Below are 57515 nucleotides of genomic sequence, written 5' to 3' on the forward strand. Positions count from 1 at the left end.
GCCGCGCGCCGTGTCGATGACGCGCTGATAGAGCACGTCGTCGCTCGCCGCGAGGCCGATCTGGTTGACGAGCGTCGAGCGCATCTGTGTGACTAGCGGTTGAGACGGATTGATCCGCCAGTCGGGACGCGCCGTCAGATGATCGGACCAGAAGCCCGCGAGTTGCTGCGAAACGTCGAGCCATTCGCCCGCACGCATGCCGGTGGGTGCAGGCCAGACGTCGAGCAGTTGTTGCCTGAGAAAGGTTGCGTCAGTGCGCGCCGGGGTAGCGAGCATCAGGTACGCCTTCAGGCGATTGTAGGCCTGCTGCTGCGCATCGTGACTCTGCTGTTCATCCGCGCGAACCTGCGAGAACCGGGCGAGTTGCCCTTCGAGCGCCCGCGCGACTGGCTGGCGCAGGTTGCGCATAGCCACGGCCTGATAGGGCCGCCAGAGCGCGTCGAGCAGTTCATCGTTGTGCGAGAGACCTGCGCGCAGATACCACGGTGCGCCATGGTCCCGGCGGTATTCGAGCGTCTTGATCTGCTGCTGCAGGGCGAGTTGCGCGCGCATCGCCTGCGGTGAACCTGGCGTGGCCTCCAGGGCAACCGTAGCGGTCGTTTCGGCCTCCTTGACAAGGGCGTGGTTACCGAGGCCCGAGACGACCAGCGCGACCGTCCACATGACGACCCCAATGAGGAAAACCAGCGCGAGGGCGTCGGGCCAGTAAAAGCCGGCGCGCCTGCCCCGATAACGGGGCGACCCACCAGCGATCTCTTTCCAGACCGGGAGCAGCGCGGCGGGCTGCTCGCGCGTAACCGCTACCGTCTGCGACACATCGGCAGGCTGACCCGGCGTAGCGTTTGCGTTTCCGTCCGCGACGGGCACCGGGACGACGGTCGGCCCCGGAAAGACCGGCGCGAACATGACACCCGCGAGCGGCGCGCGCAGCCAGTTCGAGGCGGCGAGCGCGCCCAGGCTCGCAGCAATCCGCGCGGCATGGTCGCCGACATATTTCGAGACTTCCATCAGCCATACCGCGTTCTCGCGCGTATACAAGCGCACGCCCGCGTCTGCCGACCAATGCTCGACCTGGTTGAGCAACTCCGGCAGTCTGGCGGCGGCGTCCTGCGCCTGCCTGCGCGACTCGTTCGGCATGAAGGCGCCGACCGCTTCGAACCGTTGGGATGGACGACCCTCAGTCTCTACCGGGTGAAGGAACGTAACGGGTGCGGCCCAGCGAAGCGCAGTCGCGGTCATCGAGAGCGCTCGGGGCAGCTCCGTACCGGTCTCGTCGGCGCGCGCGACGTGAACCAGACCATCGACCGGACGACGGCTACGCAACTTGCGGATCTGGCCGAGCCACTTTTCTTTCTCGATACCGTCCGGCGCGGCGTGAACGAGGACGGTTTCGCCGACGTGCATGACGCCCGCCTGCTTGAGCCCGGGCGCAACCTGATCGACCCGCTCGTCGCTGCCGTCGAGCATCAGCCAGCGCAGACGGCTACGCCAGAACCAGCCATGCGCGACGCGCAGTTCCTCGGCCATGCGTTGCAGCCGCGCGTCGCACTTGAGCGGCTTCGCCGCCTTCGTACGGTCTCCGGTCTCACAGCGAAGGAGTCGCGCCGCGAAGCCGTAAGCGCCGGTCGCAAACAGGACGAGGTGAACGACGACAACGACCGCGAAGGTTGAGAGGATGACGATGATCGCCTTCAGGTGAGACTCACCCGGCGAGACGCCGACCATGTCGCCACGTAGCGATACGATGCCGATTGCGAGCAGGGCGACGACCAGCGCCGCGACGGGTATTCCCCAGATCGCCAGACGGCTTGACGGCGCAGATTCCTCCTTCGCGGTGGCGAGCTCAAGCGAGCGCAGGGAAAGCCTGGGGTCATTCATCGGTATTCCGGTTGTTATCGTTTGTTGCGGGCGTTACGCGCAGGACTGCGGACTGTAAGCCGTCAATGATGAGCTGCGGGCCGTCTGCCGCGCCTGATTCGATCGCCGCTATGATGGACAGCCAGCCGTTAGCGTCGCCGAGGTCGCCAGCGATGCGGTCGGGGCGTCGTTGCGCCTCGTCTTTTGAAATGGAATCCATATTGGCTGCGCGTAACGCCTTGTCGCTTCCGTCGACAGGACGCGTTATCCACGCTCGAACGATCGAGGCGAAGTCAGCCTTGCCCCATACCGCAGCGTTGGCGAAGCCGTATTCGACCTCGCCAGCGAGCCCGGTGACGGGCCTGTGCAGTAGCGCGGCGACCTTGACCGTATCCGGCAGCCGGAAGTATCCCGCCGTCATGAGTACAGCGACGCACCCCTCGGTGCTGCCTTCGGGCGGTCCCGCCTCGTGCCATGCGGTCGCGACGACGAGCAGAGGACGCGCATCCTTTGCGTCGAGCCACGCATCGGCGACCATCAGGCCGTCCTTAGCCGCTACTGCCTGTACCGCAAGCGGCGGGAGGCCCCCGATACGAAGTGCGTCAACGACCCTCGCGACGTCCTGCTGCTCGCTCCCCGGGGCGCTATGTACGCGAACCTGCGGCCACCATTGCCGCTCGTAGCACGTCAGGGCGCGCAGGGTCGCCGCCAACGGCTCAAGTGCCTGTGCGATCTTGAGCGTCATTAGGGAAATCTGCTTCGTCGCGGTCTCCTCCACGCTGCGTGCTTCACCAACCTCAAGACTAACCGTAGGAAGTTCGTCGACCATCCAGTCCGCCTCCTTGAAGCGGCAGTGCAACACGAGTTCCAGGCCGGTTCGGGACAACTGTGAAACGACGAGGCGCGTCCCGGCGGCAATCGCTCCGGCAAGCGTCTGGCCGCCAAGCGGCAGGCAGTAGCCGACGCCGAGCACCTGGAGGGGTTTCTGCGCGGTGCGGAGCCGCTCCGCGAGCCACCGGCCCCGATGATGGTTGCGCCAGTACGCCCGGTACCAGAGGCCCTCGTATCCAGCGCGCTCGATAGCAAAAAGGATCACGAACCCACCGTTAGGAGCGCAAAGGAAGCAAAACCAGAACCATCCCCCGCTTGCGGGCTGTCCCTTCGGCCAGAGCAGCATTGCAATGGCGACGCCGCACACGTTGCAGGCAAGCCAGATGCAGAACCACCACGGCCAGAACCGGGGGCGGCGAGGATAGGTACTAGGGCGTCCGGCCAAAGACAGATCGACCGGCATTACTCGATATTGACGTTCTGGAGCGACGAAATCAGGCGGCAGCCGCACGCGCAATGGTAATGATGAAAGGCGACCCACTTGCCGTCGCGGTCGGGGAACTTCGAGTAGCCCTCATCGATAACGGTCGGGCCGTGCTCATCGCAGATGGCCTCGTCGCCCTTGCGGGCAAGCGGGCGGCCCATGAAGTTGAACCACTCGGAGCCGCCGGTCACTTCGCCGCCGTGTTCGAGCTTGTCGCCTTTGCGGATTGGGGACTTTGCATTCACTTTTTACCCCCTTATGGCTTGCATGATTGCTGTATCAATTTGAGACTCTCTAAGCGTTGCCTCGCGAGAGCAAGCGACAAATCACTACCAATCCAACCTGTTAAATTATTCGCTTTTTGAACAACGTCATCCGCTACGCGCGATGCCTGAGACAGATAGCCTTCCGCAAGACTCGCGCAAGCCGCTCCATTTTTAGATTTTATTACCGAATCCACCTCATTAATTCTTTTATTTACATCTGCAACACCCTCGTCATAGCACTGCTGAAGAATCATTCCACAACCAGATTGACAGTTCAACCGGTCGTGCTGAGTGCGATCCATGCACGCCTGGAAAGCATCAACGTTGATTACCCTACAAAACGCACTATCAGACACCATCATTAATAAAAACGCAAAAAAGCAATAAATCTTCATGGCATCAACCCCTTTAGCTCGGTCTCGATAAATCAATAACAACTGTAGTATGCTTCGGCGTCGCAACATTAACCCGAGCACTCGGAGGTATCCAATCGGTAAAAATATCTCTCGTATACCATGTAAAGGCGAACCTCTCGAAATAACCAAATCCTCCACCATTCACGAGGACGTTGACCCGATGAATCGTTTCTGGTGAAATTCCGAGATCAGCGGTCCTACTGATGCTTCTTACCCCATCGTGATGTTTCCATATCCAAAAGAAACCTCCGCTATCGCACGCCGCCAATGAATCGGACGCAAGAACGTCGGGGTCGTAACGCGGCGCCCAGCGTTTTGGGACCCCTACTATAGTGATGTGCCCGTGAGAATCCTTTCTCGTCGGATCATCCCAGTAATGAAGCGATGCCTGCGTAATCCGAGACTCGCTGTATGAGCCACCATTGCTTGCTCTCGCAGAAAAATCTCCATACGCCTCGTATTCGCCCGCCCAAGTCAATTGCAAGATGCCTCGTCCATAGAACGCTGCGTAATACTGCGTCATCGGAATACCCGGATTTGGAGCCCCACGCCCGTATTCCCTAAAAGTCTTCCAATGATCCGTCTCAATATATGTTTGAGCCAGAAATATCGCGAGCCTCTCCGAAGACGAATCAAGCGAATATTTTCTAATCGTCGCATTCAAATTAGAAAGATGCGGAGAAATGCGCTGAATCACTTGGGACGCCGTTAATACATCTGACGTTGGCGTACGAAGAGATCCAGTTTGGGTCAACCATCCATGGGCAGGCATAATCTGGCTTAGTTCGCTCGTCCCGATCCACTTACATTTCCTGAAATGCCGGATAAACGCGAGCGGATGGAAGAACCAGAGCTTCTGTCCGGCTGGCAGACCGGTCACGTCCCAGAACTGGATATCCTTGAGGTATTTCAAAAAGTCGTCGTAACCGTTCTGGTTACCGTGATAGAAGCCGCCCTCTTCGAGCAGTTTGGCGTAGCGCGTCCTGTTGTTCGTGCTATCCCATTCGCTCGGTGTATTGCAGATGAATCCGCGCAATACTTGGCGCACCGGGTCGCTGCTCTTCAGGTAGGTCGAGAGCGCGACCTCATGCTGAGGCTCCGTAATGTCCTCAATCACCGGAAGCTGCCCACTTTCCCCCGCATCCTTGACAAATTTCCTGAGCACAGCGAGGTCACACCTGCCGTTGCTATCGAACGGAGTATTGCCGTCGGTAATCTTCTGCCAGCCCATGAACGACGAGAAATCCGCATCGGACAGCTTCTTGATCGCCGCCTTGCTGATATCGATATACCCTTGCTTCCCTGCGTCGAAGGCTATTTGAGCCCACGTCACAGATTGGCTGGGTATATTCACTGGATGTGGGTTTCCCGGCAACGCTCCATCGACCGGAGGTGGTGAGTTGGCAGGTTGATCCGTTAGCGTGGCCGGTGTAGAAAGAATTCGTCCGAAGCGCAACATCTCGTACCCGCCGCTCGGACAGGCGCCGTAGAGCGCTGTCGCGCGCTTGTAAAGATCGTATTCGTAGTCGGCCTCGCATACTGGCTGCTCCGTTAGGAGCGTGCGCGAGCCGTCCGTCGCAACGCTCCAGACGTTGGTGTATTTCGCCCCCTTGCTAAAGTACGTCTCGACGATCAGCGGCAATGCGTTCGTACCCGTCTGGCCGGTCTCGAACTTGATACCGTGCAGCTTGCTGTACTCATCCGTTTGGGGCGGTAACGCAAAGAACTGCTGCCCGGCGGGAATCGAGTACCAGGTGTGGCCCCAGCAGTCCGACGTCGTCGGCGTCGTCGGCGCGGCAACGCCGAGTTGCGTATGGCCGAAATACACATCGAAATCGTGCGGTAGCATGAATATCTCAAAGTGCAACTGCGTCACACCCTGGTAACGCCCGAGATAGCCAATTACGTCCTTGCGCCGGACTGTCTGGCCGCTCCCCTTCGCTGCTGGCGTCACCTTCCCCTGCGTGTCCGGACCGGAGGGCTTGCGCAGGAATTCGGGCAGCAGTTTCCCGTCATGCCCGAATGACTGATACTCCGCGAGCGGCAGCAAATGCATATAGAGCGAATAGAACGTCAGCGTGCGACCATCGCCCGTTTCGGTTGAATGCTTGAGCAGCACAAAGCCAGCATTGCCGTTGTCAGAGTCCATCGCGTGCTGGCAGACCCGGTACGCGACGACCTCGCCGTCGGCGATGGCATGCACCGCGCCGTGCGTGTCGGGCGCGAGATGGATACCGCAATGCCAACTCCGGTCGGATGCAATTGGATAAATGCCGTGCCCGAGTTCAAACTCGTCGACAACGTCCATCATGGGGTCCGCCTTCGAAGCGTCGGTGGACGTAAGGCCCGATTCGGGTAGAAAGGGAGGGCTGATGATCATGGCGTGTCAGTTCGTATGGGGAGGACGGTCATTGAGCTTCAGGTTGCTGCCAAGCAGGGATGGCAACTTGGCAGGCACGTTGTCGGGTCCGACGAACGTGAACGAGCCTGCCTTGATGGTGAACGCGCCGGGACAATGGAAGGTCATGTTGCCGTTCTCGATGACGAGCGAGGCTCCGCCGCTGTTGAGCGTGATTTTCGACTTCGCCGCAACCTGGACGTCCGCGCTCTCGCTCGCGATGCGGAACTGCTTCTGCGCGAACAGGTCCATGCCGTCGGTTAGCGCCGAGGCCGTCAATTTGCCCTTTGCCGCGACCAGGTTGATACCGAGCTTGTGCGCGCAGAACGAGATCAGATCGCCCGCCGCCATGCGCAGACGTTTCGCAATGCTGACGTCCATGTCCCGGGCTGTCGCGATCAGGTTCTCGCCCGCCGAGTGCTGTACCGACTTTGGTGTCACGAACGCCATGCCGCCGGGGGCGCTTGCGAGCAGGCCCGCATCGCGAAGCTGGTTCAGCCCGTCCTGGAGCGCCGCCTGCGTCGCCCGGTCGGCAGGGTCGGCCCCGGCCTGCGTCGTCGCCGCCGCGAGGTCCGTTACGCGCTGTAGCGCTGCCTTGAGCTGCGCGACGGCGGCAGGCATCTCCAGATGCGGCGTATCAGGTCCTGCCGCCGCGTCTGCCGAGAAGAACAGCCCCTTCACCGCGCGCATCGTGCCCCACGACTTCGAGGTAATTTCGAACCCCTCGCCGCGAGGGAGCTTTTTACTGTTGAGCAGGTAGCCCTGATTGATCGCAGTCTGGCTGTAGACCGTCGCGATACGCGCGCTTTCCTTGCCCTTAAGGTCGTTGAAAACGATCTCGGCCCCGAGGAGCGGCGAGCGCCAGATTGCATAGCTAAAGAGCGCATCGGTGCTTCGGACCACGTCAGGGTGCGAAAAATCGTGAAGGGCTCCGGTTAAATGCAAACGATCTACATCGCCATGCGCCCCGTCGATCAAAACCTCGGTGTCCGGTAGCAGAGGCGAGTGGAAACCGCCCTGGTAGGACGACGAAGGACGCACCAGACGCAGGTTCAGCAGCTTGTTGTTGGCATTGGCCGAACCTTGCAGGAACTTCGGCAAAACCGGATAACGCCCGTACTCGTCAACGTACGCGTATGGCGCAGAGTCGAGGGTTCCGACAACGCCAACTACAGGACCGGACAAAAATCTCCAGTCCCGCTCGTAAACGAAGAGAGGGCGATAGGTCAGGTGCGCCGGCATTGCCTTGAACCGTGTATAGGCCGGTTTCGTGCGACTACCCTTCATCTTGAACGAAGTCACCACGAAGCCGTATTCGGCGCTCGGCATCTTCGCGTTGGTCAGCTTGATCACTACGCCCGGTGCAATGCCCTTCGCGTCGCTAGCGCCAGCGAGCGTCACCTGACGCGCGACTTGCTCGTCGCGTCGCGCCTGAGCGAGCGTCTCGCCCTGCTGCTGCGTCAGATGGAACTCGGCGCTGCGGCTGATCTGCCCGAATACCGAGCGGTCGTCCGCGTCGTCGGAAACGTTCGCCGTCGCCCGTAGCGGGTCCTCCGGCGTCCTGTAATTGCGTTCCCATAGCTCAATCGTCGCGGGCACCAGGGCACGCTGCTCATGAACCTCCTGCGCCGCTTCGTGCCAATTGCTGTGCAGGCCCGAACTGGCCAGCAGCGGCAGGTTGACCGAGCGGATATAGGCGCGCGGATTGTTGGCGAACACGAGGATATCGAGCAGGCCGCTCTCGCCGCGCTCCTGCCGGTAGAACCAGAAAATCCCCTTACGCTTCGCGTGACGTGCGATGAAATCCCAGACGGACTCCTCGTACATGACGATCTGCTGCATCTTTTCCTGCGGCCCTTCGAGCTGGAACTCGACGTCGAAAGCGTCGAAGTTTTTCCCGTCGACCAGCTTCTTTCGCACCATCTCCTCGAACGTGACATCGTCGAGCACATCCGAGTGGATCATGCGCTTGCCGAGCGCGGCTCGATGCGTACCTTGTACGCTGCCTCGTCGCGACTCGTACGGACGCGCTTCCAGCGCGTCGCTATCCCGTTGAAGGTGGCCGCTGCACGGTCGACGGGCGTCGTCCAGCTCGCCGAGGGCACAGTGGCGCGTTCGTCGACGTGCAGGCCCGCGCGCCGCCCGACGTAGTCCTTGCCGTCGATATCGAGACGGGGCGACGTGACCGTAACGTCGACGACGTAGTCCTTGCAGAATCCGCCGCACACCTTGAAGTCGAGCACATCGAGGTCGAGTGCCTCCTTGCCGATCCACAGCCTGAGATGCTGACCCAGACGTACGCTCGGATGACTAAGCGCATCGGTAAAGTTCTTGGCCACAGCAGTCATTCGCACATCCCATTCCGGTTGAAAGGCACGAGGTGAGATCGTTGCTTTCGCAGCCAACGGCTCCGGCATTTAGGGGTTGCGGCAAAAAAACGTCAATCGAATCGAACTGAAGTGTCTGGATTTATCAAGGTACTTTGTCGACAAATGACAAGTCAGATTTATACGATTTTTCGAGATGGAATGATGTGGTATTTGGGGTCACGCTTTGCGGCACCGGGCGAGTAACTCGGCGGCGGCGGTGATAACATGCGCTGCAAAAGGCTCGTCGTCCGGTGACACACTCAAGTCTTCAACAGATCTCGGTGAACGACTTCACGACGCGGCCTTATGTGCGGCTCAGGTAGTCAGCCGTCGATACGCGCTCAAATGACGAACCAAACCCTGCGGATCGCCCCGTCTTTCGAGCAGCATTGCCAGATTGTGGTGCGCATCCGCGTACGTCGGATCGAGTTCGAGGCAGCGCATATAGCTTCGCTCGGCATCTTCGAAGCGGCCCAGCTCCTCGAATGCAATCGCGCGATTGAAGTGCAACACGGCGTCGTCGGGGAAGTGAGCCAACGCCTCATCGAATACACGCAGCGCATCCTCGCACCGGGATTCGAGTTCACACAGCAGCGCACCCAAATCAACGTAGGCAGGATAAAAAGGTTGCGGCGATAGCGCTATGGCCTTCCTGTACGCCCGCTCGGCACCGTTCACATCCGACGCTCTCAATTGCTCGCCGAGGTCGTACCACTCGTGCGCCTGATGCGCGAGATTCTTCTGCGCCGGCGCGGAGTCGAGAAACACGACGTCGCCCTTGATTTCCGCCACTTCGAAATCCAGCAGGAACTGACCGGTGGCGGCATCCCATTGCGAAGGACCGGTTCGCACGGCCACGTCGTTGCCGACTGCCGATACGCGTATCCCCGTAAGCGGCAATTCATCGGGCAACTCGTCTCTGAGCCGTGTGAGCGCCATGATGATCTTGCGCGGCGCAATGCGCGCATCGCGCAACTGCAATGCCGTACGCAGCAGCACGACGTCCTGGAACGTGAAGCGGTAGGCGTTTCGCGGTCCCCGTGACGGCTTCACGAATCCTGCGGCAACGAGGCCCGACACCACCCTCCGGGAAACGCCCAGCATGGCCTGCAATTCGCGCATCGATATCTCGCGCGCGGCGACTTGTGGCGTCACTTGCGTGCCCGGACCTTGGCAGGCGCTTCAGCGGGTGCCTTGGCGGCACGCGCCGGCGGCTTGCGCGTTTTGGGCGCGACAGGCAGTTCGCTAACGGGCTCCGCGCTCTTGCTGCGCTTCGGCGCCGGAGCGGCTTTCGCTTTCGCGCCACCCTTCAAACTCGCGCGCAAGGCGTCCATCAGGTCGATAACCTGTCCGCCGCCAGCCAGCTCTTCGCGAGCCTCGTGAACGACGACCTGCTTGCCTGCGATCTTTTCGTCGATGGCCGCGAGGATGCGCTTCTTCTCTTCGTCTTCGTACGCAGTCGGGTCGTAATTGTCTTCGGCGCCCTGCTCGATAATCTGCAGCGCGAGTTTCATCTCGGTATCAGATACGTCGACACGTTCGACATGCAGGTCGGCCAGCGAGCGCACCTCGTCCGCATACAGCAATTGCTGAAAGACGAGTCCGTCTTCTTCGGGGCGCACCTGCACGATCCGCGTCCGGCCTTTTGACGCCCATTTCGCCAACGCGCAGCGGCCGCTCTGCACGAGTGCCTGCTGCAACAGGCTGTAAGGCTTGCCGCCTCGCTTGTCGGGCGCAATGTAGTAGGCCTTGTCGTAGAAGACCGGGTTGATCGCCTCTTCCGGGATGAAAGCCATGATTTCGACGACATGGCTCGCCGCATCTTCCAGCGCCTTTAGCTCGTCGGTGGTGAAGACCACGAAGCGGTCCTTTTCGAATTCGTAGCCCTTGTTCATGCTCGAACGCTCGACCACGTCGCCCGTTTTCTCGGAAACGTATTGCTGCTTCACGCGCGAACCGTCGGGCGCCAGCATGTGAAACCGGACGTCGGACGAACTCTCGGTGGCGGTATAGAGCTTCACCGGAATCGAAACGAGCCCGAAGGACAGCGTCAGGGAAGCGATTGAGCGGGCGGGCATGGACTTCTCCTCGCGGATTTGCAGGTTCGGCTCGTCGCTTACGCAAAGCGCGTGCCGCCGCCGACTGGCGGTCGTTTCATTTTAGGAGCTTTATCGCCGATGCCAACGATTGCGCCCCCGACCAGTAATCTGCCCACGGGTCCTGCTGCTGGAAGCTGAGATACTCGCGGGCCGTTTGAACGGTCCACTGCGCCCCGCTCTTGAGGTCGTTCAACTGCGCCCAGGCGACCGGCATCGAGACGCCCATTCCGGGTCGCGCACGCGCGGAAAATGCCGCAGCGGTGGTCTGCGCCTTGCCGTTGCGCAGGTAGTCGACATAGACCTTTCCGACCCGGTTCGAAGCCCCGGCGGTCGCCGAAAAGCGCTCGGGAATCGTCTTCGCCAGATGCCGCACGAATGCCTGCGAGAACGACTTGACCGCATCGTAGTCCAGCCGCGGCGCGAGCGGCACGACGACGTGCAAGCCCTTCCCGCCGCTCGTCTTCAGCCAGGCTTGCAGCCCTAGTTCCGACAACAACGTTTGAACCAGCAGCGCCGCTTCCTGAACGCGTCCCCATTTCACGCCCTCGCCTGGGTCCAGGTCGAAGATGACCCTGTCGGGCTTGTCGAGTCGTCGAACGGTCGAATTCCAGGTGTGAAACTCGACGGCGTTCATCTGTGCCGTCGACAGCAGCGCGTCGACCGTGTCGACGGTCAAGAGGGGCGGATGATTCGGCCAGAGACTGCGGTCGTGAGCCGTCAATCCGGGCATGCCTGTTCTCTCGGCATGCTTCTGAAAGAACAGGTCTTCGGCGATGCCTGCGGGCGCACGGACCATCGCAATGGGCCGGGCCTTCAGGTGAGGCAGGATCCGCTCGGCGATACTCGCGTAGTAGCGCACGAGGTCCGCCTTCGTGACACCCGTCGATGGGTCGACGACACGCTCCGGATGCGTGATTTTCAGCTTCAGTTGCGGCTCCGGCGCCTGCGTCTTTCCACCCTCCCGGACGACGCCGCTCGGCGGCTTGTCGATACGCAGACCTCTGAAGGAAGCCTGGCGGATGACGCCATCGGCGGTCCAGTCCGCGAATTCGACCTCTGCGACGAGTTCGGGGCGAACCCACCGCTCGCTGCCGGCCGAGCGCCGGGCCCACCGGCGCGACCTCGCGACGTCGACTTCAAAGGGTGCCGCATCGACTTCGAGCGGCGTCAGCCGCGCCCACAGGTCCCGCGCGGTCCGGGCGTCCCAGCCGGTGCCGACGCTTCCGGCGTCGCGAAGCTTGCCGTCTGCGTAGTAACCCAGCAGCAGGCTGCCAATCTCCCCGTCTTTGCCGCCTCGGCCCGTGAAGCCGCAGATGACCAGTTCCTGCCGCAGCCGGGACTTCGCCTTGAGCCAGGTCTGGGTCCGCCCCGATTCATAGGGCGCGTCGCGGCGCTTGAGCATGAGGCCTTCGAGGCCCAGGCCCGAGGCGGCCTCGAACAGTTGGGCAGGGGGCGCCTCGAAGTCCTCGCTGAACCGGATGTGCTCACCGGCATTGGCAAGATGCCGCGCGAGCAGCATGCGCCTCGACCACAGGGGCACCTTCCTGAGGTCTTTCCCGTCGAGATACATCAGGTCGAACAGGAAGTAGACGATGTCCTGATTCGCGTTGCCGTCGATGACATCTTGCAGCGCAGCGAAACTGGGAAGGCCATTTTTGAGGACCGTGATCTCGCCATCCAGCCACGCACTGTCGAGCGCAAGCGCTTCGACCTCGGCAGCAAGCGCGGGAAAACTCGCGGTCCAGTCGTGACCGCCTCGTGTGATGAGTCGCACTCGTCCTTTGGCGATACGGGACAGCATGCGATAGCCGTCGAGCTTGGCTTCGGTGATCCAGTCGCCACTTGCAGGAAGTGAAGGCGCCAGGGTCGCGAGTTGGGGCTCGAATCTGGCAGGCAACGGGGCAGACACCGCCGCGGAAAGGTCCATTTCCGACGACTCGCTGCGCGCAGGCCTCGCGACCCTCGGCGCACGGTCCTCGATGAGCCCGAGCGGCTTCGCCGTGACGCTATCGGGAAGCGCCTTGATGACATCGTATTCGGCAAGCGGCTGCGCCCACGCATCGCGCTTCTTGAACAACATCCAATGGTCTTGCCTGTCGTCGGGCTTCGATATGCGGACCAGTTCCCAGAGTCCGGCAAGCTTTTCGCCGTGGAGCCGGAAAACCAGCTTGCCGGCAGTCATTCCCTCCCGCGGATCGCCGACGGGTTCCCAGCTGCCACGGTCCCAGACGATCACGTCGCCGGCGCCGTATTGTTTTGCCGGAATCGTGCCTTCGAAGCCCGCGTAGTCGGCAGGATGGTCCTCCACGTGTATGGCCATCCGTTTTTCCTTCGGGTCGTAACACGGGCCTTTGGGTACGGCCCAGGACAGCAGCACCCCGTCGAGTTCGAGTCGAAAGTCGTAGTGCAGCCGGCTCGCCCAGTGCTTCTGCACGACGAAGCCCAGATGTCCATTTTCAGCGGGCGGGCTGGCGGCCGGTGGCGCCGGTTCGGGCGTGACACGGAAATCCCGCTTTTTCCCGTAGCGGGACAGCGGCGGTGATGACGGATTGCGGTCGCGGGTTGAGGCCATGACGATAGTCTAGGAAGAACTCTCGCCTGGTGCGTCGCATTCAGGTTTGCGATGGCAATCACGCCGTTCTCCTCGAGCCGCGCAATGCGGTTCTGGACGGTCGCCCGCGCCACGCGCAACGGCTTCGCCAGCGTATGTCGAAAGCCTCGTGGGCTTCAGCGCGGGCGCCGGCGAAGCGGCCACATCCAAAAGACAAAGCGGGAGCCGGCTCTCGCCGCTCCCGCCAGATCACTTCGTTGTGCTCACAAGCACCGCGCCAGAAGCCGCGGCAACGCTCAGCTCATATGCAGACCGCCATTGAGCGAGAAGTCCGCGCCGGTCGAAAAGCCCGCTTCGTCGGACGCGAGCCACGCCACGATCGAGGCGATTTCCTGCGGTTCGCCGAGGCGCCGCACCGGAATGCTGTCGACGATCTTCGAGAGCACTTCGGGCTTCACCGCCTTCACCATGTCCGTGCCGATATAGCCGGGCGAAACGGTGTTGACCGTTATGCCCTTGGTCGCCACTTCCTGCGCGAGCGCCATGGTGAAGCCGTGAATGCCGGCCTTGGCCGTGGAGTAATTCGTCTGACCGAACTGGCCTTTCTGCCCGTTCACCGACGAAATATTGATCACCCGCCCAAAGCCCCGCTCGATCATGCCGTCGATCACCTGCTTGGTCACGTTGAAGAGGCTCGTGAGATTGGTGTCGATCACCGCGATCCAGTCTTCGTGCGTCATCTTGCGGAAGACGACGTCGCGCGTGATGCCGGCGTTGTTGACCAGGATATCGATCTCGCCGACGTCCTTCTTCACCTTCTCGAACGCGGTAGCCGTGGAGTCCCAGTCGGCCACGTTGCCTTCGGACGCGACGAACTCGTAGCCAAGCGCCTTCTGCTCGTCGAGCCAGCGCGCCTTGCGCTGCGAGTTCGGACCGCAGCCCGCGACCACCGTGTAGCCATCCTTGTGCAGACGCTGGCAGATGGCCGTTCCGATGCCGCCCATGCCGCCGGTCACGTAGGCAATACGCTTTGCCATAGATCCTCCTTTTGCTTTAGGGGGTAGGTGAGTTGGGAAAGACTCTGGAGGATGGAGTCAGTTTGACGAGCGCCACCAAGCCGGGCGATGGGGAAATACCCGTACAGGAAAACGCCTGCCGCAATCCTTCCGTAAGACAGCGTGCCGGCCTTCGCTCGATACCGCCGGAGAACCGGATCAGCGTAGCAGCGTCCTTTGGGGGACACAAGACGATCACGCCCTCGGACGTGGGCCAAAGCACACAATTACCTGGCATGCCTCAATAAATGCCTGCGGGGAAAATGTGTTTTGCATAAAGATACGGCCCGGCTCCATTTGAGACCGGGCCGCACGCAGGCTCACTGCGCAAGCATCAACTGAGCATCAAAGGCCGGCGGCGAGGCGCTCGTTGCCATACCCGTCGGGCAAACCGGTCACGTATTCCAGCCGCCCCACTGCTTCGAGCAGCGAGCGGCCGGCAATCGTGAGCGACAGCCGGCGGTGGCCTTCCGTCCATTGCTCGAGCGCAACCAGCTGACGCTCGAGCAGCGTGTCCAGTTCCTGGCGGTTCATGTCGATCTGGTCCGGCGAATGGCGGACCAGCATCAGCGTGGCGAATTCTTTCGGGCTCAGCAACGTTGTCTCCCAGTAACTTTCATGCCGCAACCAGGGGCACAGGGCCGCATATATTCGAGCCTCAATGTGACACGGGCATGACTGTCACAATTTCGCTCCCGCACTATATTGATCCTGCATATCCGGCGTTGCTGCCCTCTTTTCGGACAGCGGCGTCTGTGCCGGCACGAGCGCCGCGCCGCATTCCTCCACGAGGTTGCGCAGCGAGGTTGGGAAGAGCGTGCCGGGGTCGTCGGCAATGCCTGCGCCGTCGTCGCGCAGCGCCGCGCCGATGCCCACCACGATGGTCGCGTCGGGCGCACGCTCGCGCAGGCGCCGCACGAGATTGCGCAGGTACGGCGCCGACTCGGGCGCATCGAGCGAGACCACGCAGATGGCCGGCGAGCGCTCGTCGATCATGGCCCCGCGCGTGGCGCGCACTTCGTCGTAGGTGGTGGCCGTGCAGGGAATATTGCGCCGCATGAGCAACTGGCCGACGATCGCCACCGCCACGTCGTCGAACGCGCCGCGTCCGGGCACGCAGAGCACCTCGCCCGCGTCCGGCGAAAGCGTGAATTCGATCACCCTCGCGCCTTCGTCCGCGCCCTCGGCGGACTTCCTTGCGCTCTCGTCCGCGGCTGCGGCGTGGCGCGAATCGTCCACGGATTCGAGGTCCTCGACGATATCGAGCAGCGCCTGGTTGATGCGCGCGACCTGCTCGCCGGGCAGCACGCCGCGCATGGCGTCGTTGCGCGCGAGGCGCAGGCCCTCGAACGCCACCTGCTCGTAGTAGTCGATGAGCGGCATGCTCGTGAGCAGCCGGTCCGCCTGCAGCAGCGCTTCATGGGGATCGTCGGCAAGCAGGCGCTGGTAGCAGGTTTGCGCGGGCGTGAGCGCGGGCTGGTCGCCGAGCAGGATCGTGAGGAAGTTCAGCCGGTCCACGTAGCGGCCGAGCGTGACGATGCACAGCGTGAGCGGTGTCGAAAGCACGAGCCCCACGGGCCCCCACAGCCAGCTCCAGAAGATCGCCGCCACCACCACGGCCAGCGGCGAGAGGCCCGAGCGCTTGCCATAGAGCATCGGTTCGGCGAACTGCCCCGCCACCACGTCCACGACGATGAAGAAGATCAGCGTCGTCACGCCCATGGTCCATTGCGGCTGCGTGGCCGCCGCCACGATCGTCGCCATGATCGCCGCGATCCAGATGCCGATGTACGGCACGAAGCGCATGAGCGCCGCCACCGCGCCGAACAGCAGCGCGCCCGGCACGCCGATGCCCGCCAGCCCCAGCGCGATCACCCCGCCCACCGTGACGTTCACGCCGACTTGCGCGACGAAGTAGCGCGAGAGCCGCTGCGAGGCGTCGTTGATGGCGGTCGTGGTGCGGTGCAGGTCGTCGGAGCCGAACACGCTGATGAGCCGGTCGCGCAGATCCTCGCGCTGGAACAGGATGAAGATCGTCACCACGAGCACGATGAAGGTCGTCTCGAGCGGCGCGATAGCCGGGGCGAGCGCCTTTTGCGCGAGCGTAAGCGGCGTGGGCGCGGGATTATGGATCTCCACGGGCATGGGCTGCTGCGGCTGGTTGCGCGCCGCGCGCCCGCGCGGCTGCGGCGGCGCGGGCGGCGGCGTGGGCGTCACGCGCTGCAGCGCGGTGGCGGCCCGCGACATCAGCGAATCGGCGCGGCCCACGGTTTTTTCCTGCACCGTTTGCACTTTCTGCTCGATCTCTTCCTGATACTGCGGCAGGGAGGCGGAAAGCTGGTAGACCTGCGCGGCGATCAGCGCGCCCACGCCGGCGAGCGCGAGCACGGTGGACAGCACCGCTACGAGAATGGCGAGGAACTGCGGCAGATGAAAGCGCCGCAGCGTGGTGACGAGCGGCGCCAGCAGAAAGCTCAGCAGCACCGAGAGCGTAATGGGAATCAGCACCGCACGCCCGAAGTACAGGCCGCACACCACGACCACGCCGGTAATGACGGAGGCGAGGCTGTGCAGCGTGGGCGGGCTCGGCGGAAACACCCGGTTGCGTCGGCCCTGCGGCGGCAGCGGGAAATTCATGTCGGATCGGATCGGCAAAAAAAAGAAACATCGGGGCCGCGCTGGCTCGGGCAAGCGCACGGCCCCTCTATACGCACGAAGCGCGCCTCGAAATGGTACCGCGCCCACACGCGTGGGGCCCAGCCGTCCAGATTTTCGCAGGTCGCGAGGGCGGGACGCAAAATCCGCGCGTCACTGCGTCTGCGTCTTGCCCGTGACGAGATCCTGGTTGCGCGCGGTCAGGAACTGGATGAGCCCGTCCACGCCGCCCTGCTGGATCTTCTCGTTGAACTGCTGGCGATAGGTCTGGATCAGCCACGCGCCGAGCACGTTCAGGTCGTAAAGGCGCCAGCCCTGCGGCGTCTTGTACAGGCGGTAATCGATTTCGATCGGATTGCTGCTGGTCTGCGCGAGCGTGCGCACGACGACGTCGGTGTCGCCAGGCGAGCTGCGCATGGGCGGGTACTCGATCTTCTGGTCAGGCTTGAGTTGCGCGATGGCGCCCGAGTAGAGATGGATCAGCAGCAGCTGGAACTGCTGCTCGATCTGCGCCTGCTGCTCAGGCGTGGTGGTGCGCCAGTGCGGCCCCATGGCGAGGCGCGTGGTGCGGCGAAAATCGACGTACGGAAGAATGTCGCGGTTGACGATATCCTGGATGCGCGCGATGTCGTCGGGCGCGACGGCCTTCGTGCGGACTTCGTCGAGGATCTGCTGCGTGGCGGTCTTGATGAGCGCCTGCGGGTCCGACTGGTCCACCTGGGACGATTGAGCGAACGCCGCCGTAGCGGGCAGGAACGACAGACACCACGCGAGCAGCGCGGTCATGCGGAATAACCTGGTCATCGATATCTCTGGGCAATGGCGGGAGCGGCGAGCGGGCGCGAAATCGACAAGCCGCACGCATCGCGCGAGCGCACGCCAGCGCTCAGTCTAGCGGGTCGGGCGCACTCAGGTCGGATCGTTGTGCCGCGCGTGCGCTCGTGCATTCACGCGCGCGGCCCGCGCGCACGCGCGTCGGACGCCGCGAGAAACGCCTCGAGCCCGAAAAGCCAGGCCACGCAAAACGAGAGGCGCGATAGCACCGCCGGCATCGGGTCGCCTTCGCTGTCCACGGCGCCCTCCTCCAGCGCGGTCTCGCCAGAAGCGGGCGCGCCTGACAGTGGCGCGGACGTCGTCGATAACGGCGATTGCTGGCGAGAAATGGCTTCGGGCTCCATGGCTGCGGTGCTCCTCGGTGCGGACCGGATTGTGATTGGCGTTACGGTGAAGCAAGACACATACCATGTCGTGGCATTGCGCCCGGACCCGCCCGCAGCCACGCTTGCGCACCCGCACGCCACTTCCGCCCTGTAAAAACTACACGCGCGTCACGGCAAAGCGGAGGGGCCCGCGCGCGCCAGGCCCAGCAGTCGTTGCGCGGGCAAGCGGGCACGAAAAACGCATGCAGCCGCACGCCCGCCCGTTCGCTCGCCTTGCCTGCCCGCGTAATCGGTTCAATTGCAATGCAATCGGGATCGACTCGATTCGATCGTGTAAGGTTCAGCGGTTCGTCTCGAAGACGAGGCGCGCCCCATCGCTCAGGAGATCGCATGAACACACCGGAACAGGTTCGCATTGCGGACATCCTCGGCCAGCATCGCGACACGCTGCTCGTCGAATGGCTGCGCCTGCATCTGCCGATCGCGCTGCGCCGCGGCCTCGCGATGGAAGGGGAAATTCGCGAGCAGTTCTCCGCGTTCCTCAACGTCTTTCTCGACACGCTGCCGAACACCGAAACCTTCGACTCGGGCCGCCCGGAGTGGGAGCCGGTGCGCGCGTTCCTCGCGGAATTGTCGGCGCACCGCGCGCGTCAGGGCTACACGCCGGTCGAAACGGCCACCTTCGTGTTCTCCTTCAAGGAGCCGCTCTACGCGCGCCTGCGCTCGGCCTATGCGCACGATCCCGCCGAACTCGCCCAGCTGAGCTGGCAGGTGAGCCTGCTGCTCGACGGCTTCGGCCTCTATACCACCGACATTTTCCAGAAGAGCCGCGAAGCGATCATCGCGCGCCAGCAGGAAGAGCTGCTCGAGCTTTCCACACCCGTCGTGCAGCTTTGGGAAGGCGTCCTCGCGCTGCCGCTCATCGGCACGCTCGATTCCGCGCGCACCCAGGTCGTCATGGAGAGCCTGCTGCAGAAGATCGTCGACACGGGCGCGGGCCTCGCGATCATCGACATCACGGGCGTGCCCACCGTCGACACGCTCGTCGCGCAGCATCTGCTCAAGACCGTGGCCGCCGCGCGCCTCATGGGCGCGGACTGCATCATCAGCGGCATCCGCCCGCAGATCGCGCAGACCATCGTGCACCTGGGCGTCGATCTCACCAACGTCACGACCAAGTCCACGCTCGCCGACGCCTTCGTCATCGCGCTGCAGCGCATCGGCGCGACCATCCTCTCGCCGAAGGCCACGGCCTGAGCGCCACGCAGCGCCACTGAAGCACGGGAACCGCACACGATGGAACGCATTCCGATTCTGCGCCTCGGCGACTGCCTGATCGTCACGATCCAGGTGGACATGCACGACCGCCTCGCGATCGCACTGCAGGACGACCTCACCGAGCGCATCGTCAAAGAGTCGGCCAAGGGCGTGCTGATCGACATCTCGACGCTCGATGTGGTCGACTCGTTCATCGGCCGCATGATCGGCAACACGGCCGCCATGGCGATGGTGCTCGACGCGCAGACCGTGGTGGTCGGCATGCAGCCGTCCGTGGCGATCACGCTGGTGGAGCTCGGCCTCACGTTGTCGGGCGTGCGCACCGCGCTGAACGTCGAAAAAGGCATGGCGCTGCTCAAGCAGCGTGAGCTCCGTTGAGTCCCATTACTCCGTTAGCTAGCACGTCTCTTGCGTTCGATCATGAATAGCAACGACACGACCGGCAGGCTTGCGGCCCAGGTGAGCCTGAGATCGGACGAGGAAATCGTCCGGCTGCGGCAGATCGTGCGCGACGCCGCCATCGCGCAGGGTTTCTCGCTCATCGAACAGACCAAGTTCGTGACGGCGGCGAGCGAGCTCGCACGCAACACGCTGCAGCATGGCGGCGGCGGCGATGCGCGCCTCGAAGTGCTGGAAAAAGGCGTGCGCGTGGGACTGCAGCTCTCGTTCGTCGATCAGGGTCCGGGGATTGCTGACATCGAGCGCGCGCTGCAGGACGGCTTCACGAGCGGCAATGGCCTGGGCCTCGGCCTGGGCGGTTCGCGGCGCCTGTGCGACGACTTCACGATCGAATCGACTCCGGGTGGCGGCACGACGGTCACCATCACGAAATGGAAAGTACGCTAGACGGTGCGGCCGGTTCAGCCGGCGGCACCCACCGCTCCTTCGAGATCGGCGAGGCCAGCGGCGTCGCCTTTGCACGCCGCGGCGCCAGCGAAGCCGCGCGCATTGCCGCGCTCGGCGAGACCGACGCCGGCCGCCTCGCAATCGTGCTCACGGAAGCGGCCACCAACATCCTCAAGCATGCCGGCCACGGCGAACTGCTCGTGTGCGCGCTGGAGGGCGCGGTGGAGCTGATCGCGCTCGACAGCGGCCCCGGCATGCCCGACGTGGGCACCGCGCTCGCCGACGGCCACTCCACGACCGGCACGACCGGCACCGGGCTCGGCGCGATCCGGCGGCTCTCGAACCAGTTCGCCATTTACTCGCAGCCGGGCGTAGGCACCGTGTTGCGCGTGCTGGTGCAGAAAAGCGGCGGCAACGCCGCGCGCGCGGCATTCACCGGCCCCGAGGTCGGCGCCGTGTGCGTGCCACACCCCGGCGAGGAAGTCAGCGGCGACGGCTGGCGGGCGCAGGCCGACCAGAGCGGCCTCACGCTCGCACTCGCCGACGGCCTCGGCCACGGCGCCGAAGCCCACGTGGCCGCCGTGGCCGCGCTCGACGTGCTGCGCCGCCGCGCCGGCCTCGCACCCGCCGCGCTGATGGAACTCTCGCACGCGGCCCTGCGCCCCACGCGCGGCGCGGCGCTCGCGCTCGTGCGCATCGATCTGGCGCGCGGCGCGCTCGCGTTCTGCGGCACGGGCAACATCTCGGCGGTCGCGTATGGCGCGGGCCGCCCCATCGATAACCGCGTTTCAGGCGGCCACACGCATCGGCCCGCCAGCGCAGCACCGTCCGCGCGCGAGTGCTATCAGCTCGTCTCGCGCAACGGCATCGTGGGCCACACGATGCGCGGCATCCAGGAGTTCGAACTGACGTGGAGCGAGAACGCGCTGCTCGTCCTGCATTCGGACGGCATCGCCACCCGCTGGGACCTCGCCGCCTGGCCCGGACTCGCCAACCAGCCCGCCGTCGTGATTGCGGCCGTCCTCTACCGAGACTTCGCGCGCCGGCGCGACGACGCCACCGTCGTCGTCGTGCGCGCACGCCCCGGAGTACAGTTGAACCATGAATAAGCCCCTGCTGCGCATCCGGCTGGAAACCGCCCAGGACGTCGTCGCCGCGCGCCGCCGCGCGCGCGAGCTGGCCGCCGGGCTCGGCTTCTCGCCGCTCGACCAGACGCGCATTGCGAGCGCCGTCTCCGAAATCGCCCGCAACGCGTTCGAATATGCGGGCGGCGGCGAAGTCGCCTTCGCGCTGGAAGGCGAGCGGCCGCGCGAAGCGCTCGCCGTGCAGGTGAGCGACCAGGGCCCCGGCGTGCGCGAGCTCGAAGCCGTGCTCGACGGCACCTGGCGATCGCCCGGCGGCATGGGCCTCGGCATCACGGGCAGCCGCCGTCTGATGGACCGCTTCGAGATTCGCTCGTCGGCCGGCGGCACGACCGTCACCATGGCGCGCGACTTGCCGCACGAGCGCAGCGAGGCGAGCGGCGCAGAACTCGAGCGCATCGTGCGCGAACTGGCTGCACGCAGTCCGCAGGAAGGCGCACACGGCGACTCGCTCGAAGAACTGCAGCAGCAGAACCGCGAACTCGTGACGGCGCTCGACGAACTGCGCGAGCGCCAGGAAGAACTCTCGCGCCTCACGCAGGAGCTGGAAGCGACCAACCGCGGCGTGGTGGCGCTCTACGCCGAACTCGACGAGCGCGCCGAGGAACTGCGCCGCGCCGACATGATGAAAACGCGCTTTCTCTCGAACATGAGCCACGAGCTGCGCACGCCGCTCAGTTCGATCCGCGCGCTCGCCAACCTGCTGCTCAACCGGCTGGACGGCGACCTGAGCGTAGAGCAGGAACGCCAGGTCAAGCTGATTCTTTCGTCTGCGGAAAGCCTGGGCGAGACCGTGAACGACCTGCTCGATCTCGCGAAGATCGAAGCCGGCAAGACCGAAGTCGTGCCCTCGTGGTTCGAGCCCGCCGACCTCTTCGCCGCGCTGCGCACGATGCTCATGCCGCTGCTCGACACGCCCGACGTCACGCTCGAATTCGGCTCCACCGCAGGCCTGCCGCAGCTTTACACCGACGAACCCAAACTCACGCAGATCCTGCGCAATTTCGTTTCGAACGCGCTGAAGTACACCGAGCGCGGGCAGATTCGCGTGGGCGCCCAGTGCATGCCCGGCGACGGCGACGAAGCGCGCATCACTTTCTTCGTCGCCGACACGGGCATCGGAATTGCTCCCGAGCACCACCAGATCATTTTCGAGGAGTTCGGCCAGGTGCAGAACCGCCTCCAGCAGCGCGTGAAGGGAACGGGCCTTGGCCTGCCGCTGTGCCGCAAGCTTGCGGCGCTGCTGGGCGGCGAAGTGGGCGTGGAAAGCGAGCCCGGCGTGGGCTCGACGTTCCGCCTGAACCTGCCGGTGCGCCTCGCCATGTCCGTCGAGAACGAACCCGAGATCTCCGGGGACGCGGCGCCATGAACGCGCACGCCACACTCATCCTCAACGTCGACGACAACGAAGGCGCGCGCTACGTGAAGTCGCGCGTGCTGCGCCACGCCGGCTACGCCGTGATCGAAGCCGCGACGGGCCAGGCCGCGCTCGAAGCCGTGCGCGGACAGGCGCCTGCGATCGTCCTGCTCGACGTGAAGCTGCCCGACATCAGCGGCATCGAGGTGTGCCGCCTCATCAAGGCGGACCCGGAGACGAACTCCACGCTCGTGCTGCAGACCTCCGCCGCCGCGGTGCAGACGCGCGACAAGATTCTCGCGCTCGACGGCGGCGCCGACAGCTACCTCACCGAGCCCGTCGAGCCCGCCGAGCTGGTGGCGAACGTGCGCGCGCTCCTGCGCCTCTACGCTGCCGAAAAGGCGCTGCGCGACGCCGACCGCCGCAAGGACCGCTTCCTCGCGACGCTCGCGCACGAACTGCGCAATCCGCTCGCGCCGATTCGCAACGCCATCGAACTGCTCGACCCGCGCCACGGCGCGAACGACACCATGCGCGCCGACGCGCGGCAGATCGCGAGCCGCCAGGTCGAGCATCTCGGCCGCCTCGTCGACGACCTGCTCGACGTCTCGCGAATCTCGCACGGCAAGATCGCGCTGCAGATGAGCACGCTCGACCTGCGCGAGATCGTCCAGGTCGCCGTGGAAACGAGCCGGCCCTTCCTCGACGCGAAATCGCAAACGCTCACGGTCGAGATCGACTGCGAGCCGTGCCACGTGACCGGCGACGCGATACGCGTGGCGCAGATCATCAGCAACCTGCTTTCCAACGCCGCCAAGTACACGGCCGAAGGCGGCCAGATCGCGCTGCGGCTCGAAGCGGATGTCTACGAGATCCTGATTCGCGTGCGCGACAATGGCATCGGCATCGCGCCCGACGAGCTGCCCTATGTGTTCGAGCTTTTCATGCAGTCGCGCGAAGCCGTGAAGCGCGCCGACGGCGGCCTCGGCATCGGCCTCGCCCTCGTGCGCGAACTCGCGGAACTGCATGGCGGCTCGGTGAGCGCGCATTCGGACGGGCTGGGGCACGGCTCGGAATTCGTCGTGCGTCTGCCGCTCGCGCGGGTGCCGCAATGCGAAGCGCCGCTCGGCAAATCGCAAGGCGCGGGGCACCAGACTGAGCCCGCGCGCCGCCGCGTGCTGATCGCCGACGACAACGTCGATTCCGCTTCCTCGCTGCTCATGCTGCTGGAACTCGAAGGCCACGAGGTGCGCGTCGCGCACGACGGTCCGAGCGCGCTCGCGCTCGCGCAGAGCTTCCTGCCCCACGTGGCGATTCTCGACATCGGCTTGCCCGGCATGGATGGCCATGCGCTGGCGAAGGCGCTGCGCGCCGAGCCGGCCACCGCCCACGTGCAATTGATCGCGCTTACGGGCTACGGCCAGGAGCGCGACCGCCAGGCGGCGAGCGATGCGGGCTTCGACCGGCATCTGGTCAAGCCGGCGCCGTACGACGAGATCCTGCGGGAAATCGAAAGCGCGCCGCCGGATTGAGTGGCGCCGTGCGCTTCGCCTGCCGACCGTTCGCGCCACCGAATTCCCGTTCGCGCCCGTTTCCCCGCGCTTCGTCGCATCCCCCTCGCCCGTCCCGCCCCCACTCACCACACTGCAGACATCGCCCCCGCTCGCCCCGCCAAGGAGAGCCGCATGTCTGCCATCATTGCCGCGCACGTCGTCGCCGCAACGCTTTCTGTCATACTCGGAACCGCCGTCATGCTGACCGAAAAGGGCAGCGCGCGGCACAAATGGCTCGGCCGCCTCTGGGCGCTGACGATGTTCGCCGCCGCGCTCAGCTCGTTCGACATCCGCGAGCTGCATCCGGGGCATCTGTCCTGGGTGCACGGCCTGTCGCTGCTGACGTTCGCGAGCGTCGGGCGCGCCATCTGGGCGATCCGCCACGGCAACGTCCGCGGCCATCGCCTCGCCATGCGCGGTTCGTTCTTCAGTCTCATCGCGGCCGGTCTCGCTGCCATTGCGACGCCGCACCGGCTGCTCAACCTCATCGTCACGAGCTGGATCGCATGATTCCTGGCACGCACGTCGAGTTTCCGAACGCCGCCGCCCGCCTCCCCGCGCCGGCGGCCAATGTCCTGCTCGCCGGATTCGCGCGTGAGGCCGTGATCGTCGTGATCGGCAACGCGCTGATTGCGGTCGCGCTCACCGCCGCGGGCGTGCACGAGCGATTCATCGACAACCTCGTCTTCAGCCAGGCGATCGGGCTGTCGATCATGCTGCTGCTCGACGTCGGCCGCTTTTTCCTGCAACGCCACAATGCGCTCACGGGCCCGCGGCTCGCCCTCGCGATGGTGCTCGCCATCGTGCTCGGCGCGTCGCTCGGGCGCGGCATTGCGAGCGTGGTGCTCGGCATCGGCCTGCACAACGCGTTCGCGACGAAGGATCTCGCGCTCACCGGCTGGATCGCGCTGACCGCCACGCTGCTCGTGACCTGGTACGGCTGGTCGCGCACGCGCATAGCCGAGTTGAGCGAACAGGTCGCGCGCACGGCATGGCAAAAGGAAGCCGCCGAGCGCACGGCGCTCAGTGCGCGCCTGCAGGCGCTGCAGGCGCAGATCGAGCCGCACTTTCTCTTCAACACGCTGGCGACGCTCGACAGCCTGATCGCCTCCGACCCGCCGCGTGCGCGCGAGCTGCTCGCGAGCCTCAACCGCTTCCTGCGCGCGACGCTGGAGGCCTCGCGCGCGCAAAGCGAAACGCTCGCGGTGCAGTTCAAGGTGCTCGACTCGATGCTCGCCGTGCACGCCATGCGCATCGGCCCGCGCCTCGCCTATGCGCTCGACCTGCCGCGCGATTGCGCCGACCTCCCGGTGCCGCCCATGCTGTTGCAGCCGCTCGTGGAGAACGCGCTCAAACACGGCATTCAGGGAGCGCTCGAGGGCGGCAGAATCGACGTCCTCGCCCGGCGCGACGGTGAGCATGTCGAACTGAGCGTGACCGATACGGGCCCGGGCTTCGGCGCGACGCCGGGCACCCAGGGCGCGGGCGTCGGGCTCGTGAACGTGCGCGAGCGGCTTGCGGCGCTCTACGGCGAGCAGGCGTCGCTCACGCTGATCGAGAACGTTCCGCATGGCCTCGTTGCGCAGGTCCGGCTGCCGCTGCGCGACACCGTTGGCGTGAGCGTGCAGGAGTCCGGATCATGAAACGCCACGCGCCCGCCGATACGGCGCAACACAGCGACGCCCCGCGCCGCTCGCCCGACACCCCGACCGCACTGATCGCCGAGGACGAGCCGCTGATCGCCGCCGCCCTGGAGCGCGAACTCGCCGCCGTGTGGCCGGAACTGCGCATCGTGGCGACGGCCAGCAACGGCGAGGAAGCCATCGAACGCATCGGCGCGCTCGCGCCCGACGTCGCGTTCCTCGACATCGCCATGCCGGGCGCGACCGGCCTCGATGTCGCGCGCGCCTGCGCGAATCTCGCCGCGCCGCCCCAAATCGTGTTCGTGACCGCCTACGACGCCTATGCGCTCGAAGCCTTCGAGGCCGCGGCCATCGACTATCTGCTCAAGCCCGTGGAGGCTGCGCGGCTCGCGCGCACGGTGGAGCGCCTGCGCGCCCGGCTCGCGCGCTCGCCGGCGAACGACGCCGAGGCACCGCAGATGCAGGCCGATCTGCAACGCGTGCTGCGCCAGCTGGAAACGATCACCCAGGACGTTCGCGAAGCGCGCGCCGGTGCGCGAGCGGGCAATGCCGATAGCGCCCCGCGCGGGGCGCCGCTGCGGTATCTGCGCGCCTCCAGCGGCAACGACATCCGCATGGTGCCGGTGGAAGATGTGCTGTACTTCGAAGCCGCCGACAAATATGTCGTGGTCACGACGCGCAGCGGCGAATTGCTGATCCGCACGAGCCTGCGCGAGTTATGCGCGCAACTCGACCCGGCGCGCTTCTGGCAGGTTCACCGCGGCACGGTGGTCAACGTGGACCAGGTGGAATGCGCCTCGGTCAGCGCGATCGGGAAGATGACGTTGCGGTTGCGCGGCCACGCGGGCGCCCTCGACGTGAGCCGCCAGTACGCGCACCTGTTCAAGCAGATGTGACGCGCGCCGCGACAACGGCACACGCCTTCAACGCGGCTCGCTTTTCAGATACCGCTGGGGCGGCTCGCCCATCGTCTTGCGGAACATCGAGATGAACGCGCTCGAATTCGCATAGCCGAGTTCGGCCGCGATCTCCGCCACGCGCACGCCCTGGGCGAGCTTCGACACGGCTTCGACGATGCGCAGCTGCTGGCGCCAGTGGCCGAACGTCAACCCGGTCTCGTTCTTGAAGCGCCTCGCGAGCGTGCGCTCGCTCGCCCCCACGCGCTCGCCCCAGGTCGCGAGCGAGTCGCCGTTGGCCGGCGCCGCCAGCAGGAAATCGCAGATCTGCCGCAAACGCCGGTCGAGCGGCAGCGGCAACCCGCCGCCCGAGGCCTCGCGCGCATCGCGCATTTCGCTGAGCAACAGCGGTGCAATGAGCGCGTAGCGGCACTCGGGGCCGCGCTGGCGGTCTTCGACCAGCGCCGCCACCAGTTCGCGCAACAGCGGCGAAACCCGCACCGCGTGGCATGCGGATTCCGGCCACGGCGACGCCTCCGGCTCGAACGACACGCTATGCAGGCTCACCGCGCTCGTCGCGATCATTTCGTGGCGCACGCGCGGCGCGATCCACATTCCGCGCTGCGGCCCGAGCGTCCACATGCCGATGGGCGTCGTCACCCGCAGCACCCCGCCCTCCGTAAAGACGAACCGCCCCTGGTCGTGCGAAAACCACGATCCCCGATGGGCAGCGTCGTATTCGGAGCTTGCCGCCATGATTGGCCGTTCGGGCTTGCGGTGCGGGACTTCAGGCCGTTGCCGCCAGATCTGATCCACGATCGAAAATTTCTTCGCTGATTTTCCAGAAAAATAGCTGTTTTGCGCAATTTATACCCTGCGCATCGCGCCACGCCGTGCCTCGTATTTTGCATCGGATGACGATTAATTGCTAATGCGAACGATAATGATTATCTATATGTATAATGGATATTCCAGAGAACCGATTCCGCTGCCTAGACGGCGCCTCCCTCCTGCGCCGCCGCGCTGCCGCCGAGATAGGTGGCGCGCACCCGGTTGTCGTCGGCCAGTTCATGGGCCGAACCCGCGAGCGCCACGCGGCCGCCTTCCAGTACATAGGCGCGGTTCGCGATGCGCAGCGCCTGGCGCGCGTTCTGCTCCACGAGCAGCACCGCCGTGCCCGCGTGGCTGATGCGTGCGATCACTTCGAAGATCGCGCGCACGAGCTTGGGCGCGAGCCCCATGGAAGGCTCGTCGAGCAGCACGAGTTTGGGCTTGAGCATGAGCGCGCGCGCAATCGCGAGCATCTGCTGCTCGCCGCCGCTCAGCGTGCCGGCGAGCTGGTCCTTGCGTTCGCGCAGCCGGCCAAACGTTTCGTAGGCCTGAGCAATACCCTGGTCGAGCGCGCCGGCGTCGCGCCGCAACAGGTAGCCGCCCAGGCGCAGGTTCTCCTCGACCGTCAAGCCGCCGAAAATACGGCGCCCCTCCGGCACGTGCCCGATCCCGAGCGCGACGATGCGATGCGACGGCAGCCCGACGAGCGCCTGCCCCTCGAACGCGATGCTGCCGCCGCGCGGACGCAGCAGCCCGGAGATGGTGCGCAGCGTCGTGGTCTTGCCCGCGCCGTTGGCCCCGAGCAGCGCGACGATCTCGCCCGGCCCGACATCGAGCGAAACGCCATGCAGCGCTTCGATGTTGCCGTAGTTCACGCGCAGGTCGCGAACGTCGAGGAGTTTGCCGGCCGCGTCTACCCCCATAGCGACTTCTCCCCGTCCGTGGCGTCGGGCCCGTCGTCTTCCTCGGCCGTGCCCAGGTAGGCGTCGATCACCACCGGGTCGTTCTGGATCTGCGCGGGCGTGCCCTGCGCAATGATCTCGCCATGGTCCATCACGATGATGCGGTCGGACACGCCCATCACGAGCGCCATGTCGTGCTCGATCAGCAGCACCGTCACGCCGAGGTCGCGGATGCCGCGGATCTGCGCCATCAACGCGTGCTTTTCGGTTGGGTTCATGCCGGCGGCGGGCTCGTCGAGCAGCAACAGGCGTGGCTGGCTCGCCAGCGCGCGGGCGATTTCCAGCCTGCGCTGATCGCCATACGGGAGGTCAGAGGCATATTCGCTCGCGCGCGCGCCTAGCCCCACGAGATCGAGCCAGCGCTGCCCGAGCGCGCCGTGCTCGGCCGCCTCGGCGCGCGCCGCGCGCGTGCCCACCAGTTCCGCCACGAGGGCCGTGTGCAAACGATGATCCATGCCGATCAGCACGTTCTCGAACGCGCTCATATGGTTGAACAGGCGAATGCCCTGAAACGTGCGCGCAATGCCGCGATGCACGTTGCGATGGGGCGCGCCGCCGCCAAGCGGCTCGCCGCGCCAGACGAGGCGGCCGCCGCTCGGGCGGATCACGCCCGTCAGGCAGTTGAACACCGTGGTCTTGCCCGCGCCGTTCGGGCCGATCAACGCGAGAATCTCGCCGCTGCGCACCTGGAAGGTGATGCCGCCGATCGCACGCACGCCGCCGAAGCGGCGCTCGAGGTCATGCACCTCGAGCAGGGTCTCGCGCGCGGCGGCAGCTTCGAGGCCGCCGCTATCGGCGATGGAAACGGCCGCCTCGGTTTCCTTGCCCGCCGCCTCCGCGGCTTCCGCTTCGTGCGCCACCGTCTCTTCCTCGGGCCGCGGCGCGGCGCGCCTCACGCGCGCGGGCCACAGTCCTTGCGGGCGCAACAACATGAGCACGACGAGCGCCACGGCAAAGCCGAAAATACGCCACAGGTTCAAAAAGCGCAGCATTTCCGGCAGCCCCGCGACGATCAGCGCGCCGAGTATCACGCCGGGAATGCTGCCGCGTCCGCCCATCACGACGACGATGAGGATCGTCACCGACTGCAGATAGGTGAACGCGGTGGGGTCGATCGTGCCGAAGCGCGCGGCGAACAGACTGCCCGCGAGACCGCCGATCAGCGCGCCGATCACATACGCGAGCATCTTCACGCGCAGGGTCGCGACGCCCACCGCCTCGGCGGCGGCTTCGTCCTCGCGGATGCTGGTCCACGCGCGCCCGAGGCGCGAGCGTCCGAGCCGCACGGCGAACACCAGCACGACGATGAAGAACGCCATGCCCAGCACGTACACCGAGCGCGGCGAGCTGAACTCGAAGCCGAACAGGTTCGGCGGCTCGATGCCGTAAATGCCGTTCGGCCCGCCGGTAATGTCGAGATTGGTGGCGACGATGCGCGTGATCTCGCCGAAGCCGAGTGTGACGATGGCGAGATAGTCGCTACGCAGACGCAAGGTGGGATAGCCGATCACGACACCGGAAGCGCCCGCGAACACCAGGCTGAACGGCAGCGTCGCCCAGAACGAGAAGTGCAGCAGCGTTTCGAGCAGCGCCGTCGTATAGGCGCCGATGGCGAAAAACGCCGCGTAGCCGAGGTCGAGCAAGCCGGCATAGCCCACGACGATGTTCAAGCCGAGGCCCAGAATCGCGTAGGTGAGGATGGTGAGCCCGACATCGACGATATAGCCGCTCGCGAACTTGGGCAGCGCGATCGCCAACGCGATCAGCACGCCGGAAGCTACCCATGAGGTGTCCGTGGCCCGCGCGCGCATGGCTCACATCCTCTCGACCACGCGTTCGCCGAACAGCCCGGTGGGCTTCACCACGAGCACGGCGATCAGCACGCCGAACACGAACACGTCGGTCCATTGGGAGGACACATACCCCGCGCCGAACGCCTCCAGCAAGCCGATCAGGAAGCCGCCGACCATGGCCCCCGGAATATTGCCGATGCCGCCGAGCACGGCCGCCGTGAACGCGCGCAGCCCGAGCACGAAGCCCATGAAGAAGTTGATCTGCGTGTAGAAGAGCCCTTCCATCACGCCGGCGACCGCGGCGAGCGCCGAGCCGATGAAAAACGTGAGCTGGATGAGCCGCTCGACGTCGATGCCCATGAGCCGCGCCGCATCCTGGTCGATGGCGAGTGCGCGCATGGCCGTGCCGACGAACGTATGGTGTACGAACAAATACAGCGCGATCATCAGCGCGAAGCTGGCCGCGATAATGCCGATCTGCGCAAACGTGATGTGCACTTGCGCAACGTCGAAGCCGGTATGCGTGAGCAGGTGCGGGTAGGTGCGAAAGCCCGCGCCGTAGGCGATCAGCACGCCGTTCTCCAGCAGCAGCGAAACGGCCAGCGCCGTAATGAGAATGGACAGGCGCGGCGCGCGCAGCAACGGCTGATAGGCCACGCGCGCGATCGCCACGCCGAGCACGCCGGTCGCGAGCATGGCCGCCGCGAAGGCCACGAACAGCGCGAGCGCGAGCGGCAGGCGCGCGGCCGCCAGCACTGCGAGCGCGGTCCAGCCCACGAACGCGCCCACCATGAAGAGATCCCCGTGTGCGAAGTTGATGAGCCGGATGATGCCGTAGACCATCGTGTAGCCGAGGGCGACGAGCGCGTAGAACGAGCCGATCGTCAGCCCCTCGATGACGAACTGGAAAAAGGTGCTCATGAGCGGCCCGGGGCGCTTACTTCATTGCCACCCACTTGCCGTTGGCATCCTGGCGCTGGTAAGGCTCGAACTGATCGTTGTGCACGACGACCGTGATGTACACGGCGCGGCTGCGGTCGCCCTTCGGATTGAAGCCGATCGTCCCCGTGGCGCCCTGGTAGTTCGTGATCTTGTGCAGCGCGGTGCTGATGTCGGCGGGCTTGGCCGATTTGCCGTCGGCGATGGCCTTGGCGGTCACGCCCACGGCGTCGTACTCGTACACCGAGTACGGCCCCGGCCCCTGTCCATAGGTCTTGGTGTACTGATCGAGGTAGTCGTGCGCGCCCGGCAGGAACTGCGCGAGCGGTGCCGTCGTGATGATCATGCCGTCGGCGGCCGGCCCTGCCGTCTTCATGAGCGTGGGGTCATTGGTGCCGTCGCCGCCCATGAAGGTCATCTTCAGGCCCACCTGACGCGCTTCCTTCACGAGCAGACCCGCTTCGGAGAAATAGCCCGTGTAATAGATCACGTCCGGCTTGAGCGAGGAAACCTTGGTGAGCGTCGGCGAATAATCCATCTGGCCCGGCGTGATCGAGTCGGCGTAGACGACGTCCACGCCCATCTTCTTGAGCGATTCCACGGTGTTCTGCGCGAGACCCTTGGCATAGGTCGTGTTGTCGTCGATCACCGCCGCGCGCTTCACGTGCAGCGAATTCTTCATGAAGCTGGCCGCGAAAGGCCCTTGCTCGTCGTCACGGCCAATCGTGCGGAACACGTTGTCGTAGCCCATTTCCGTGAGCTTCGGATTGGTCGAGGCATCGAGCACGTAGGGAATGCCGGCGCGGTGGAAGGCGGTCAATTCGGGCAGTGCCGCGCTCGAGCAGTAGCCGCCCGCCACGGCAACCACGCCCGCGTCCACGAGTTTCTGTGCGGCCTGAACCGCCGTTTGTGCGTCGCACGCGTCGTCTTCGGGTACGAGTTCGATCTGCTTGCCGAGCACGCCACCCGCCGCGTTGATCTTCGCGGCCGCGAGCTTCGCGCCGTTCAGGATATCCGTGCCTGCTGCGGCGCTGCTGCCCGAAAGCGGCACCGGCACGCCGATCTTGATGGTCTGCGCCTGGGCGAGTCCAGGCGCCAGCGCAGCGAGCGAAAAGAGCGTGAGCGCGAGGGTTGCGTGCAGCGCGCCATTGTTCTGAGGATTCATATGAGCGGCTCCTGAGCGTGGACCCGACCGGGCGATGCCGCAACGCAGGCGAGCCCGCGCGGTCAGTTAGCGAAACGAAATAATTCGTCCGGTGCGATGCCCTGCAGGCCTTGCGCGCTCATGGCGCGCAGCTTGCATGGGTACCGGCGCATAACGACTTATCCATGATAGATGCATGCAACCGTTTAGCTGCCATAGGGTATGCGCGTATACAAATTGCGTGCGCTCGCGGCAGCGTGAAGGTACTTTGTATACACGCACGGAGGGGCGCGAATGAAGACCATCGTACTGGGCGGCGGCATCGCGGGCGTCACGAGCGCGTATTACCTCGCGCGCGACGGCCGCGACGTCACCGTGATCGAGCGACGCGCAGGCGTTGCGCTCGAAACCAGTTTCGCCAACGCGGGGCTCGTCGCGCCGGGCCACTCGTACACGTGGGCCTCGCCCCGCGCGCCGAAAATCCTGCTCAAATCGCTGTTCGTCGAGGGCCAGGCGTTGCGCCTGCGCCTGAAGGCCGATCCGCACATGTGGGCCTGGTGCGCGCAATTCCTGCTCAACTGCACCGAGGCGCGCTCGCGCGAGAACACCTCGCGCAAGGTGAGGCTGTGCCGCTATTCGCAGCGTCAACTGCAGGAGGTCACGGCGCGCGAGCAGCTCGAATACGACCTCATCAGCCGGGGCCTGCTCTATCTCTATCGCGACGCCGCCTCGTTCGAGCGCGGCCGCGCCCACATGTCGATCCTCGTGGAAAACGGACTGCCGCTCGAAACGCTCGACGCCGCCGCGGTCGCGGCACGCGAGCCCGCGCTCGCCCACGCGCGCGGGCGCATCGCGGGCGCGATCTATTGCCCCAGCGACGCAAGCGGCGACGCGCACCGCTTCACGCGTGGGCTCAAGGACGTTTGCGAACGTATGGGGGTGCGCTTCGTGTTCGACGTCCCGATCGAAGCCATCGAAGCCGCCGGCGACCGCATTGCGGGCGTGCGCACGAGCGCCGGCGTGATCCAGGGCGACGACTACGTGCTCGCGCTCGGTTCCTGGTCGCCGATCCTCGCGCGGCCGCTCGGCTACCGCATCGCGGTCTATCCTGTGAAGGGCTATTCGGCCACGTTTCCGTGCGGGCCCGAGCATCGCCCGCCCGAGATGGGCGGGGTGGACGAGAACCATCTCGTGGCATGGGCGCGCTTTGGCGCACGCCTGCGTTTCACGGCCACCGCGGATTTCGCGGGCTACGACACGCGGCACACGCCCGGCGATTTCACTTCGATGATGCAGGCGGCGCGCGAACTCTTCCCGCAGGGCGCCGACTACACGCAGCCGGCGTACTGGGCCGGGCTGCGCCCGATGACGCCCGAGGGCACGCCGCTGATCGGCCGCACGCGCCACCGCAACCTCTTTCTGAACACGGGTCACGGACACATGGGCTGGACCATGGCGTGCGGCACCGCAAAACTGCTCGCCGACATCATGGCCGGGCGCGAGCCCGAACTCGACATGACGGGACTGACGCTGAGATGACCATTACCGCACCGCCGCAAAATCACGAGGATGCCTACACGAAGCTCGATTTCGCGCTCGACGGCGGCATTGCCCGCCGCGCCGCAATCGGCCTCGTGGTGCTGGCCACCGATCACACGATCGAATACGAATGGCGCGACCTGCTGCGCCAGCCGGGCGTCGCATTCTACGAGAGCCGCCTCGAGAATTCGCCGGACATCACGCCGCCGCGCCTCGCGGAAATCGAGGCGCGCATCGCCCCCGCCGTGAGCCTCATGCTGCCCGGCGAGCGCCTCGACGTGGTGGCATTCGGCTGCACGTCGGCTTCGATGGTGATAGGCGAAGAGAAGGTCGCGGCGCGCATCCGCGAGGCCCGGCCCGAGATTGCCTGCACCACGCCGATCACGGCCGCGCTCGCCGCGCTAAAGGCGCTCGAGGTGCGCCGCGTGGCGCTGCTGACGCCCTACGTGCGCACCATCAACGACTTCATGCGCGATTACATCGAGGCGCGCGGCGTGACCGTCACGCGCATGGCTTCGTTCGAGCATGCGGACGACAACGAGGTGGCGCGCATCGACGCGAATTCGATTCGCAGTGCAATAGAAACGCTGGCGCGCCACGACGATGCCGATGCGGTGTTCGTGTCGTGCACGAGCCTGCGCGTGGCCGCGCTCGTGCCGCAGATCGAAGCGCAGACCGGCAAGCCCGTGCTGTCGAGCAACTATGCGATGGCGTGGCACGCGCTGCGGCTCGCGGGGGTGCAGGATAGCGAGCCGCAACTGGGGCGCCTGTTCACGCGCCAGTGACTTCAATGCGCAACGCGATGATCGATCAACTCCTTCACGACCCGCGGGTCGGCAAGCGTTGAAACGTCCCCGAGATTGTCGTAATCGCCATCGGCGATCTTGCGCAGAATGCGGCGCATGATCTTGCCCGAGCGCGTCTTCGGCAGCACCGGCGCCCACTGGATGCAGTCCGGGCTGGCGATCGGCCCGATCTCCTTGCGCACCAGCGCGACCAGATCGGCGCGCAGCGTTTCGTTGGGCTCCACGCCCGCCTTGAGCGTCACATAGGCATAGATGCCCTGCCCCTTGAGCGAATGCGGGAAGCCCACCACGGCCGCCTCGGCCACGTCGGCATGCGAGACCAGCGCGCTCTCCACCTCCGCCGTGCCGAGCCGGTGGCCCGAGACGTTCACTACGTCGTCGATGCGGCCCGTGATCCAGTAGTCGCCGTCGGCGTCGCGATAGCAGCCGTCGCCCGTGTAGTACTTGCCTTCGAACTGGCTGTAGTAGACCTGGCGCATGCGGTCCGCGTCGCCATAGACGTAGCGCATCTGCCCCGGCCACGAGTCGAGCATGCAAAGGCTGCCCGCCGCCGCGCCTTCGAGCACGGTGCCCTTTTCATCGACGATAGCCGGGCGGATGCCGAAGAACGGCCGCGTGGCCGAGCCCGGCTTGAGCGTGGTCGCGCCGGGCAGCGGCGTGAGCATGATGCCGCCCGTTTCGGTTTGCCACCATGTGTCGACCACCGGGCAGCGCTTGTCGCCCACCACCTCGTAATACCAGAGCCACGCCGCCGGGTTGATCGGCTCGCCCACCGTGCCGAGCAGCCGCAGCGACTTGCGTGACGTGCGCTTGACCGGCCCTTCCCCATCGCGCACGAGCGCGCGGATCGCGGTCGGCGCCGTGTAGATGATCTGCACGTTGTGCTTGTCGCAGACCTGCCAGAAGCGCGAGCTGTCCGGATAGTTCGGCACGCCTTCGAACATGAGCGTGGTCGCGCCGTTGGCGAGCGGCCCGTACACGATATAGCTGTGCCCCGTCACCCAGCCGACGTCCGCCGTGCACCAGTAGATGTCGCCGTCGTGATAGTCGAACACATACTGATGCGTGAGCGACACGTAAGTCAGATAGCCGCCCGTGGTATGCACGACGCCCTTGGGCTTGCCCGTCGATCCGGATGTATACAGGATGTAGAGCGCATCCTCCGCGTTCATCGCTTCCGGTGGACAATCCGCAGGACTCCGATCGATCAGATCGTGATACCAGTGGTCGCGTCCTTCGCGCCAGTCGACCTTGCCGCCGGTGCGCCGCACCACCACGCACGTCGTCACGTCGGGACATTTCGCCATGGCGTCGTCGGCGCTGGCCTTCATCGCGATCGTGCGGCCGCCGCGCACGCCTTCGTCCGCGGTGATGAGGATGGTCGAGGCGCAGTCCTGAATGCGGTTGGCCAGCGCCTCGGGCGAGAAGCCGCCGAACACGACCGAATGGATCGCACCGATGCGCGCGCAGGCGAGCATGGCCACGGCGGCCTCGGGAATCATCGGCATATAGATGGTCACGCGCTCGCCGCGCTTTACGCCCAGCGACTTCAGCGCGTTGGCGAACTTGCAGACCTGTGCATGCAACTCGCGATACGTGAGCGTGCGGCTCACCTTGGGATCGTCGCCTTCCCAGATGATGGCGGGACGATCGCCGCGCGTCGCCAGATGCCGGTCGAGGCAATTGCTGCTGGCGTTCAGCGTGCCGTCGTAGAACCAGCGTATGTGCAGATCGCGGCTCGCGAACGACACGTCTTTCACCTGGGTATAGGGCTTGATCCAGTCGAGCCGTTTGCCCTGCTCGCCCCAGAATGCTTCGGGGTCCTCGATCGAGCGGCGGTACATCGCTTCGTATCCGGCCTGATCGACCCATGCTTTTGCGGTCCATTCCGCGGGCGGCGGAAAGACCCGATGCTCATCCATGATTCACTCCTCGGGATGAGGCGCCGCCGCGCCGCAACGGCGCGGCGGCGTCGGGAACACTCAAGCCGCACGCGGTTGCGGCGCGACGTAGGGATGCGTGGGCAGCACGATGCGCCCAAAGCTCTCGTTGATCACCATGGCCGCGGAGGCATAGAAGGCCAGCACGGCGGTGATGAGGCCCGCATAGCCGCCCAGCCGCGTGATCATCGTCATGCCACTCCATATACCGATTGCAAGCAGTCCGAATGTAATCCAGAGCGCGAGAAACACGAGCTGGACCGAGGTGCTCGTATGCATGGAGCCAATCCACATATAAAAGGTGAACACGCCCCAGACGAGCAGATACCAGCCGACGAACGACTCGGGCACCTTCGTGCCAAGGAACGCGGCGAATAGCGCGAAGGACCACCAGAATGCGCCGTAGCTCAGGAACGCCACGGTGCCGAGCGTGTTGCCGCGCGGGAACTCCATCACGCCGGCGATCATCTGCGCCGTGCCGCCGAATGCGAACGCGAGCGCCAGCACGAGGCCCATCGAATCGGCGCTGTACCAGCCCGCGTTGATCATGCTTAGCATCCACGTGGTGAATGCAAATCCGGCAAGGCCTAGCGGTGCCGGGTTGGAAAGATTGCCACCCATGATCCTCCTCCTCGCGCAGACAGTCGGCCATCGACATGGCCACAAGCGCGCAAAATAAGTGCACCTGCCAAGTCATTATAGGCAACATATCACAACGTGATATTTATGCCGACAATGTGGCGCTCGATAGCGCGCATAGGGCATGCCTGGCAGGCACAGGTATGAGGAATCGGGTTGGAAGACGCGCCGGCGCATTGCGCACCGGCGCGAACATAAGCTGAAGAAATCAGGCGTAAATGGGCTTGCCGGCGAGCGCGCTGCGAATCGCACCCGCGAGGTCGCCAGCGGCGAATTTCGCCACATAGCCGCTCGCGCCTGCGTTCTTCACGTGCGCTTCATTCGCGGTACCCGTGAGCGACGAATGAATCACCACGGGAATATCCACGGTGCGCGGGTCCGCCTTGATCTTGCGCGTCAGCGTGAAGCCATCCATCTCCGGCATTTCGAGGTCGGTCAGCACGAGCGCAATGCGATCCTTCGCGCGCACGCCGTCGCGCTCCGCGCTCGTCGCGATCGCGTCGAGCTGCTTCCACGCCTCGAGGCCCGTCTTCGCCATCGTGTATTCCACGCCGAGCGCCTTGAGGCTCTGGCCGATCAGCTCGCGCGCGAAACCCGAGTCGTCGGCGGCCAGCACCTTTGCGCCCGGCGGAATCATCGCGGGCTCGCCCACGTCTTCCGGCACGACCGCGCCGTGCTGCGCCGGGAACACATCGCGCAGCACCTGCTCCACGTCCACCACCTGCACGAGCTTCTTGCTCTCGGGGTCGTTCTCGAGCCGCGCAATGCTCGTCACGCGGTTGCCCATCGTGACGTCGGCGGTCAGCACCTGGCTCCATTCGAGCCGCACGATCTCGTCCACGCTTTCGAGCGCGAAGCCCTGGGTAGAGCGCGCGAATTCGGTCACGAGCAGGATGTTCCGGCCCGTGGCCGGCTCGCAGCCCATGAGCCGCGGCAGGTCGATCACGGGCATCACCTGGCCGCGGATGTTCGCCGCGCCGAGTACGTAGGGGGACGACGCCGCGATCGGCGTGATCGCCGGCATGCTGAGGATTTCCCGTACCTTGAAAACGTTGATGCCGAAGACTTCGCCAACCTCGCTGCCCGGCGCCGCGCCGAGACGGAAAAGCAGCAGCTCGAACTGGTTCGTGCTTGTCAGGCGGGTTCGTTCGTCGATTGCGAAGCCGCTATCCATGATTCTCTCGTGTCCTTTACGTGTGGCGCGATGCGTCCGGCATCCGCTCCCTGCCAACGTCTACGGCCTGGCGCGGGAAATCTTGAGCCTGCCGCTCCCGCACGACCGTGCCGGATCAGGACGTCACACGCCCTCGCGCACGCGGCCGGCGGCATGCTCGCGCAGCAGCGCCGCGCAGGCCTGAGCGCTCACCGGCCTGCCGAACAGGTAGCCCTGCTGCCGTTCGCAGCGCAGCGAGCGCAGAAACGACGCCTGCTCGGGCGTTTCCACGCCTTCGGCGGTCACGCGCATGCCGAGCGAATGCGCCATCGCCACGACGGCCTGGGTGATCGCGACGGAATCGCGGTTGTCGGGCAGGCCCGCCACGAACGTGCGATCGACCTTCAGGTGATGCAGCGGAAAACGCTTCAGATACGCGAGCGACGAGTAGCCGGTGCCGAAGTCGTCCACCGAAATGCGCACGCCAATGGCGTTCAGCGCATGCAGGAGGGGCAGCACGCTCTGGCTGTCGCTCATGAGAATGCCTTCGGTGATCTCCACTTCGAGGGCATCGGGCGCGAGCCCCGTGCGCGCGAGGCACCCCTCCACCTGCTCGACCAGCCCGTCCGCGATCTGGCGTGGCGAGAAGTTGACCGCCATGACGAAGTCGGGCGCGAAGAGGCGCCGCCACTGCGCGGCCTGGCGGCACGCGTGCTCGAGCACCCACTGGCCGATCGGGATGATCATGCCGGTGTCCTCGGCCACGGCGATGAACTCCACCGGCGAGACCTGGCCCAGCTCCTCGCTCTCCCAGCGCAGCAGCGCCTCCGCGCCGATCATGCGGCCGCTTTCGCCATCCACGATCGGCTGATAGACGAGACGCAGTTCGCCCGAAGCGAGCGCGCGGCGCAGCCCCCGCTCGATCTGGAAGCGGCGCTGCAGGCGCTGGCGCAGCTCGGTCGTGAAGAACTGGAACTGGTTGGTGCCGCGCTGCTTGGCCGCGTACATGGCCGAGTCGGCGTTGCGCATGAGCGCGGCGGCGCTGCGGCCATCGTCGGGATAGAGGCTGATGCCGATCGAGGCGCCCAGGTAGTACTCGTTGCCCGCCACCGCGAACGGCGCGGCAAGCGCGCCGAGCACGCGCTGCGCGAGCGCGACGAGTTCGTCCACGCTTTTGTAGCAGCACACCGCGATCACGAACTCGTCGCCGCCCACGCGCGCGAGCGTGTCCGCCTCGCTCACGCAGCCGGTGAGGCGCCGCCCCACGTCGAGCAGCAGCGAGTCGCCAGCTTCGTGGCCGCCCGTGTCGTTGACCTTCTTGAAGCCGTCGAGATCGACGAAGAGCAGCGCCGGCTTCGCCGAACACGTGGCGCGCTCCAGCATCGCGTGCATGCGCTCGGCGAGGAAGGTGCGGTTGTACAGGCCCGTGAGCGCGTCGCGCGTGGCGAGGTAGCGCAATTGCTGCTGCGCCTCGCGCACGGGCCCGATATCCGTGAACGAGACCACCACGGAGATCGGCTCGCTTTCGCCGGGCCGGAAGATCGGCAGCACGTTCTCGCTCACCCAGACGATCTCGCCGTCCGCGAGTTCGAGGCCGACCGTCTCGCCGAGCACCGGCTTGCCCGTTTCGAGCGCCTTCATGCTCGGGCGCTTCGAGATGGGCAGGGGCTTGCCGCTTTCGTCGAGCACGCGCGGAATCACCTTCATGATGCTCAGGCCGATGGCGTCCTCGGGCAGGCGCAGGAGACGCCGCGCGCTGCGGTTGCAGGCGAGCACGGTGTCGTCGCGGGCCTGCATCACGATGCCTTCGTTGAGGTGATCCACCACGAGGCGATGGTGCTCTTCGCTGAGCGCGAGGCGCTCGGCCATGGTCTGCTGGTTGAGCATGGCCGCGACGCTGCGGGCGATGTCGCACAGCAGCGCCTCCTCGGCCGCGCTGGGCCGCCAGGGCCGGCTCTGGTACACGGCGAGCGCGCCCAGCACGCCGCCGCTGTCGTCGTCGAGGGGCGTGGTCCAGACCGCGCGCAGGCCGCTGTTGAGCGCGATGCGGCGGTACTCGCCCCACTCGTGCGCGAGTTCGTAGTCCTCCACGCATACCGTGCGCCGCTCGGCGATCGCCGTGCCGGACGGGCTCGTGCCGGAACCGACCGGCGTGCCGTCGAACGCGGCGTGATACTGCGCCGGCAAGGACGGCGCGCTGCCGATGCGCAGGCGCTGGCCGTCGGCATCGAGTTGCAGGACCGCGCAGTTCGCGCCCGCGCCCAGCAGCCGCCCGGCGCGGCCGCAGACCTCCGCCAGCAGTTCCGGCAGCGGCATGCTGCGCGACACCAGCCGCAATACGCTGCGCTCCTGGGCGAGCGCCGCGTCTGTTCCGCTCGCGGCGCCGCTGGTTGCCCCGTCCGATTCTCTCGACACCTCCGACTGACCGCCCCCTGATCCCGCTGCGCCGAACGCTCCCGCCGCTTGGGAATAGACCATACCTTCTTCCCCTCTTGTTGCCGCGGTGCGTGTGGTGCAGGTAGCGCCCGCGGCCGGCTCGATCTCTAGTGTGGTGCGCGGCAAACCGCCCGCCGTCAGGCGAGCGATTGCGCCGCCCCTGCGTTAACGGCAAGGGCGGCGCGATTCTTGAAGCGTTGGGAAGCCGGCGGCGAGCTGGTTAACAGGGAGCGGACGGGAAGGTGCGCCGGGTGGGCGGGGATGCGCGGCGCGTGGGTCGTCGCGAGGGTAAACGACTACGCGCGCCGGCACATAGCAAAAATCACCTCACGCCTGGCTCTTCTCGCTGCTTTCGCTGCTGCCGTCCTTGTGGAACACGCGCTTGGTCGCGCGCTTGGTGGCCTCGTAACCTTCGCGCGACGCATGCGCGATGCCGTGGCCCACCGTCTTCGCCGCGTGCGCGGTGGCGTGGCCGAAGTCGCGGGCGGCGTGGCCGGTTTTCGTGGCCGCTTCCTTCGAGTCGTGCTTGATGTTCTCCTTCACTTCGTGAAGGTCGGCGTGCGCCATCGTGCTGGCCATGCCCAGCACGAGCGCGGCAAGTATGAACCGTTTGGATTTCATCATCGGGCTCCCTTTTGTATTGTCATCGAATGACTGCGGACGCGTCGAGCATGACCGCCGCGCGTCCCGTAAGCAGCACGCGGCCCGCGCCGCGCACCGTAAAACCATAGAGTATCGTATTGCCGCTGCCGCTCACGCGCTCGGCTTCGATCGCGAGCGGCGCGGCGAGCGTGTCGAGGCGCTCGACATGCGCCACCACGCTGCGCACGCTCGCCAGAAAACCCACGCGCGGGCGCCCCGCGGCTGCGCCATCCAGTGCGCCGAGCAACGCGCCATGCACCGCCATGGCCTGCGCCGCGTACTCCACGCCGCACACCGCCGCGAGGCGGCCGCGCGAGCGCAGCGGGTTGCGCGGATCGCGATGGCTGGTCGCCACGCAGCGGATGCGCGTTTCGTCCCACGCCTGCACCGCGTCGAGCAGGCACATCGCGCCGCTGTGCGGGATGCGCGCCGCAATCCACGCGCGGTCGAGCGGCGCGCCCGGCGCGGTGTTCGCGATCACGTCCGCGAGCGTAGCCGGCAGGGTGGCTTGCGTCGTCATGCCCCCTCTCCAGAGGCGTCCAGGGGCGTGACGTCGATTTGCACGCGCAACTCCGGCATGTAGTCGATGACCACGCTCGCAGGCCGGCCGGATGTGTCCATGCACGCGAGCGCTTCGAGCAGCGGCAGCACGCGCGCGGCGGGATTGTTCGTGCGCAGCGCTTCGAGTTCGGGCGAGGCGAGCGGCGTCGCCAGCGCTTCGGTGAGCGTCATGTCCAGGCGCGCGAGCGTCGCCGCGCTCGCCTGCGGCGCGAGCACGAGCGCGACGCCGAATGCATCGGCCACGGGACGCAACGTGTGCAGCGGCTCGGGATAGTCGGCGTCGTAGGCGATCAGCAAGGTGGGTACGCCGTCCACGGCCACCTGGCACGCGCTTTCGAGCAGCCCCGCCGCGAAGCTGCCGTCGTGCGCGCACAGCACGTTCGATGCGGCCCGGTCGCGCGTCGCGATGCTCCAGTAGCCCGCGGGCGCGTTGTGCACCGAGTTGTGAAATCGCGTGGGCGAAAGCAGGCGGTCGTCGCCGGCCAGCGCGTCGCAGATTATGTGGCAGTTCTGACCATCTCCACCCGAGGCCGCGAACACGGCGGCGAGCGTCGTCGCATCGCGGCCGCTCGCCGCGACGGCTTCGTGGCCCACGGCGAGCGCGGTCTTGACGACGGCCCCGGTGCGGCGGCGCTCTGCCGCCGGCAGCCCTTCCGGCGGCGGCAGCACCGTGCGTGCGCTCGCGTAGGGCGCGCGCGCGGCGAGCACGTCGGCCGTCTGCGGCCAGTTGGCGAGACCCGGGCCGATCACGCCGACGCTTTCGATGAATGCGGAAAGTCTCATGGCGGTCATCCGTGATGTGCGCGGTCCGCGCGGCCGAACAGGAGGCTGCAGTTCGTGCCGCCAAACCCGAATGAATTGCTCAGTGCGGCGCCGATTGGCGCCTCGCGGCTTTCCAGCACGTAGTCGAGGCCAAGCGCGGCGTCGGGCTGCGTGGTGTTGACGCCGGCGGGCACGAAGCGATGGCGCAGCGCGAGCGCCGCGATCACGGCCTCGAGCGCGCCCGCCGCGCCGAGCGTATGCCCTGTCGCGCCCTTGGTCGAGCTGCACGGCGTGCGCTCGAACAGCGCGTTGATCGCGCGGCTTTCGGCGACGTCGTTGCTCGGCGTGGCCGTGCCATGCAGATTGATGTAGCCGATTTCGCCGGCGGCCACGCCCGCGGTGGAAAGCGCCTGCGCCATCGCGGCGCGCGCGCCGAGCCCGTCGGGATGCGGCGACGACATGTGATGCGCGTCGCTCGATTCGCCCACGCCGAGCAGCAGGATCGCGTCGTCGTCCAGCGTGTCGGGCGTGCGCTCGAGGAAGGCGAACGCCGCGGCCTCGCCGATCGAAATGCCATTGCGGTTCACGTCGAACGGGCGGCAAGGATCGCGCGACAGGAGTTCGAGCGAGTTGAAACCGTACAACGTCGTCAGGCAGAGCGAATCGACGCCGCCCACCACGGCCGCGTCGATCAGCCCCGCCTCGATCATGCGGCGCGCGGAGCCGAACACCTTCGCGCCCGAAGAGCAGGCCGAAGAAATCGACGTGGCCGGGCCGCGCAGGCCGAAGTACGCGCGCACGAACGAGGCCAACGCGAACGGGTTGTGCGTCTGCGCATAGTGAAAGCCAGGCTTGAGCGCGCCGCTTCCCAGGTCGCGTTGCCGGTAGGCGTTTTCGGTTTCGAGAATGCCCGAAGTGCTGGTGCCGACGAACACGCCCACCCGCTCGGCGCCATAGCGCGCGACGGCGGCCTCGATGTGTTCGGCGAAACCGTCCTGCGTGAAGCCGATCTGCGCGAGACGGTGGTTGCGGCACGCGTAGTCCGCGAGATCGGCGCGCAGCGTCTCGCTGTCGAGGCCCGCCACCTCGCCGATCCACGTATCGAGGTCCGCGCGCGCGAAGTCGCAGCGCGCGAGGCCCCCACGCTTGCCGCGCAGCGCGTCGAGCGTCGCGTCGAGCCCGCGCCCGAGGCAGCTGGTAGCGGTGAAATGCGAAAGGATCAGTGGTTTCACGTCAGTCGTTCCATTTGGCGCAGCGGTGGAATCAGGGTTGACCGGCTTCGCCGTCGAGGCACGCGCGCAGCGTGGTCCACTGCAGCTGGCGTTCGGCGGCGGCGCGCAGGAGCGGCGGCAGCACGTCGAGCACGAGCGGCTTGCCGCGCGCGTCGCGCGCCGCGTGCCCGTCGTGCACGAGCAGGATGTCACGCGCAGCGAGGCCATCGAGCAAACGGTGCGTGACGGTGCCGGCCTCTTTCGCGCAGGTGTCGAAGCCGCGCCGCGTCCAGCTCGCGAGGTGCAGGCCGAGACCGCACAGCACCGGCTCGAGGAACGGATTGCGCAGGCCCGCCGGTGCGCGGAAAAAGCGCGGCGCCGTACCCGCGATTTCGGTGAGCGTGCGCTGCGCCGCCGCGATCTCGCGCTTCATCACGAGCGGCCCCGAGAGCGAAAACGTATGCCGATGGCGCTGGCTATGGTTCTCCACGGCATGGCCGCGCGCCGCGATCGCTTCGACCAGATGCGGGTAGCGGCGCGCCAGATCGCCGATGCAGAAGAACGTTGCGCGCGCATCGAAACGGTCAAGCAGGTCGAGCACGCGCGGCGTCACCTCGGGGTCCGGACCATCGTCGATGGTGAGCGCGATGCGCTGCGCCGCGTGTTCGGGCAGGCGCGTCCAGTTCGGGCCGAGCAGCGCGCTGCGCGGCCACAGACCCGCGGCGGTCAGCGCGAGATGCGAGGCAACCACGCTGCCCGCGGCCCACGGCCACGCGTGCGGCTGTGCGACCACGGCGGCGGCGGCGCCCGCGTGCAACGCCGCCGCGCCGTAAATGTAGGGCGACGGCTTCCAGCGGCGCGCCGTGGCGGACGCGGGCGTCATATGCGTAGCGCGCAACGAAGCCGAGTTCATGCGCGGCCTCCGTGCGGGCGGGTCATCTGGGCGCGTTCGCTACGCGGGCGAGCAGGCCGCCGCTCGTCGCCGGTATCGGCGCTCACGTGCGCCTCGGCGCCGCTGTGCACGAGCGGCGGCGCGAGAATCGCCGCGAACACGAGCGCGAGCATCGCGCCCGGCCCGACCGTCAGCCCGAACGTTTCGAGCAGCGGCACATGAGACAGCGAGAGCAGGCCGAAGCCCGCCACCGTCGCGAGATTGGCGACGAGCAGCGAGACGAGCGTGCGCGGCGTGATGCCCGCTGCGTCGTCGCGCTTGCAGAAGAACAACGCATAGTTCGAGCCCACCGCGACGATCAGCAGCATGCCGACCAGGTGCAGGATGGTGAGCGATACGCCCGCCAGCGCGAATCCCGCCGCCACGACCAGCACCGCCGCGACGAGCGGCGCGAGCGCCCTCGCCGCGCGCGAGAACGAGCGCAGCGAGAACACCAGCAGCACGACGATGACGACGAAACCCGCGAGCGAGAGGCGAATGTCTTCGTGCACGTAGTCCACGTACATGCGGTCGGCTTCGGCCTTCAGGTCGACGAAGAGTGCACCCGGCACGTCCGCGCGGGCGACGGCGTCGCTCACGGAACCGGCGTTGAGGCTCGGCGTATTCGCGGCCTGTGCGCTCTGTGCATTGCGCGGCGCGCGCAGGGCGAGCATGGCGCTCCATTGGCCATCGCGCTGGGTCAGGAGCGCATCGACGGCGAGCGCCATCGACGTGCCCTTGAGGTCCGCACGCGTGACGAGCGGCGCGTTGCGCGCCGCCTCGACGTCGGCGAGGAAAGGCGTAAAGGCGTCGGGCCTCACGTCCACCGGCTGGTTCTTGATCGCCTCTTGCAGGCGCGCCGTGAGCGCGTCCTTGCCGGGCAGGCTCGCGAGGCGCGCACGCTGGGTGGCGTCGCTCGGCAGGTAGCGCGCGGGGCTCTCGAAGCCGCCGAGCACGCCACGCTCGACGAGCGGCTGCAACTGCGCGCCGACCTTCTCCGCGCCTTCGAGCGCGGCCTGCTCGCTCGCGGCCGGAATCACCACGAGATAGCGCACGTCGGGCGCGCCCACGTCCGCGCGCAGGCGCGTGTCGAGCGCCTGGCTCGCGGCGGGCACGGGGCTCAAGGAGGAAAGTTCGTGGCTCCAGAGGTCGTCGCGATGCAGCCAGAGGGACGCCAGCGCGGCGAGCACGAGCGCCGCGAGCGGCCAGCGCAGGCGCGGCGCGGCGTGAGCCAGACGCGCGAGCGCTGCGCCGATGCGCGACACATCGCGAATCGCGACTGCGCCACCGCACAGCTGCGGCAGCACGAAGCGCGTGACGAGCGCGGCGCTCGCGAGGCCCGCGATCGAATAGAGCCCGAGTTGCACGAGGCCGGGGAAGCCCGAGAACAGCATCGTCGCGAAGCCGCACACCGAGGTCAGCACGCCAAGGCGAATGGTCGGCCAGTAAGCGGCGAGCCAGGCCCGCATCGTCTCGCGGCCCTGCGGCGCACCGCGGGGACCGCCCTGCGACGACTGCACGAACAGGTAGATCGAGTAGTCCACCGCCTCGCCCATCAGCGTCGTGCCGAAGCCGAGCGTCAAGCCATGCACCGTGCCGAACACGAGCGAAACCGTGGCAATGCCCGCCGCTACGCCCGAGAACACCGGCAAGAGCCCGAGCCCCAGCGTGCGCGGCGAGCGGTACAGCGTGAGCAGCAGCGCGACGATCAGCACGAGGCTCAGCGTGGAGAGGCGTTCGACGTCGTGGCGAATGGCGTCGCGCGTGGCGACCCCGAACACGCCCGGCCCCGTCAGCGATACCTGGTAGGCCGAAGCATTGGGCAAGCTGCGCGTGGCGGCGGCAAAGGCGGCGCGCACGGCGTCGATGGCGTGCGACTGGGCGTCGGTGTCGGAGCCGGCGGCCGCCGTTTGCGCCACCAGCACGGCGCGCCGGCCGTCGCGCGAGGCCCACACGCCGCCGCGGCTCGCGGGCTGCGCCGCGCTGTCGAGCTGTCCGACCATCGCGGCCACTTCGCCCGTCGGGTCGCGCGGCAGCAGGTCCTTGGCAACGAGCCCCGCCGATGAGGTCAGCAGATCGAGGCTCTCGCCCAGCGCTTCGTGCAACCCCTGTTCCGAGAAGTGTTGCGGCGTGACCGCCGGACTCAGCACATAGCGGTGCGCGAACATGAACTGCTCGTCGCGCGCGTCGTTCTGGCCCGAGCCGTTGTGAATCGCCACGAATTGCGGGTCGGCGCGCAGGCTCGCCGCCACGCGGCGCGAAAGCTCTGCGCGCGTGCTCTCGTAGCCGCCGTCGATGCCGATCAGAATGAGCCGGGACGCCAGGCCGTCGCGCAGTTGATCGACGAGCACTTGCTGCGTGGGACTCGGCGAGCGCGGCAGAAACGCCGAGAGATCGGCGGTGAAATTCGCGCGGCCGATCGCCACCGCGCACGCGACGAGGCACAGCAGCCACACCGCGACGGCGCGGCGCTGCACGAGCGCGAAGCCGCGCGCAAGGACCGGATGGGCGCGCGGGTCCATCAGTTCGCGTCCGCGGAAAGGGCGTGCAGGCGCATCACCGAATGATCGCCGTCCGCCTGCTGGATCGCGACGCTGCGCATCGCGTCGCGCGTGCCGTCTATCGTGATGGTGTTCACCACCTTGCGCATGCGCGAGTCGAGCGGCGTGAGCGTGAGCGTCCAGTCGTCGCCCTCACCCGTGAGCGCGACCTTGTACACCTGCTCCAGCGCGAAGCGGTTGCCCGCGAGCGTCGCACGAATGCTCTCGATGAACGCGCCCAGCTCGGGATAGCGCGCGAGCGCCAGCGTGTATTTGTGGTTCTCGCGCTTCACGGTCAGCATGTCGCCGTCCACCACGAGGTGCTCGGGCTTGGGGTTCTGCGTGATCTTTTCCAGATGATCGGGCGCGACGAACACGAGTTCGCCCGACGACTCAACAGGCTGCGTGGCGATCGAGAGGTACTTCGTCTCGGTGAAGCTCGCGCGGCCGGACTTGTGCTGCGCGAGCGTGGACATCAGGCGGTCGAGCGTCCAGGCGGGCTGCGCGGTTTCGGCAGCCTGTGCCGGCACGCCAGGCGCGGCCGCCGTCATGGTGGCCGCGGCGATGAAAGCGGCGCTCGCCAGCGCGCGCAGGCAGCGGGCGCGCAAGGTTGTGCAACGGCGGTTCGCCCTCATGCGTCGGTCACCTCGTGCACGGGAAGCTCGGCATGGGGGCGCGTTTCGCGGCGGCGCACCGGGGCCGGGGCCGGCGCACGGGCTGCGGCGCTTGCCGCCGCCGTTGCCGATGCCGGTGCTCCAACCATCGCGCCCTGCCTGCCGCCCTGCCAGAAGTCGTAGTAGTTGAACCAGTTGTACGGCGCCTTGCGGCAATAGCGGTCGAGCAGCGCGACGTAGCGCACGAGCGCCGCGTCGATGGCGCGCTGGCGCGCCTCGCGCGGCACGTCGGTGAAGTCCGCCAGCGTTTCGAAGTGCACGTCGTAGCGATTGCCGCCGCGATACAGACCCGTCATGAAGAGCACCGGGCGCTTGAGCATCGCGGCCATGTAGAGCGGCCCGAGCGGGAACGCCGCCGGCTCGCCGAGAAACGCCATGCGCCGCATGGTGGCGGCGTCGTCGGCGAGCAGCGTGCGGTCCGCGAGCATGCCCACCATGCAGTTCTGGTCGAGACGCTCGTGCACCTTCAGCATCGAGCCGACCTGGCCAAGCCCGATCACTTCGGGCTTCGCCGCGGGATTCACGGCCGCGAGCGTCGCGTTGATCTTCTGCGCGTTCTCTTCGTACATCGTCACGACCACGCGCAGGTCGGGCCGCGTGCGGCCGAGCGCGCGCACGATCTCGAAGCTGCCGAGGTGCGCGCCCATCAGGAACACACCGCGCCCCTTGGCGAGCGTCTCGTCCACGAGCGTATGGCCGTGCGGGCGGATATCGAACATGTCGAAGCGCGCGTTCGCCAGATAGATGCGGTCGTGGATCGTCGAGGCGAACGTGAACACGTGGCGATAGATGTCGCGCCAGTGCGCCGGGCGGCCCAGCACGCGGCGCAGGTAGTCGCGCGAGGCCGCGCGCGCGCGCGGCGAAAACAGCACGAAATACAGCGCGATCAAATGCAGCAGCGCGCGGCCCGCGCGGCGGCCGAGGAGCAGCGAGAGCCACGTCATGACGCGCAGGAGCAGCGTGTTGCTGCGCTCCTGCTGGTTCGCCCAGTCGGTGCGCTTCGTCATGGCTGCGCTCCGGTTTGCGCGCTCGCGCGCGTGAGCGGCTCAGCGCCGGGTGCAGCGGCGGGTTCGTCGCTGATGACGCCGCTCGCGACATCGCGCGCGCCCGCGCGCAGCGTGAAGCGGATCGCGCCGCTCGCCGCCGCGTCCCACGCGAGGTCGAGCGTTTCGCCGGGCGCGGCCGGGCTCAGGAATTTCGCGGTGCTGAGCGTGAACGTGTCGAACGGCCGGTTCAGCGCGTCGCCGATCGCGTCGATGGCGTGATCGAGCAGCACGACGCCGGGCACGATCGGGTGCCCCGGGAAGTGCCCAGGCAGCGCGGGATGATCGGCCGGAATCGTGAACGAAAGCGTGGACGCGGGTTTGGCCAAAGCGTCGCCCGTTTCCTGCGCGGCCCGCGCGAGGCCGCCGCGCAGCTGCTGCGCGACGAACGCCGCGAGCACGTCGTGCGGCAGCTTGCCGGTGCCGTTGCGCGGCAGGGCATCGACGAACAGGAGCGGACGCGGCAGAAACGCGCGATCGATGCGCTCGCGCAGCGCGCGCTGCAGATCGGCGAGCACAAGCGTGGGCGCGACCACGAGCGCGACGAGGCGCTGCACGACGTCGTGGCCCGTGTGCACATCGTGCTCGAGGTGGGCGGGCATGAAGAACACGCCGTCCACCACGCCCGGAATCGCGTTGAGCTGATGGTTGAGGTAGGCGAGCGAGGTCCGCTTGCCCGCGATGTTGATGAGGTCCGCCTTGCGCCCGTGCAACAGGAAACGCTGCGCGTCGAGCCGTTCGATGGCGTCGCCCATGGGCACCGGCTCTTCCACGTGGCCGCCCGAGACCCACATCGTCGGGCCTTCGTCGTCCTCAGCCGCGCTTTCGCGCGCTTCGAAGCGAACCTGCGGGAACAGTTGCCACGTTGCGCCCTTCGCGGTGCGGCGCGTCGCGATCTGGCCGGTTTCGGTGCTGCCGTAGATTTCCACGAGCGGCGCCTTCAGGCGGGCTTCCGCTTCGAGCGCGAGCTTTTCCGAAAGCGGCGCGGTGGCGGAGAGCACCAGCTCGGCTGGCGGCAGCGCATGATCGGTGGCGAGCAGCGCGCGCAGATGGATCGGCGAGGTCACGAGCACGCGCGGGTGCGGCACCGCTTCGAGTTCGTCGCGGATATCGACGGGATAGAACGGCAGCCGGTTGCTGAACGCGAAGCCGCCGATCAGCGGCAGCAGCACGGTCACTTCGAAGCCGTACATGTGCTGCGGCGGCACCGTGCCGACGATCGTGCAGTCGGGCGCGGCGAGCAGGCCGTGCCGCTCGGCCGACGCGCGCACGCCCGCCACCAGCACGCCCCAGGTCTTGGCATGCGGCACCGGCGCGCCGGTGGACCCCGACGTGAACACGTAGGCCGCGACGCGCGAGGCGTCGATCTGCGGGACGACGAACGGCACGTGCGCATCGGCTTCCTGCCGGGCTTCGGGATACGCGAAACGCGGCAGGTCGATCGCGCAATCGGGCGCGTCGTGCAGGCAGAACGCGTCGGGGGCGAACGAGGCGAGCTGGCGCACCGTCTCCGGCGTCTGCGTGGCGGGCAGCAGGCTGATGCGCCCGGACACGAGCGCCGCGCACAGGCCCACGGTGAAACGGTAGCGGTCGCGGCAAACGTTGAACACGTGGCCGCCCGCCGGCAGCGCCGCGGCCACACGCGTGACATCGGCGAGGAACGCGCGCACCGTGACGGGCGCGCCGTCGCGCCAGGCCATGACCTGGTCGGGCGACGTATGAAAAACGAGCGGATGAGTCTGCATAACTTCAGTCAATACGGATTCCTGCGTTGTTTCCTGCTTTGACTCAGGCTGGCGAGCGGCATCCATGATCAGGAATGCTCCGCGTGCGCCTGGGTCGTCTGCCGGTATGCGCGAATCGCGTCGAGCATGCCGGCATTCGGCTCGCCCGGCAGCACGAAACGCCTGCATGCGTGCTCGGCGACGAACATCACCGCCACGAGCGGCAACGCCAGATAGTTGGCGAACGTCGACCACGCGACGATCGGTGCAACCGCGAACATCAGCGTCGAAACGCCGGCAATCGCGACGAAAAAGAGCGTCCACGCGAGCGTGATCTGGCGCGTATAGCGCGCGACGGCCGGGGGTAGCGCGCCGCCGTGGATCATCGACGCGAACTGCGTGCAAAGCGGCACGCGCCCCGCCGCGAGCGTGCGCCCGAACAGCAGCGCCATCGCGAGGTTGAAGCTCACATGCTCCAGATACAGTCCCCATTCAAAGTGCAAAGCAAGCGGCGTGCGCATGAACCACAGCGCGAGCACCACGAGCGTCCACAGCGGCAGCAGCCACGCCCGGCGCGGCGAGCGCGCGGCGGCGGCCAGTGCGATCGCGAGCGGGGGCACGAGCGCCATGGCCAGGCCGAAACCGTGCGCGCCCGGCGTCGCCACCGCGTAATGCGCGCCGATTTGCCAGGCGGCCACGGCCGCCACGCCAAGCGCCACGCGCGCCGCCGCAGCCACGGCGCTCATCGCCCGCCTCCGCGCACGCTCACGCCGGGGCGCCGTGAGCACGGCGCCGGCGGGCGGTTGGCCCCGGTGCGACCCAGGGCGGTCTGGCTGAGCGAAGAAGGCATCTGGCAAATATCGCAAGTACAGTCGTAAGTGAATCGTAGGGTTCGGCAAGCGCCACGAAACATCATAAGAAACGCAAGTATCGGGCCGGTTTCTTGCAAGCTCGTTCGGGCACGCACATTTTAAGATTGGCGGGACCCGATCACCTGTCCTGCCAGACGCCGGTTTGTAACTGAATGTTCGGAATCGCGCCAGGCAGGGCTTTTGTCCGATCGAGACAGGCCCGAAGCCGTGCAAGCGTCTCGCGCGTTCCGATCCCAAAAATGCGCGCCGCCTGGCACCGACCCTCTGTAACCCTTTCGCCTGGGAGCACGGTATACGCACCGATACCCTTCACTTAGAATCCTGGTAACTTTTACATCACACGAACCCTAAAAACGGGTGGCCGGCGCTTTCGGCCCGCACGCCCGGAGAGCCCACGCATGATGAACGCACTGGAACAAGAGCTCGCCACGCAGATCGTGAAAGAGCTGAATCTCGAAGATGTCTCGCTCGACGAAGTGAGCGCCGACACTCCGCTCTACGGCGAAGGCTTCGGGCTTGACTCGATCGACATTCTGGAAATTGCGCTGCTGATCTCGAAGAAGTACGGCTTCGAGCTGCGCTCGGATAATCCGGACAACGAGAAAATCTTCGCGACGCTCGGCTCGCTGGCCGCCTATGTCGCGGCGCACCGCGTGCGCTGACGTGCGCGGCGCACGGTGCCATGACTGCCGGCGCCGGCCAGCAACTGGCCAGGATTGAGGGAGGAACACCCATGCGTGCACTCGTGACAGGCGGCAGCGGCGCACTCGGGCAGGCCATCAGCGTGGCGCTCGCGCAGGCGGGCCACGAGGTCTGGGTGCACGCGAACCGGCGTCTGGCCGAAGCCGAGGCCGTCGCGCAGCGCATCGCCGCGGCGGGCGGCAGCGCACACGCCATCGCCTTCGACGTGACCGACGCCGACGCGGCCGAAGCCGCCCTCGCGCGGCTCGTGGAAGACGCGCCCGTGCAGATCCTGGTGAACAACGCGGGCATTCACGACGACGCGCCGCTAGTCGGCATGCGGCGGGAGCAATGGCGCCGCGTGATCGACGTCTCGCTCAACGGCTTTTTCAACGTGACGCAGCCGCTGCTCATGCCGATGATCCGCACGCGCCACGGGCGCATCGTCAACATCGCCTCGCTCGCGGGTGTGATGGGCAATCGCGGCCAGGCGAACTACGCGGCCGCGAAGGCCGGGCTGATCGGCGCGACGAAATCGCTCTCGCTGGAGCTGGCCTCGCGCGGCATCACGGTGAACGCCGTGGCGCCCGGCATCATCGCTTCGCCGATGGCGGAGCACGCGTTTCCCGCCGAGCGCATCAAGCAGCTCGTGCCCGCACAGCGCGCCGGCCAGCCGGCGGAAGTCGCGGGCATGGTGGCATACCTGGTGTCCGATGCGGCCGCCTATGTGACAGGGCAAGTGCTCTCGATCAACGGCGGCCTGGCCTGAACACGCGGCGCGTTTTCCGCTGCTGCATCCTCTGAGGAAATACGAGTGTCTGTGCAACCCTTCGACGCAAAGCGGCAGTCGCGCTCCGCGCCCGGCACCAGCACGGGCGCGAGCGCCGAAGCATCCGGATACGACGTCCCCGCGCACGATGCGCCGGACGTCCGCCCAGGCGGTTATGCGCGCGCAGCGGCGCGACCTAGAATTTTTTCAGGGTCTCACGCTGTCGAAGCCCCCGCTGCCATGGCCACGCCTTCGTCCACGCATCTCGTCCTGATCCCGAGCTACAACCCGGGCGCCAAGCTCGACGAGACCGTGCGCGGCGCACGCGCGCAATGGAACCCCGTGTGGGTCGTGGTGGACGGCAGCACGGACGGCAGCGCCGCGCGCTTGCAGGCCATGGCCAACGACGACCCCGGCCTGCACGTCATCGTGCTGCCCGACAACCGGGGCAAGGGCGGCGCGGTGCTCGCGGGGCTCGAAGCCGCCGCGGCGCGCGGATTCACCCACGTGCTGACGATGGACTCCGACGGCCAGCACCCCGCCGCGCTGATTCCCGAATTCATGGCCGCCTCGCAGGCCGCGCCCGAAGCCATGGTGCTGGGCCTGCCGAAGTTCGACGCGAGCGCGCCGCAATTGCGCGTGCAGGGACGGCGCCTGTCGAACTTCTTCGCCGACTTCGAGACGCTGTGGGCCGGCATCGGCGATTCGCTGTACGGCTTTCGCGTGTACCCGATCGCGCCACTGAAGGCGATCATGCACCGCCAGACGTGGATGCGCCGCTTCGACTTCGATCCCGAAGCGGCCGTGCGCCTGTGCTGGGCCGGCGTGCGGCCCATCCAGATCGAAGCGCCGGTGCGTTACTTCGGCGCCGATGAAGGCGGGGTCTCGCATTTCAACTACGTGCGCGACAACCTGCTGCTCGCGGGCATGCATCTGCGGCTCGTGAGCGGGTTCGCGCTGCGCCTGCCGCGCTTGCTCGGCAGGCGCCTGTTGCCCTGATCGCTGGTTGGCTTGTTACGCCGTGGCGCGCTGCGCAGCAGGCGTGCGGTAGTCGGCCAGCAAGCGCTCCTGTTTTTTGCCGGCCGCCGCGAGATTGCGCGCCTTGACGTGGCCGAAGCCGCGAATCTCGTCGGGCAGCGCCGCCAGCTGCAGCGCGACCGGCAGGCGCTGCGCGTCGAGGCTCGCGCAGAATTCGTCCACGAGCGCCACGTATTGCGCAATCGAGCGGCGTTCGTCGCGACGCTCTTCGGTCTTGCCGAACACGTCGAACGCGGTGCCGCGCAGCCCCTTCATGCGGGCCAGCGTGCGCAACACCGGCAGCACCCACGGACCGAAACGGCGCTTCACGAGATGACCGTGCTCGTCGCGCTTCGCGAGCAGCGGCGGCGCGAGCCAGAAGTTCAGCTTGTAGTCGCGTCCCGGCTCGCCTTCGAACTGCTCGCGCAGCTTCTGCAGATACGCAGGATCGGCATACAGACGCGCGACCTCGTACTCGTCCTTGTAGGCCATCAGCTTCGCGAGATTCACGGCGACGGCGCGCGTGAGCGGCAGCTTCGCGTCGCCGCCGAGCGCCGTCTCTTTCACGCGAATGCGCTCGACCACGCGGCGATATTGCTGCGCATAGGCGGCGTTCTGATACGCGGTGAGCAACGCTTCTCGCGCGGCAATCACTTTGTCGAGCGATTCGGGCATGCGCAGAACGATGGCCTGCGGTTCTGCCGGCGTTTTGGTGAGCGCGCGCACGACCGCTTCGCCATGATGCGCGACGTAGCGCCCCCAGTTGAATGCCTGCTGGTTCTTCTCCACGGCCACGGCGTTGAGTTCGATAGCGCGGCGCAGATGCGCGAGTTCGAGCGGCAGCCAGCCCTTTTGCCACGCATAGCCCAGCAGCAGCGGATTGCTGTAGATCGTGTCGCCGAGCAAGGCCAGCGCGAGCGCATTGGCGTCCACGAACGCACAGCCCTCGCCGATGCTCGCGCGCAGTTCCGTCTCGGTTTGCGCGCCCGGGAACGTCCACTTCGGATTCTTGACGAATTCCGCAGTCGGCGTCGCGCCGCTGTTGATCGCCGCGACCGTCACGCCATGCTGGGTGCGCGAGAGCACGTCGCCCGAAGCGGAGACGATCGCATCGCAGCCGATCACGAGGCGCGCCTCGCCCGTGGCGATGCGCGTGGCGTGCAAGGCGGCGGGCGTCGCCGCCACCTGCACGTGGCTCAGCACGGCGCCGCCCTTTTGCGCGAGCCCGGCCATGTCGAGCACGGTCACGCCCTTGCCCGCAAGATGCGCGGCCATGCCGATCAGGCCGCCGATGGTCACGACACCCGTGCCGCCCACGCCCGTCACGAGAATGCCGTAGGGCTTCGCCAGTTGCGGAAGCACCGGCATGGGCAACGCGTCGAAATCGATCGAAGCGGCGCTGGACACATTTGCCGCGCGCGGCTTGCGCAACTGCGCGCCCTCGGCCGTCACGAAGCTCGGGCAAAAACCCTTCACGCACGAAAAGTCCTTGTTGCACGACGACTGGTTGATCTTGCGCTTCGTGCCGAGCGGCGTATCGAGCGGCTCGACGGAAAGGCAGTTCGATTGCACCGAGCAGTCGCCGCAGCCCTCGCACACGGCGTCGTTGATGAACGCGCGGCGCGCCGGGTCGGGATAGGCGCCGCGCTTGCGGCGACGGCGCTTTTCGGTGGCGCAGGTCTGGTCGTAGATCAGCACGGTGGTGCCGGCGATTTCGCGCAAGGTGCGCTGCACGCTATCGAGCTGGTCGCGATGGTGAACGTCCACGCCTGGCGGCAATACGATCTTCGCGTCGTATTTTTGCGGCTCGTCCGTGACGATGACGATGCGCTTCGCCCCTTCCGCATGCACCTGGTGCGCGATCTGCGGCACGGTCAGCACGCCGTCCACGGGCTGACCGCCCGTCATCGCCACCGCGTCGTTGTAGAGAATCTTGTAGGTGATGTTGGCGTTCGATGCGATGGCCGCGCGAATCGCCAGCAGTCCTGAGTGAAAGTAGGTGCCGTCGCCGAGATTGACGAACACGTGCTTGTCGCCCGAGAAGTGCATCTGGCCGAGCCACGCCACGCCCTCGCCGCCCATCTGGCTGAACGTTTCGGTCTTGCGGTCCATCCACATCGACATGTAGTGGCAGCCGATCCCCGCCAGCGCACGCGAGCCTTCGGGCACATTCGTCGAGGTGTTGTGCGGACAGCCCGAGCAGAACCACGGCTTGCGCTCCACCGTCACGCGCGGCTTCGCCGCCTCGCGCTCCTTTGCCTCGATGATCGCCACGCGCGCGAGCATGCGCGCACGCACTTCCTCGGGCACGTCGGCGCGCGCGAGACGCCGCGCGATGGCCTTGGCGATCAGCGCGGGCGAGAGTTCGTAGTGCGCGGGCAGCAGCCAGTTGCCGCGCGGCACCGACCATTCGCCGCCTTCGTTGTCGCGCTCGTCGAATTTGCCGTAGATCTTGGGGCGTACGTCTTCGCGCCAGTTGTACAGTTCTTCCTTGAGCGCGTATTCGAGAATCTGGCGCTTTTCCTCCACCACGAGAATTTCTTCGAGCCCGGTGGCGAAGCCGCGCGCGTCCTGCGCGTCGAGCGGCCACACACAGCCCACCTTGAGCACGCGCACGCCGATCTGCGCGCAGGTCTCGTCGTCGAGGCCGAGGTCGGTGAGCGCCTGGCGCACGTCGAGATACGCCTTGCCCGCGGTCATGATGCCAAAGCGGGCGCGCGGCGAATCGATCACCACGCGGTTCAGCCGGTTCGCGCGCACATAGGCGAGCGCGGCGTACCACTTCTCGTCGAGCAGACGCGCTTCCTGGGCGAGGGGCGTATCGGGCCAGCGGATATTGAGGCCGCCTTCGGGCATGGTGTAGTCGGCGGGCGTGACGGTTGCCACGCGATCCGGGTCGAGGTCGATCGACGCCGTCGACTCGATCACGTCGGTCACGCACTTCATGGCGACCCACAGGCCCGAGTAGCGGCTCATGGCCCACCCGTGCAGACCGTAGTCGAGATACTCCTGCACGTTCGCGGGATAGAGCACGGGAATGCCCGCCGCGA

The 57515-nt window shown here is 66.5% G+C and carries 48 protein-coding genes and 2 pseudogenes (1 of these 50 running past the window's edge); 14 read left to right on the forward strand and 36 right to left on the reverse strand.

What is annotated here, in order from left to right; genetic code table 11:
- The 16 genes and pseudogenes from AB4Y40_RS34850 to AB4Y40_RS34925 all read right to left on the reverse strand — a co-directional run.
- On the reverse strand, nt 1-1878 hold a 1878-nt coding region (locus tag AB4Y40_RS34850), incomplete at its 3' end, for an ImcF-related family protein (RefSeq protein ID WP_368691715.1).
- Nucleotides 1871-3151, reverse strand: coding sequence for a hypothetical protein (locus AB4Y40_RS34855; protein WP_368691716.1), 1281 nt, complete (start codon nt 3149-3151; stop codon nt 1871-1873). The genes AB4Y40_RS34850 and AB4Y40_RS34855, both read right to left, overlap by 8 nt.
- Nucleotides 3151-3417, reverse strand: coding sequence for a PAAR domain-containing protein (locus AB4Y40_RS34860; RefSeq protein ID WP_368691717.1), 267 nt, complete (start codon nt 3415-3417; stop codon nt 3151-3153). The genes AB4Y40_RS34855 and AB4Y40_RS34860 overlap by 1 nt, the downstream gene beginning before the upstream one ends.
- Before the next feature lie 11 nt (nt 3418-3428).
- A complete protein-coding gene (locus AB4Y40_RS34865; protein ID WP_368691718.1) occupies nt 3429-3833 on the reverse strand; it encodes a hypothetical protein in 405 nt (134 codons plus the stop codon).
- Between the two features lie 13 nt (nt 3834-3846).
- Nucleotides 3847-6165 (reverse strand): M23 family metallopeptidase, encoded by a 2319-nt coding sequence (locus AB4Y40_RS34870; protein WP_368691719.1) that lies wholly within the window; start codon nt 6163-6165, stop codon nt 3847-3849.
- 75 nt (nt 6166-6240) lie between these two features.
- Nucleotides 6241-8202 carry a DUF2345 domain-containing protein gene (locus AB4Y40_RS34875; protein WP_368691720.1) on the reverse strand — a complete coding sequence of 654 codons (1962 nt, stop codon included), beginning with the start codon at nt 8200-8202 and terminating at the stop codon, nt 6241-6243.
- An 11-nt stretch (nt 8203-8213) separates the two neighbouring features.
- Complete coding sequence (locus AB4Y40_RS34880) at nt 8214-8600, reverse strand: contractile injection system protein, VgrG/Pvc8 family (RefSeq protein WP_368691721.1); 387 nt, start codon at nt 8598-8600, stop codon at nt 8214-8216.
- 336 nt (nt 8601-8936) lie between these two features.
- Entirely contained in the window at nt 8937-9776 is an 840-nt protein-coding gene (locus AB4Y40_RS34885) for a tetratricopeptide repeat protein (protein WP_368691722.1), read from the reverse strand.
- The gene (locus tag AB4Y40_RS34890; RefSeq protein ID WP_368691723.1) at nt 9773-10699 is read right to left on the reverse strand and encodes a Ku protein; all 927 of its coding nucleotides are present in this window, start codon (nt 10697-10699) and stop codon (nt 9773-9775) included. The genes AB4Y40_RS34885 and AB4Y40_RS34890 overlap by 4 nt, the downstream gene beginning before the upstream one ends.
- Nucleotides 10700-10775: 76 nt before the next feature.
- Nucleotides 10776-13292 carry a DNA ligase D gene (ligD, locus tag AB4Y40_RS34895; protein WP_368691724.1) on the reverse strand — a complete coding sequence of 839 codons (2517 nt, stop codon included), beginning with the start codon at nt 13290-13292 and terminating at the stop codon, nt 10776-10778.
- Between the two features lie 56 nt (nt 13293-13348).
- Nucleotides 13349-13423: pseudogene (locus AB4Y40_RS34900) on the reverse strand (AsnC family transcriptional regulator); the annotation flags it as partial.
- A gap of 144 nt (nt 13424-13567) precedes the next feature.
- The gene (locus AB4Y40_RS34905) at nt 13568-14308 is read right to left on the reverse strand and encodes a 3-ketoacyl-ACP reductase (protein ID WP_368691725.1); all 741 of its coding nucleotides are present in this window, start codon (nt 14306-14308) and stop codon (nt 13568-13570) included.
- Nucleotides 14309-14671: 363 nt separating this feature from the next.
- The gene (locus tag AB4Y40_RS34910; protein ID WP_342922955.1) at nt 14672-14923 is read right to left on the reverse strand and encodes a hypothetical protein; all 252 of its coding nucleotides are present in this window, start codon (nt 14921-14923) and stop codon (nt 14672-14674) included.
- 84 nt (nt 14924-15007) lie between these two features.
- Complete coding sequence (locus AB4Y40_RS34915; RefSeq protein WP_368691726.1) at nt 15008-16963, reverse strand: AI-2E family transporter; 1956 nt, start codon at nt 16961-16963, stop codon at nt 15008-15010.
- A 171-nt stretch (nt 16964-17134) separates the two neighbouring features.
- Nucleotides 17135-17785 carry a phospholipid-binding protein MlaC gene (locus AB4Y40_RS34920; protein WP_368691727.1) on the reverse strand — a complete coding sequence of 217 codons (651 nt, stop codon included), beginning with the start codon at nt 17783-17785 and terminating at the stop codon, nt 17135-17137.
- Nucleotides 17786-17928: 143 nt separating this feature from the next.
- On the reverse strand, nt 17929-18159 hold the full coding sequence (locus tag AB4Y40_RS34925) for a hypothetical protein (protein ID WP_368691728.1): 231 nt from the start codon (nt 18157-18159) through the stop codon (nt 17929-17931).
- A 372-nt stretch (nt 18160-18531) separates the two neighbouring features.
- On the opposite strand from AB4Y40_RS34925, the gene AB4Y40_RS34930 reads away from it, so the two are divergent.
- The 9 genes from AB4Y40_RS34930 to AB4Y40_RS34970 all read left to right on the forward strand — a co-directional run bounded on the left by AB4Y40_RS34930 (nt 18532) and on the right by AB4Y40_RS34970 (nt 26856).
- Nucleotides 18532-19398, forward strand: coding sequence for an STAS domain-containing protein (locus AB4Y40_RS34930; RefSeq protein WP_368691729.1), 867 nt, complete (start codon nt 18532-18534; stop codon nt 19396-19398).
- A gap of 39 nt (nt 19399-19437) precedes the next feature.
- Complete coding sequence (locus AB4Y40_RS34935) at nt 19438-19797, forward strand: STAS domain-containing protein (RefSeq protein WP_368691730.1); 360 nt, start codon at nt 19438-19440, stop codon at nt 19795-19797.
- 42 nt (nt 19798-19839) lie between these two features.
- Nucleotides 19840-20265 (forward strand): anti-sigma regulatory factor, encoded by a 426-nt coding sequence (locus AB4Y40_RS34940; RefSeq protein ID WP_342922961.1) that lies wholly within the window; start codon nt 19840-19842, stop codon nt 20263-20265.
- A complete protein-coding gene (locus AB4Y40_RS34945; RefSeq protein WP_368691731.1) occupies nt 20250-21374 on the forward strand; it encodes an ATP-binding protein in 1125 nt (374 codons plus the stop codon). Before AB4Y40_RS34940 ends, AB4Y40_RS34945 begins: the two co-directional genes overlap by 16 nt.
- Nucleotides 21367-22776: a sensor histidine kinase gene (locus tag AB4Y40_RS34950; RefSeq protein WP_368691732.1), complete on the forward strand. Its 1410-nt coding sequence runs from the start codon at nt 21367-21369 to the stop codon at nt 22774-22776. The genes AB4Y40_RS34945 and AB4Y40_RS34950 overlap by 8 nt, the downstream gene beginning before the upstream one ends.
- The gene (locus AB4Y40_RS34955) at nt 22773-24296 is read left to right on the forward strand and encodes a response regulator (RefSeq protein ID WP_368691733.1); all 1524 of its coding nucleotides are present in this window, start codon (nt 22773-22775) and stop codon (nt 24294-24296) included. The genes AB4Y40_RS34950 and AB4Y40_RS34955 overlap by 4 nt, the downstream gene beginning before the upstream one ends.
- 153 nt (nt 24297-24449) lie before the next feature.
- On the forward strand, nt 24450-24827 hold the full coding sequence (locus tag AB4Y40_RS34960) for a DUF2306 domain-containing protein (protein ID WP_368691734.1): 378 nt from the start codon (nt 24450-24452) through the stop codon (nt 24825-24827).
- On the forward strand, nt 24824-25960 hold the full coding sequence (locus AB4Y40_RS34965) for a sensor histidine kinase (RefSeq protein ID WP_368691735.1): 1137 nt from the start codon (nt 24824-24826) through the stop codon (nt 25958-25960). Before AB4Y40_RS34960 ends, AB4Y40_RS34965 begins: the two co-directional genes overlap by 4 nt.
- On the forward strand, nt 25957-26856 hold the full coding sequence (locus AB4Y40_RS34970; RefSeq protein WP_368691736.1) for a LytR/AlgR family response regulator transcription factor: 900 nt from the start codon (nt 25957-25959) through the stop codon (nt 26854-26856). The genes AB4Y40_RS34965 and AB4Y40_RS34970 overlap by 4 nt, the downstream gene beginning before the upstream one ends.
- A gap of 27 nt (nt 26857-26883) precedes the next feature.
- Here AB4Y40_RS34970 and AB4Y40_RS34975 read toward each other — a convergent pair whose 3' ends face one another.
- From AB4Y40_RS34975 to AB4Y40_RS34995, 5 genes are all read right to left on the reverse strand, one after another.
- On the reverse strand, nt 26884-27612 hold the full coding sequence (locus AB4Y40_RS34975) for a helix-turn-helix domain-containing protein (RefSeq protein WP_368691737.1): 729 nt from the start codon (nt 27610-27612) through the stop codon (nt 26884-26886).
- Between the two features lie 236 nt (nt 27613-27848).
- Nucleotides 27849-28610 (reverse strand): ABC transporter ATP-binding protein, encoded by a 762-nt coding sequence (locus tag AB4Y40_RS34980; RefSeq protein ID WP_368691738.1) that lies wholly within the window; start codon nt 28608-28610, stop codon nt 27849-27851.
- Nucleotides 28601-30460: an ATP-binding cassette domain-containing protein gene (locus tag AB4Y40_RS34985; protein ID WP_368691739.1), complete on the reverse strand. Its 1860-nt coding sequence runs from the start codon at nt 30458-30460 to the stop codon at nt 28601-28603. Before AB4Y40_RS34985 ends, AB4Y40_RS34980 begins: the two co-directional genes overlap by 10 nt.
- Nucleotides 30461-30463: 3 nt before the next feature.
- Entirely contained in the window at nt 30464-31363 is a 900-nt protein-coding gene (locus tag AB4Y40_RS34990) for a branched-chain amino acid ABC transporter permease (RefSeq protein WP_342922971.1), read from the reverse strand.
- 16 nt (nt 31364-31379) lie between these two features.
- Complete coding sequence (locus AB4Y40_RS34995) at nt 31380-32546, reverse strand: branched-chain amino acid ABC transporter substrate-binding protein (protein WP_368691740.1); 1167 nt, start codon at nt 32544-32546, stop codon at nt 31380-31382.
- A gap of 273 nt (nt 32547-32819) precedes the next feature.
- Between AB4Y40_RS34995 and AB4Y40_RS35000 the strand changes: the two genes are divergently transcribed.
- Both AB4Y40_RS35000 and AB4Y40_RS35005 read left to right on the forward strand, forming a co-directional pair.
- Nucleotides 32820-34064: a D-amino acid dehydrogenase gene (locus AB4Y40_RS35000; protein ID WP_368691741.1), complete on the forward strand. Its 1245-nt coding sequence runs from the start codon at nt 32820-32822 to the stop codon at nt 34062-34064.
- Complete coding sequence (locus AB4Y40_RS35005; protein ID WP_368691742.1) at nt 34061-34849, forward strand: aspartate/glutamate racemase family protein; 789 nt, start codon at nt 34061-34063, stop codon at nt 34847-34849. Before AB4Y40_RS35000 ends, AB4Y40_RS35005 begins: the two co-directional genes overlap by 4 nt.
- A gap of 2 nt (nt 34850-34851) precedes the next feature.
- Here AB4Y40_RS35005 and acs read toward each other — a convergent pair whose 3' ends face one another.
- The 14 genes and pseudogenes from acs to AB4Y40_RS35075 all read right to left on the reverse strand — a co-directional run bounded on the left by acs (nt 34852) and on the right by AB4Y40_RS35075 (nt 51872).
- Nucleotides 34852-36792 carry an acetate--CoA ligase gene (acs, locus tag AB4Y40_RS35010; protein ID WP_368691743.1) on the reverse strand — a complete coding sequence of 647 codons (1941 nt, stop codon included), beginning with the start codon at nt 36790-36792 and terminating at the stop codon, nt 34852-34854.
- Nucleotides 36793-36852: 60 nt separating this feature from the next.
- A complete protein-coding gene (locus AB4Y40_RS35015) occupies nt 36853-37431 on the reverse strand; it encodes an acetate uptake transporter (RefSeq protein ID WP_368691744.1) in 579 nt (192 codons plus the stop codon).
- Nucleotides 37432-37657: 226 nt separating this feature from the next.
- Nucleotides 37658-38623, reverse strand: a complete 966-nt coding sequence (locus AB4Y40_RS35020; RefSeq protein ID WP_368691745.1) for a chemotaxis protein — start codon at nt 38621-38623, stop codon at nt 37658-37660.
- A gap of 123 nt (nt 38624-38746) precedes the next feature.
- Nucleotides 38747-41080: a putative bifunctional diguanylate cyclase/phosphodiesterase gene (locus AB4Y40_RS35025; protein WP_368691746.1), complete on the reverse strand. Its 2334-nt coding sequence runs from the start codon at nt 41078-41080 to the stop codon at nt 38747-38749.
- Nucleotides 41081-41365: 285 nt separating this feature from the next.
- Nucleotides 41366-41659: a hypothetical protein gene (locus AB4Y40_RS35030; RefSeq protein WP_368691813.1), complete on the reverse strand. Its 294-nt coding sequence runs from the start codon at nt 41657-41659 to the stop codon at nt 41366-41368.
- 22 nt (nt 41660-41681) lie between these two features.
- Nucleotides 41682-42200, reverse strand: a complete 519-nt coding sequence (locus AB4Y40_RS35035; protein ID WP_368691747.1) for a hotdog family protein — start codon at nt 42198-42200, stop codon at nt 41682-41684.
- On the reverse strand, nt 42197-43024 hold the full coding sequence (locus AB4Y40_RS35040) for a beta-ketoacyl synthase chain length factor (RefSeq protein ID WP_368691748.1): 828 nt from the start codon (nt 43022-43024) through the stop codon (nt 42197-42199). The genes AB4Y40_RS35035 and AB4Y40_RS35040 overlap by 4 nt, the downstream gene beginning before the upstream one ends.
- Nucleotides 43025-43029: 5 nt before the next feature.
- Nucleotides 43030-44235, reverse strand: coding sequence for a beta-ketoacyl-[acyl-carrier-protein] synthase family protein (locus AB4Y40_RS35045; RefSeq protein WP_368691749.1), 1206 nt, complete (start codon nt 44233-44235; stop codon nt 43030-43032).
- A 31-nt stretch (nt 44236-44266) separates the two neighbouring features.
- Nucleotides 44267-45127: a polysaccharide deacetylase family protein gene (locus AB4Y40_RS35050; RefSeq protein ID WP_368691750.1), complete on the reverse strand. Its 861-nt coding sequence runs from the start codon at nt 45125-45127 to the stop codon at nt 44267-44269.
- Nucleotides 45124-47667 carry an MMPL family transporter gene (locus AB4Y40_RS35055; protein ID WP_368691751.1) on the reverse strand — a complete coding sequence of 848 codons (2544 nt, stop codon included), beginning with the start codon at nt 47665-47667 and terminating at the stop codon, nt 45124-45126. Before AB4Y40_RS35055 ends, AB4Y40_RS35050 begins: the two co-directional genes overlap by 4 nt.
- Nucleotides 47667-48236 carry an outer membrane lipoprotein carrier protein LolA gene (locus AB4Y40_RS35060; protein WP_368691814.1) on the reverse strand — a complete coding sequence of 190 codons (570 nt, stop codon included), beginning with the start codon at nt 48234-48236 and terminating at the stop codon, nt 47667-47669. Before AB4Y40_RS35060 ends, AB4Y40_RS35055 begins: the two co-directional genes overlap by 1 nt.
- A gap of 224 nt (nt 48237-48460) precedes the next feature.
- Nucleotides 48461-49366, reverse strand: a pseudogene (locus AB4Y40_RS35065) (acyl-CoA synthetase); the annotation flags it as partial.
- Complete coding sequence (locus tag AB4Y40_RS35070; protein WP_368691815.1) at nt 49363-51147, reverse strand: AMP-binding protein; 1785 nt, start codon at nt 51145-51147, stop codon at nt 49363-49365. The pseudogene AB4Y40_RS35065 and the gene AB4Y40_RS35070, both read right to left, overlap by 4 nt.
- Nucleotides 51148-51215: 68 nt before the next feature.
- On the reverse strand, nt 51216-51872 hold the full coding sequence (locus tag AB4Y40_RS35075) for a hypothetical protein (RefSeq protein ID WP_368691752.1): 657 nt from the start codon (nt 51870-51872) through the stop codon (nt 51216-51218).
- 527 nt (nt 51873-52399) lie between these two features.
- Here AB4Y40_RS35075 and AB4Y40_RS35080 point away from each other — a divergent pair.
- The 3 genes from AB4Y40_RS35080 (at nt 52400) to AB4Y40_RS35090 (ending at nt 54447) form a co-directional block, all read left to right on the forward strand.
- Nucleotides 52400-52660, forward strand: coding sequence for a phosphopantetheine-binding protein (locus tag AB4Y40_RS35080; RefSeq protein ID WP_368691816.1), 261 nt, complete (start codon nt 52400-52402; stop codon nt 52658-52660).
- Nucleotides 52661-52731: 71 nt separating this feature from the next.
- Nucleotides 52732-53448, forward strand: coding sequence for a 3-oxoacyl-ACP reductase FabG (gene fabG, locus AB4Y40_RS35085; protein WP_368691753.1), 717 nt, complete (start codon nt 52732-52734; stop codon nt 53446-53448).
- Nucleotides 53449-53688: 240 nt separating this feature from the next.
- Nucleotides 53689-54447: a glycosyltransferase family 2 protein gene (locus tag AB4Y40_RS35090; RefSeq protein WP_368691754.1), complete on the forward strand. Its 759-nt coding sequence runs from the start codon at nt 53689-53691 to the stop codon at nt 54445-54447.
- Nucleotides 54448-54462: 15 nt separating this feature from the next.
- Here the strand turns inward: AB4Y40_RS35090 and AB4Y40_RS35095 are convergent, their stop codons facing one another.
- On the reverse strand, nt 54463-57515 hold the 3' portion of the coding sequence (locus AB4Y40_RS35095) for an indolepyruvate ferredoxin oxidoreductase family protein (protein WP_368691755.1). It continues 526 nt past the right edge of the window; 3053 of the gene's 3579 nt are visible here — the last part of the coding sequence; its start codon lies beyond the right edge, outside the window; the stop codon is at nt 54463-54465.

Source organism: Paraburkholderia sp. EG287B (genome assembly GCF_040965595.1).
Taxonomy (GTDB): domain Bacteria; phylum Pseudomonadota; class Gammaproteobacteria; order Burkholderiales; family Burkholderiaceae; genus Paraburkholderia.

What these genes read in the sequence shown, in the direction of transcription:
- acs (WP_368691743.1), bottom strand. Translation starts at nt 36,792, where the DNA reads ATGGATGAGCATCGGGTCTTTCCGCCGCCCGCGGAATGGACCGCAAAA.
- AB4Y40_RS34985 (WP_368691739.1), bottom strand. Translation starts at nt 30,460, where the DNA reads ATGCGCGCGCGGGCCACGGACACCTCATGGGTAGCTTCCGGCGTGCTG.
- AB4Y40_RS35015 (WP_368691744.1), bottom strand. Translation starts at nt 37,431, where the DNA reads ATGGGTGGCAATCTTTCCAACCCGGCACCGCTAGGCCTTGCCGGATTT.
- AB4Y40_RS35000 (WP_368691741.1), top strand. Translation starts at nt 32,820, where the DNA reads ATGAAGACCATCGTACTGGGCGGCGGCATCGCGGGCGTCACGAGCGCG.
- AB4Y40_RS34970 (WP_368691736.1), top strand. Translation starts at nt 25,957, where the DNA reads ATGAAACGCCACGCGCCCGCCGATACGGCGCAACACAGCGACGCCCCG.
- fabG (WP_368691753.1), top strand. Translation starts at nt 52,732, where the DNA reads ATGCGTGCACTCGTGACAGGCGGCAGCGGCGCACTCGGGCAGGCCATC.
- AB4Y40_RS35025 (WP_368691746.1), bottom strand. Translation starts at nt 41,080, where the DNA reads ATGGTCTATTCCCAAGCGGCGGGAGCGTTCGGCGCAGCGGGATCAGGG.
- AB4Y40_RS35040 (WP_368691748.1), bottom strand. Translation starts at nt 43,024, where the DNA reads ATGAGACTTTCCGCATTCATCGAAAGCGTCGGCGTGATCGGCCCGGGT.
- AB4Y40_RS34980 (WP_368691738.1), bottom strand. Translation starts at nt 28,610, where the DNA reads ATGGGGGTAGACGCGGCCGGCAAACTCCTCGACGTTCGCGACCTGCGC.
- AB4Y40_RS34975 (WP_368691737.1), bottom strand. Translation starts at nt 27,612, where the DNA reads ATGGCGGCAAGCTCCGAATACGACGCTGCCCATCGGGGATCGTGGTTT.
- AB4Y40_RS34940 (WP_342922961.1), top strand. Translation starts at nt 19,840, where the DNA reads ATGAATAGCAACGACACGACCGGCAGGCTTGCGGCCCAGGTGAGCCTG.
- AB4Y40_RS34990 (WP_342922971.1), bottom strand. Translation starts at nt 31,363, where the DNA reads ATGAGCACCTTTTTCCAGTTCGTCATCGAGGGGCTGACGATCGGCTCG.
- AB4Y40_RS34915 (WP_368691726.1), bottom strand. Translation starts at nt 16,963, where the DNA reads ATGAATTTCCCGCTGCCGCCGCAGGGCCGACGCAACCGGGTGTTTCCG.
- AB4Y40_RS34855 (WP_368691716.1), bottom strand. Translation starts at nt 3,151, where the DNA reads ATGCCGGTCGATCTGTCTTTGGCCGGACGCCCTAGTACCTATCCTCGC.
- AB4Y40_RS34930 (WP_368691729.1), top strand. Translation starts at nt 18,532, where the DNA reads ATGAACACACCGGAACAGGTTCGCATTGCGGACATCCTCGGCCAGCAT.
- AB4Y40_RS34950 (WP_368691732.1), top strand. Translation starts at nt 21,367, where the DNA reads ATGAATAAGCCCCTGCTGCGCATCCGGCTGGAAACCGCCCAGGACGTC.
- AB4Y40_RS35055 (WP_368691751.1), bottom strand. Translation starts at nt 47,667, where the DNA reads ATGGACCCGCGCGCCCATCCGGTCCTTGCGCGCGGCTTCGCGCTCGTG.
- AB4Y40_RS35035 (WP_368691747.1), bottom strand. Translation starts at nt 42,200, where the DNA reads ATGACGACGCAAGCCACCCTGCCGGCTACGCTCGCGGACGTGATCGCG.
- AB4Y40_RS34995 (WP_368691740.1), bottom strand. Translation starts at nt 32,546, where the DNA reads ATGAATCCTCAGAACAATGGCGCGCTGCACGCAACCCTCGCGCTCACG.
- AB4Y40_RS34905 (WP_368691725.1), bottom strand. Translation starts at nt 14,308, where the DNA reads ATGGCAAAGCGTATTGCCTACGTGACCGGCGGCATGGGCGGCATCGGA.
- AB4Y40_RS35050 (WP_368691750.1), bottom strand. Translation starts at nt 45,127, where the DNA reads ATGAACTCGGCTTCGTTGCGCGCTACGCATATGACGCCCGCGTCCGCC.
- AB4Y40_RS34920 (WP_368691727.1), bottom strand. Translation starts at nt 17,785, where the DNA reads ATGACCAGGTTATTCCGCATGACCGCGCTGCTCGCGTGGTGTCTGTCG.
- AB4Y40_RS34945 (WP_368691731.1), top strand. Translation starts at nt 20,250, where the DNA reads ATGGAAAGTACGCTAGACGGTGCGGCCGGTTCAGCCGGCGGCACCCAC.
- AB4Y40_RS34925 (WP_368691728.1), bottom strand. Translation starts at nt 18,159, where the DNA reads ATGGAGCCCGAAGCCATTTCTCGCCAGCAATCGCCGTTATCGACGACG.
- AB4Y40_RS35075 (WP_368691752.1), bottom strand. Translation starts at nt 51,872, where the DNA reads ATGAGCGCCGTGGCTGCGGCGGCGCGCGTGGCGCTTGGCGTGGCGGCC.
- AB4Y40_RS34890 (WP_368691723.1), bottom strand. Translation starts at nt 10,699, where the DNA reads ATGCCCGCCCGCTCAATCGCTTCCCTGACGCTGTCCTTCGGGCTCGTT.
- AB4Y40_RS35005 (WP_368691742.1), top strand. Translation starts at nt 34,061, where the DNA reads ATGACCATTACCGCACCGCCGCAAAATCACGAGGATGCCTACACGAAG.
- AB4Y40_RS34960 (WP_368691734.1), top strand. Translation starts at nt 24,450, where the DNA reads ATGTCTGCCATCATTGCCGCGCACGTCGTCGCCGCAACGCTTTCTGTC.
- AB4Y40_RS34965 (WP_368691735.1), top strand. Translation starts at nt 24,824, where the DNA reads ATGATTCCTGGCACGCACGTCGAGTTTCCGAACGCCGCCGCCCGCCTC.
- AB4Y40_RS35060 (WP_368691814.1), bottom strand. Translation starts at nt 48,236, where the DNA reads ATGACGGCGGCCGCGCCTGGCGTGCCGGCACAGGCTGCCGAAACCGCG.
- AB4Y40_RS34935 (WP_368691730.1), top strand. Translation starts at nt 19,438, where the DNA reads ATGGAACGCATTCCGATTCTGCGCCTCGGCGACTGCCTGATCGTCACG.
- AB4Y40_RS34955 (WP_368691733.1), top strand. Translation starts at nt 22,773, where the DNA reads ATGAACGCGCACGCCACACTCATCCTCAACGTCGACGACAACGAAGGC.
- AB4Y40_RS35090 (WP_368691754.1), top strand. Translation starts at nt 53,689, where the DNA reads ATGGCCACGCCTTCGTCCACGCATCTCGTCCTGATCCCGAGCTACAAC.
- AB4Y40_RS35070 (WP_368691815.1), bottom strand. Translation starts at nt 51,147, where the DNA reads ATGCAGACTCATCCGCTCGTTTTTCATACGTCGCCCGACCAGGTCATG.
- ligD (WP_368691724.1), bottom strand. Translation starts at nt 13,292, where the DNA reads ATGGCCTCAACCCGCGACCGCAATCCGTCATCACCGCCGCTGTCCCGC.
- AB4Y40_RS34880 (WP_368691721.1), bottom strand. Translation starts at nt 8,600, where the DNA reads ATGACTGCTGTGGCCAAGAACTTTACCGATGCGCTTAGTCATCCGAGC.
- AB4Y40_RS35030 (WP_368691813.1), bottom strand. Translation starts at nt 41,659, where the DNA reads ATGAAATCCAAACGGTTCATACTTGCCGCGCTCGTGCTGGGCATGGCC.
- AB4Y40_RS35020 (WP_368691745.1), bottom strand. Translation starts at nt 38,623, where the DNA reads ATGGATAGCGGCTTCGCAATCGACGAACGAACCCGCCTGACAAGCACG.
- AB4Y40_RS35080 (WP_368691816.1), top strand. Translation starts at nt 52,400, where the DNA reads ATGAACGCACTGGAACAAGAGCTCGCCACGCAGATCGTGAAAGAGCTG.
- AB4Y40_RS34865 (WP_368691718.1), bottom strand. Translation starts at nt 3,833, where the DNA reads ATGAAGATTTATTGCTTTTTTGCGTTTTTATTAATGATGGTGTCTGAT.
- AB4Y40_RS34870 (WP_368691719.1), bottom strand. Translation starts at nt 6,165, where the DNA reads ATGATGGACGTTGTCGACGAGTTTGAACTCGGGCACGGCATTTATCCA.